Source organism: Hymenobacter rubidus, from assembly GCF_016734815.1.
GTDB classification, from domain to species: Bacteria; Bacteroidota; Bacteroidia; order Cytophagales; family Hymenobacteraceae; genus Hymenobacter; species Hymenobacter rubidus.
On sequence record NZ_JAERQF010000004.1, the window covers coordinates 1 to 57,671 of the forward strand.

Sequence of the window (57,671 nt, forward strand, 5' to 3'; positions counted from 1 at the left end):
GAGGGCATCGCGCCCGCAGGCCACGCCCTGCGCCCGTAGGCGCGGAGCGATTTTGTGCAGCAGTTTGCGCGTGCCCAGGCGCGGGAGCAACGCCCGTTCGGCCCGCACCTCGACCAGCACCTGCTCGGATTGGCTGGCTTGCCGGGCCTGGCGCTGACGGCGCTGATAGAGGCCCTGGCGCGAAACACCAACATGCTGACAGGCGCGCTGCACACTCATTTTTTGGGCGGCTTTGCGGCGGGAAACGGCCGCCGGAAAGACTTTTTTGGCAGCGGGATGCCGTGGTCCTCCTCCACCACTTGCAGCATCGTGCGCAGGAGCAGGTTCAAGTCCTGGGCGTCTTTCAATGCTTTGGCGGCCACGCGCTGTTGCTCGCGTAGCTCGGTTTCCAGCTGTTTGATGCGTTGCTCTGGGGGCTGCGCCACGGTCAAGGGCTGGCCGGGGGATGCGTGCCCGGCCGCTTTAAAGGCAGCAAAGTGGGTGGCATACTTGCGACACCAGACCAGCACCGTGCTGCGGCCCTGGATGCCGTAGCGCCGTTGCGCCTGTTTTTTGCTCAACTCGCCGCGGGCCACCTCGCCTACTACGGCTAATTTAAAGGCCAGGCTGTAATCGCGCTGGCTGCGTCTAACTCGTTTTTCTTCGGGCTCTTGCATGACAACTTTGGGAAAAGTGTCAACACATAACCGGACGAGACACTATTCATAAAAAAAGCCCTGGTTCACACCAGGGCTTTTTTTGTACGGTGATGCGAAGCCTAGTTGCCGCTCAGCACGCGCAGCATGGTGTCGCCAATCTCGGCGGGCGAATCCACCACGTGGATGCCGCACTCGCGCATGATGGCCATTTTGGCGGCGGCCGTGTCGTCGGCGCCGCCTACGATGGCACCGGCGTGGCCCATGCGGCGGCCGGGAGGCGCCGTCTGGCCGGCGATGAAGCCTACTACGGGCTTCTTGTTGCCGGTTTCTTTAATCCAACGGGCAGCTTCGGCTTCCATGCCGCCGCCGATTTCGCCAATCATCACGATGCCTTCGGTTTCGGGGTCGTTCATCAGCAATTCCACGGCCTGCTTGGTGGTGGTGCCGATGATGGGGTCGCCGCCGATGCCGATGGCCGTGGTCTGGCCCAGGCCGGCTTTGGTGAGCTGGTCAACGGCTTCGTAGGTCAGCGTGCCCGATTTCGAGACGATGCCAATTTTGCCTTTCGTGAAGATGAAGCCGGGCATGATGCCCACTTTGCACTCGCCGGCGGTCATCACGCCGGGGCAGTTCGGGCCAATCATCGTGATGCCCTGCCGGTCTTTCAGGTAGTGCTTCACGGCAATCATGTCCTTGGTCGGGATGCCTTCGGTGATGGTGATAATCACCTTGATGCCGGCATCGGCCGCTTCCATAATGGCGTCGGCGGCGAAAGCCGGGGGCACGAAAATGATGCTGGTGTCGGCGCCGGCCTTTTCTACTGCTTCGGCCACGGTGTTGAATACGGGACGGCCGAGGTGCTCGGAGCCGCCTTTGCCGGGCGTCACGCCGCCCACCACGTTGGTGCCGTAGTCCATCATCTGCTGGGCGTGGAACGAGCCCTCGGAGCCGGTGAAGCCCTGCACGATAACCTTGGAATTTTTATTGACCAGAACGCTCATTCGGAGGTGTTTTTGGGATGTTGATGAAGTAGGTGGGAGAGCCCGGGTGGGCAGCGGTTCTGCAAAAGTAGGGCATTTTGGGGCTAGGGCAAGACCAGTAATTATCAGCTGGAACCGGTTTGTCATCCTGAGCGCAGCGAAGGACCTTACCACGCCTGCATTATAGCGAATTACCGCCAACCGTTCATCGGTGATAAGGTCCTTCGCTGCGCTCAGGATGACAGGCGTTGCCCGCCCCCCGGCGCCGAAATTCCTACCTTTGCTGCCTCACCCAAAATCCCACCACCCCATTTTCATGTATTTCAACCACGTCATCGAGGCCGTTGGCCATACCCCCCTTGTCAAGCTCAACAGCGTCGCGGCCGGCATCAAAGGCACCGTGCTGGCCAAAGTGGAGTATTTCAATCCCGGCAACTCGGTGAAGGACCGCATGGCCATTCGCATGGTAGAAGATGCCGAAAAGGCCGGCCTGCTCAAGCCGGGCGGCACCATCATCGAAGGCACCAGCGGCAACACCGGCATGGGCCTGGCCCTGGCCGCCATTGCCAAAGGCTACAAAACCATCTTCGTGATGAGCGACAAGCAGAGCAAGGAAAAGCAGGACATCCTGCGGGCCGTCGGTGCCCAGGTGGTGGTCTGCCCCGTTGATGTGGCGCCCGAAGACCCCCGCAGCTACTACTCCGTGGCCCGCCGCCTCAACGCGGAAACGCCCAACTCCTTCTATCCGAACCAGTACGACAACCTCTCGAACACCGCCGCTCACTACGACCACACCGGCCCCGAAATCTGGAACGGCACCGACCACAAAATCACGCACTGGGCGGCCGGCGTGGGCACGGGCGGCACCATCTGCGGCGTAAGCAAGTACCTGAAGGAGCAAAACCCGGCCATTGTCACGGTGGGGCTCGATACCTACGGCTCGGTATTCAAGAAATACAAGGAGACGGGCATCTTCGATGAAAACGAAATTTATCCCTACAAGACCGAAGGCATCGGCGAAGACATTCTGCCCAAAAATGTGGACTTCGATGTCATCGACCTCTTCATCAAAGTGGCCGACCAGGACGCGGCCGTGATGACGCGCCGCCTGGCCAAGGAAGAGGGCCTGTTTGTGGGCTGGAGCTGCGGCTCGGCCGTTTTTGGCGCATTGGAATACGCCCGCGAGCACTTGAAAGAAGACGATACCATGGTCATTTTGCTGCCCGACCACGGCACGCGCTACCTTGGCAAAATCTATAACGACGACTGGATGCGCGCCCAGGGCTGGCTATAAAAAGCTGGACCATTGCCGCATCGAATCGGCTTCGTTATCTTCGTGAAAACTAGAAATAAATATTTATCTGATGTCCGCGAATTTGAATCACATTGTACTCGTTGACGACAACGAAACCACGAGTTTCCTCAACAACCGGTTGCTGGGCCGCTTGGCCGTGGCCAACCATGTGAGCACCTTCTCACGGGCCGACGAGGCGTTTGAGCAGCTGTGGGGCGACCAGCCCGACCGGCAGGCCGCCGCGCCCGACCTGGTGTTTGTGGACCTGAAAATGCCCGGCGTGTCCGGTTTCGAGTTTCTGGAACTGTACAATGCCCTGCCCCAGCCCGTACAGGACAAAACGGTGATGGCCGTGCTCACCACCTCCATGCACGGCGCCGACACCGCCCGCGTGGCCCAATACCCCAACGTGGAGTACCTCACCAAGCCCCTGACCGAGGAAAAGATGCGCAAGCTGCTGGAAAAACGCTTCCAGTAGCGAGCACCGCTGTGAAATAATAGAACGTCATGCTGAGCTTGTCGAAGCATCTCTACCGCAATAGTAAATAATTACTTGCGCGGGAGAGATGCTTCGACAAGCTCAGCATGACGTTCTTAATTTTAATCTTATCAATCACAGCTTGTCCAACTGTCGGAAAATGCCGGTTTTTTTCTTCTTGACGAAAATATAGCGCACGGAGAATGCGGTCGGAAACCGGTTCCAGTCGGCCGAGCCGTATTCGATGGTGGGTTTGAAGTCGACGGCGATGACGAAGGGTAGGAAGGCGATTTTATATTCGGCCCCGACAATGCCATCGAAGCCCCAGAAGTCGCCGTCGTCACGGTTGCGGCCGTAGTGGCCGCCCGCACCAAAATAGTAGTTGAGGCTGGGGCCCAGAATGCCGAAGTGGCGCTCGGCCAGCACGGTGGCGCTACGCTCGCGCGGGGCCAGCATGGCCAGACCTTCGAAGGTGGCTTTAGGCAAAAAGACCTGCTGAATGGTGAGGCCGTAGTTATTGCCGTCGCTGCGAATGCCGGCGGCGGTGCGGTATTTCTGAGCGGCGGCAGGGCGCGCATTCAGCAACAGGAGTGCTCCGCACAGGAGGCGGAGCGGCAAGGGGAACTTCATGGCAAACAAGACAGACGTAGGGTACGACCCCGTTCCCTACGCAGAAACAAGGCCAGAAATTGCCTCATTGGCTCAAAAAGCAGCTTGCGGCTTTAGGCAAGCGGTTTGGAAAGTTTCAAGAACGTCATGCTTCGCTCCGCCTCTGCATGACGGGCCAGTATGCGTGAGCGGCTGTCAAACCAGCCCTACACCACCGCATCCACAAAGGCAAATTGCTGGCCGTCGAACAGGCCCTTGTCGCTGAGCTTGAGGCTGGGAATAACCAGCAGCGCCATGAATGAAAGCGTCATGAATGGCGCGCCGAGGGGCGAGCCCAACTGCTTGGCCAGCGCATCGACGGCAGCGTAGGCCGCCGCTACCTCGGTTCCGGGCTGGTCCGACATGAGGCCGGCCACGGGCAGCGGCACCAGAATTTCCTGGCCATCGGGGCCCACGGCGGCCAGCCCGCCTTTGGCGGCAATCACCAGATTAATGGCGCGGGCCAGGCTTTCGTCGTCGCAGCCCACGGCCGTGATGTTGTGCGAATCGTGTCCCACGCTGCTGGCCAACGCGCCCTGCTTCAGGCCAAAACCGCGAATGAACGCCAGGGCCGGCGCCGCTTGCGGCTGGTAGCGGTTGACGACGGCCAGCTTGAGCACGTCCTGGCTCAGATTCGGCAGCACCATTCCGTTTTCAACGGTGGCTGGCACATCCACACGGGCCGTGATGAGCTGGCCATCGAAGCATTCGATGACGCGCAGGGTAGGGGCCGGGCCGGGCGCTGGCAGCTGGAAATCGGCCGCCTGCACGGGCAGGGCGTGGAAGTTGTTGACTACCGAAATGGGCACGGCCGGCAGCAGCGACTTCCCATTTTCAGCCACCAGTTCGCCGTTGAGGTAGGTTTGAAGGACTTCGAAATCGCGCAGGTCCTTCACCACGATGAAGTCGGCGGGGTCGCCTTCCGCCAATAGGCCCACGGGCAGATTGTAGTGCTTCACGGGGTTCACGCAGGCCACGCGCAGCACCTGAAATAGGTCGTGGCCGCGGGCCACGGCGCGCTGCACCAGCTGGTTGATGTGGCCCAGCACCAGGGTATCGGGGTGCTTGTCATCGGAGCAGAACATGAGGTGCGAATAGTGCTCCGGCATCAGCTCAATGAGAGCATCGAAGTTGCGGGCGGCCGAGCCTTCGCGGATAAGCACCTTCATGCCTACGGCCAGCTTGTCGCGGGCTTCATCGGCGGTGAAGCACTCGTGGTCGGTGCTGATGCCGGCGCTGGCGTAGTGGGCCGCGTCGTTGGCGCGCAGGCCGGGGGCGTGGCCGTCCACGGGGCGGCCGGCGGCCTGGGCAATGGCAATTTTGGCCATCACGTCGGCGTCGCGGTGGAGCACGCCGGGCCAATTCATCATCTCGGCCAAGTAACCAATTTTGGGGTTCTCGAACAGCTTGGCGATGTCGGCCGCCGATATTTCGGCCCCGGCGGTTTCAAACGGCGTGGCCGGCACGCAGCTGGGTGCCCCGAAGCAGAACTTGAAAGGGGAATGGCTGGCGTTTTCCAGCATAAATTCGACCCCCGCCACGCCCAGCACGTTGCCGATTTCGTGCGGGTCGCTCACGGTGGCCACCGTGCCGTGCGTCACGGCCAGGCGGGCAAACTCGGTGGGCACCAGCAGCGAGCTTTCGACGTGCACATGCGCATCCACGAAGCCGGGCAGCACGTAGGGCAGCGCCGGGTCGGGCGTGCCATCCTCATCGGTGGGAGCAATGCCGGCAATGCGCCCGCCTTCGACCGAAATAATAGCGGGCTGGATGGAACGGGCAAAAACGTCAACAACGTTGGCGATGAGCGAGAAATCGGCGGACATAAGCGGTGCGGAATGAAAATTGCAAGGCGGCCCGGTGCCGGCTTTGCGCAGGCAAAGAACCTTATATTTGACAAAAAACCAGTTCCCGGTGAAAAAGAACCTTGTCCTGCTTCTGCTTGTGTTGCCGTTGTTGCTGGCAGAGAGCGGCTGCGCCCGCCGTACGGCGCAGCAGAAAAAAACCGCGTGGTACCGCCACCACAGCGGCGGGAAGTCGGTGCCCTGCCCCTGCGGGCACTAGCAGCTGCTAGGCCGGGAGCAGGCTCTGGCCACCTTCATCGGGGTAGCTGCTACCTTGGATGCTTGCCAACCGGATAATTTTTGCTTGGTAGAATTATAAAATCAGTATCATTGCGGGCCTTATCCACCACGGCTGCCCGTCATGCACTTTTCTACCACCTCACCGGCTATGGGCCGGCCTGCTTCCCGCTGGTTTTCCCTTATTCTATTGGCACTGGTGCTGCTGAGCCAAGCGGCAGCTGCCCAGGAGCACAAGCAGCCTACGCTGTATCCCGGCCGGGTGCACCTGACCGACGGCAGCGTGCGAGCGGGGCAACTACAGCTCGTTGATTGTGACCAGGTGGACGTCACAGGAACTGACGGGGTGGCGCATTCTTACTCGCCCGACGAGGTGAGCAGCTTCGTGATGGGCATCGATTCATTCACGGTGCTGCGCGATTTCTATATCACCCTCACTCGTGATGCCGAGCATTACAACAAGAGCTTCATGCGGGTGTGCGCGGCCGGTGCCGGAGTGGAACTGTACGAGTTCCGGGGCTCCATGACGCGCAATCAGAACGGTGGCAGCAACGTGGGCGCAGTGGTGGCCAGCTCTGCGCTGCGGGTGGCCAGCGGCGGCATCACGCCCATGATGCTGGGCGGGCGGCCGGAAAAAATAGTGATGACGACGGCCTGGCTGCTGCGCCGCGACGGCAACCCGCGCTGGCTGACCCTGCCCACCGGCGCCCGCAACCTGCGCGAAGTCATTGAGCCCATAGTGGCCGATGATAAAGAATTGGTGGTGCAGTGGCCCATCCGCCCGGTTGATGTGCCCGCGGTGCTGAGCCAGTACGTGGCCCACAAAACTTCTAAAGGCAAGCTGTGAGCTTACTCGCCGAGCAGCGGTGACGAAACGGCTGCTCTGACGGATGAATAATAAGCAAAAAGCTCTGAAATAACGCCTGACTACCCAAAAGGTAGCGCTTACTTAGCTGTGATGCAAGCCACGGTGCTACTTACCTTGCAGCAGCTTGCGCGAGCATAATGACCCAATGCCGGCAAGGTTGGTGCAATGACGCCCGTTGCTGGTGCGTTAATTTGTCGGCTGGTTGGCAGCAGGTACGGCTGCCCATTCTATTGTAATTCTGCTATCATTTATGCCCGACGACACCGGTCCCTCGCCCCTCGAATCCATTGCCCTGGCCGCCGAGCAAGTGCGGCAGCAGCTGAAGCTGAAAGCCTTTGACGCCGAAGCCGTGGCGCACCTCGATAACTTTATTCTGGCCCAGCGCGGCCAACTGGGAGCGGCCGAGCGGCCGGGCGTTGTCATGGCGCTGGGCTGCTTTCTGGGGGAGTGCCTGGTGCGGGTGTACCGGGGCGAGTGGGGTACCGGCAAGGACGGCACGACCGGCGTTGGGCTGGCCAACCGATTTTTTTTTAATCCCTTTCATTTGGTCGATGCGCAACTGAATGAGGGAGAAAGCGCGTCGGTAGCGGCTTTTTTTGCCTCGGTTCCGCAGCGCTTGAAGACGCCACCTGCGGCGCGTAAGGGTTGGATTTCGTAATCTTGCGGGGCCAATGGCCGCCCGCGTCGTTATGAAACAACTCGTTATCGCCATTGACGGCTACTCCTCGTGTGGCAAAAGCACCACGGCCAAGGCTGTGGCCAACCTGCTCCACTACGCCTACGTCGACACCGGCGCCATGTACCGCGCCGTGACGCTGTACCTGCTTGAAAACCACATTGCCTTCGACGACCTGTCCCGCATCGAGCAGGCCTTGCAGGAAATCAACATCTCCTTCCGCCGCAACCCCCGCACGGGCCGCAATGAACTGTTCCTCAACGGTGTGAATCGCGAGGACGATATTCGGCAGATGCGCATATCCAATGCCGTGAGCGAGGTGTCCATCATCCCGATGGTGCGGCACGCCATGGTGGCGCAGCAGCAGCAGATGGGCCGCAAGCGCGGCGTGGTGATGGACGGCCGCGACATCGGCACCACGGTTTTTCCGGATGCGGAAGTCAAGATTTTTATGACGGCCGAAATCGTGCTGCGCGCCCGGCGGCGGCAGGAAGAGCTGGCTCAGAAAGGCGAGATAGTGGCTCTGGACGACATCGTGGAAAACCTAAGCAAGCGCGACTACCTCGACTCGACCCGCGCCGAAAGCCCGCTGCGCCGCGCCCCCGACGCCGTATTGCTCGACACCACGCACATCACCATCACCGAACAGGTCGATTTTGTGCTCGATAGAGTGTCGTCGGCGCTGTTTGCGGCGGGCTGGGACTAGGACTTCAGAACGGGTAAGGGCCGTCCTGCTGAGCGCCGCCGAAGCATCTCGCGTGGGGTAGTAACTCAATTGTTGCAACGAAGCGAGCGAGATGCCTCGGCTGCGCTCGGCAGGACGGTCTTTTAGATTGTCTGCCTGACGTTCTATCTTCCGGCCAATGCGGCGCAACGCTCGGTCGCCGTACCTTTGCGCCCGGCGAATTCTTCGCCCCCGCGTGGTGTTAGTCCTAGAGCATGAAGGTCACGATTGATAAAAATTCCGGCTACTGCTTCGGCGTAGAATTCGCCATTCAAATGGCCGAAGATGAGTTGGCGCACGAAGAAAACCTGTATTGCCTGGGCGATATTGTGCACAACAGCATGGAAGTGGAGCGCCTGCACAAGCTGGGCCTGCGCATCATCGACCGCGACCAGCTTAGCCAATTGCACGATTGCAAAGTGCTCATTCGGGCCCACGGCGAACCGCCCGAAACCTACCAGCTGGCCCTGCAAAACAACCTGGAGCTGATTGACGCCAGCTGCCCGGTGGTGCTCAAGCTGCAAAACCGGGTGAAGCACGCCTTCGACCTAAGCCAGCGCCAGGACGGCCAGATTGTGATTTATGGCCAACCTGGCCACGCCGAAGTGGCCGGCCTCACGGGCCAGACGGGCAACCGCGCCATCATTGTGATGAACGAGGCCGACCTCGACCAGATTGATTTTGCCCGCCCCGTCACGCTCTTCAGCCAGACCACCAAAAGCACCGCCGGCTTCTACAAGATGAAGGCCTTGATGGAAGCCCGCATTGCCGCCGCTGGCGGCGACTTGCAGAGCTTTGATGCCAACGACAGCATTTGCCGGCAAGTGAGCAACCGCGAGCCCGCCCTGGCTCGGTTCGCCACCGAGCACGACGTGGTGCTTTTTGTGAGTGGCCGCAAAAGCTCGAACGGCAAAGCCCTTTTTTCGGTGGTCAACGCCGTGAACCCGCGCAGCTACTTCATCGAGAACGAAACCGAAATCGAAGAAGAATGGCTGGTTGATGCCAATACCGTGGGCATCTGCGGGGCCACCAGCACCCCGCTGTGGCTCATGCAACAGGTAGCCGAGCGGGTAGAGGGCGTGGGCGAGCTGGCGTGATGGAATTTTTTGCGTCTGTCTTCCGCTACGCTCAGGATGACAGACGCAATAGTTAGCCAGCCAATTCCTGCTCATATAGCCGGCGGTTTTCCTCGTCAAACACCACAAAAACCACCCTTTGGGGCCAGTCGTGTACCGCCAGCCACTGCCGCACTTCGTGCACGGCAACGGCGGCGGCTTCCGGTTTGGGGTAGCCATAAATGCCGGTGCTGATGCCGGGGAAGGCGACGCTTTCTAGTTGTCGCTCCTCGGCCAGGCGCAGGCTATTACGGTAGCAGTTGGCCAGTAACTCCGGTTCGCCTTTGCGACCGCCGTTCCAGACCGGGCCTACGGTGTGGATGACGTGGGCAGCGGGCAGTCGCCCGCCCGTTGTGATGACAGCTTCCCCGGTTTTGCAGCCGCCCTGCCGGGCCCGGATGGCGCGGCACTCTTCCAGAATGGCCGGGCCCCCGGCCCGGTGAATGGCGCCATCGACCCCACCGCCGCCCAGCAGGCTGGAATTGGCCGCGTTGACGATGGCTGAAACCGACTGGCGGGTGATGTCGCCTTGCACCAGCTGAATGCGATTTGAGAAGAGAGAAGCCATGGATAGCGGGAAAGTAGATGTAATGCATCGCCCGCGAAAGCGATTCAGGGATTACGCTTCGGTAGTAGCATTTGATGCCTCGGAATCGCACTTCGACGCTTCGGCAACGGGAAGTGGCGGAGCGCTGCCTCAAACGGCTATCTTTCATCATCAATCCCAATCAACCTCACCTTCAAGCTCATGGAACCACTGCAACGCGACCCCTACCTATGGCAAAAGGCCAAAGCCCGTGCTAAATTTCAAGCGCACCTCGTCACGTACTTGGTGGTGAATGCCGGCCTGTGGGTGATATGGGCCCTGACCGACCATCGCCACGAAGGCGAGGTACCGTGGCCGCTGTGGGCCACGGCCTTCTGGGGCTTTGGCCTGCTGATGCGCGGCATTGCGGCCTACGGCGGCATGAGCCGTGAGCAACGCACCCAGCGCGAATACGAGCGGCTGGTGCGCGAAGAAGGCACGGGGGCCGACCCGCTGGACCGCTACCGCTAAGCCGCGTGCTCCCGGCCTGGGCGGCGCACAGCCGCGCGTGGGGCCCGCCTCAGGCGTCGTGCCCAACGCCGGAAATGCATTCCACCACAGAAGTAATCCAGCCGTTTGGGTTTACTATTGCGGGTAGGATGCTTTTCCGGCGTTGGGCACGACGCTTTTTTTGGTGCGGGCAGCAGTCCGGTCAGTACCCCGCAATTTGCATGAACCGTTCCCTCAAACGTATGCTCGGCCGCCGCGAGCTGGTCGATTTTCCTGCCTTCGCGCTGGGCGGTGTGGAGGCCAAAGTAGACACAGGCGCCTACACCAGCGCCATTCACTGCACCAACATCCACATCGAAACCGAGGGCCAGCCGCGCCCCGTGCTGGTGGTGAACCTGCTCGACCCCGGCCACGAAGGCGCCGATGGCCGCCCGCTGACCTTTACCCAGTTTGAGCTGCGCGACATCCGCTCTTCCAACGGCGAAGTGCAGGAGCGCTACGTCATCCGGACGGTGGTGCAGCTCTACGGCGAAGAGTTTGAGGTCGACTTTTCGCTTTCCGACCGCTCCGACATGAAATATCCCGTACTGCTGGGCCGCAGCCTGTTGCGCCAGGGACGCTTTGTGGTCGATGTGGCCAAACGCAACCTTTCGTACAAATCCCTAGCCCGCGCCGCGGCCCGCCGCACCAAGTCATGACTAGTTTTGTGCCGGAAAACAGAACGTCATGCAGCGCGCAGCGAAGCATGACGTTCTTGTATTCGCTGCCATCCCTCTTCCTCCCCAACTCCCCGCTTCACCCACCACCCCACCACGATGAAACTGGCCATTCTCTCGCGTGAGCCGAAATCTTATTCCACCCAGCGCCTGGTGGAGGCCGCTGCCGCGCAGGGCCACGAAGCGGTGGTCATCGACCACCTGCAGTGCAACATTGTGCTCGAAAAGGGCAAGCCCGGCATTATTTACCAAGGCGAACGGCTCGAAGGCTTCGACGCCATCATTCCGCGCATCGGGGCCTCGGTCACGTTCTACGGCACGGCCGTGGTGCGGCAGTTTGAGATGATGAAGGTGCGCACCGCCGTCGACAGCCAGGCCATTGTGCGCTCGCGCGACAAGCTCCGCTCGATGCAGATTCTGAGCCGCGCGGGCGTGGGCATGCCCAAAACGGCCTTCACCAACTACTCCGAAGACGTGCCCGCCATGATAAACCAGGTGGGCGGCGCGCCGGTCATCATCAAGCTGCTGGAAGGCACCCAGGGCCTGGGCGTGGTGTTGGCCGAGTCGGCCAAGGCCGCGCAGTCGGTGATTGAGGCCTTTCACAACCTCAAGGCGCGCATCATCGTGCAGGAATTCATTGCCGAAAGCAAAGGGGCTGATTTACGGGCTTTTGTGGTGGACGGCGAAGTGGTGGGCGCCATGAAGCGCCAGGGCAAGGAGGGCGAGTTCCGCTCGAACCTGCACCGGGGGGGCGTGGGCACGCTCGTGAAGCTCACCCGAGCCGAAAAAGCCGCCGCCCTGCTGGCTACCAAGGCCCTCGGCCTGGGCATTGCCGGCGTCGACATGCTGCAAAGCAAGCGCGGCCCGCTGGTACTCGAAGTCAACTCCTCGCCCGGCCTGGAGGGCATCGAGAAAGCCACCCAGAAAGACATTGCCAGCCGCATTATTGACTATACCACCGCCCTGGTAGGCCGGAAAAAAGCCAAACCCAAAGCCAAAAAAGGCGCCGGAGAAGCCGTAGACGCGCAATCGGACGTGCCGAAGGGCAAGTAAGGCAGAAAGGGAGGAGCGGACGGTGAGGTGCGTCATGCAGAGCGCAGCGAAGCATCCTTACCGCGAAACGCAATTCAATTGATTGGTTTACTACTGCGGTAAAGATGCTTCGTTGCGCTCTGCATGACGTGCTTGTAGTTGTTTATTCATTTCATCCTCTATGCCCAATCCCGCCGCCCCATTTCACCTCAACGGCCTCGCCATTCAGCCCGGCGAGCAGGTGCTGACGCGGCTGGTGATTTCGAAGCTGCCCTCGGGCACGGTGATTGACGTGCCGGTGCACGTGCTGCGGGCCGTGGCGCCCGGCCCCACGCTGCTGCTGATGGGCGGCATGCACGGCGACGAGGTGAACGGCATCGAAACCATTCGGCGGCTTGTGCGGCGCGAGCTGCTGACGCCGCTGCGGGGCACGGTCATCGCCATTCCCATTCTCAATATTTACGGATTCCTGAATTTTAGCCGCGACGTGCCCGACGGCAAGGACGTGAACCGCTCGTTTCCGGGGTTTCCGCGGGGCTCGCTGGCCGGGCGGGTAGCGCACCGCTTCATGCGCGAAATCATGCCCCTGATTGACTACGGCATTGACTTTCACACGGGCGGCGCGGCGCGGGCCAACTACCCGCAGGTGCGCTGCCTGCTGGGCATCGACCCGGAGGTAGATGCCCTGGCCGCCGCCTTCGGGGCGCCGTTTACGCTGCACGCGGGCCTGCGCGGCGGCTCGCTGCGCGAGGCGGCCCATGAGCTGGGCAAGCGCATCATCGTGTACGAAACCGGCGAAAGCCTGCGGCTGGACGAAAACGGCATTGAAGAAGCCGTGGCGGGAACGCTGCGGGTGCTGCACCACCTGGGCATGGGCCCCGAAGCGCCCGCGCCGGCCCGGCCGGGCATCATCTGCCGGCGGCACACGTGGCTGCGGGCGCGGTTTGCGGGCCTGTTTCGCGCGCATGTCGAGAACGGGCAGTTTATCGAGAAAGGCCAGATTTACGGCTCCATCGCCGACCCGTATGGCGCGCAGTCGGTGCGACTGGAGTCGCCCCTGAGCGGCTATGTGATTGGGCTGAACTACATGCCCGTGGTGAACCAGGGCGACGCCCTGCTGCACATTGCCGTGCCCGTGTAGAGACGCCTGCGGCTTAATGAGGAATGAGGAATGAGGAATTTTGAGCCTAGAAGCCCAATTTCCAATTCTTCATACCTCATTCTCCATTCCTCATTAAGCCCCGCGTTACTTTTGTTGTTTCCTCATTAGTTGTTTTCAATGAAAAACCCTCTTCAGCTTACCATCAACATTGTGCTGGCGCTGGCCGTGGCCGGTTTGTATTTCCTGCATTTCAACCACAAGCCGGTGGCCCCGGCGATTGCCACCGATAAAAATACCGCCGTACTGGCCTCGCCCGAGCCCGCCGCCGACACCACTGCCCCGGCTGCCCCGGCTACTGAAACCGCTGATTCCGAGCCGGCTGCCGTAGCGGCTGCCGCGCCCGTGCAGGACCTGACCGGCGATTTTTCGGGCAAGCTGGCCTACGTGGAGTCGGGCAAGATGCTGGACGGCTACCAGGGCATGAAAGACGCCCGCCGAGCCTTTGAGGGCAAGGCGCGCGGCTGGGAAAAACAGAACCAGAGCATGGTAGCCAGCTTCAAAGCGGCCGTGGAGGCTTACCAGAAGCAGGCGCCCACCCTCACCGCCGAGCAGCGCGCTGCTTCCGAGCAAAAACTCCAGGAGCAGCAGCAGCAGGTGGGCCAGCAGCAGCAAATGCTGCAAGCCCAGGCCCAGCAGGAGGAAGCCAAACTCACCCAAACCGTGCTCGAAAGCGTGAACAAAAAGGTGGAAGCCTACGGCAAAGCCCACGGCTACAAGCTGATACTGATTGCCGCGCCCAGCGGCACCATTGCCTACGGCGAGAAAAACCTCGACATCACCACGCCCGTGCTGGCGTATCTGAACGCCGCCTACCGGAAGAAGTAGGGACGGGTTAATACGGATTTAAGCACGTCATGCTGAGCGCAGCCGAAGCATCTCGCGTGTAGTAGTAACTCAATCGATTGGTTTACTGCCGCATGCGAGATGCTTCGACTGCGCTCAGCATGACGTTCTTTTTTGCCAATTCTGCAAAGGCAAAGCAACCCCGGCACTCAAATTTTGCTCTTCACCCAAAACTCACTCTGCCAAATAAAAACGCCGGCTTGCCGTTTGGCCGCTGCGTTGGCTCACGCGGGGCCGGTTCCTTGCCACACCTTTTTGCATCTGCATGAAGACACTTTTTCGCCTTGCCACGCTAAGCGCAGCTTCGCTGCTGGGAGCCGCTACCACGGCCCAAGCACAACAAGCTAACCGATTTACCATCAGTGGCTACGTGCGCGATGGCGCTACCGGCGAAAGCCTGCCCGGCGTGGCCGTGGTGCACCCAGCCAGCGGCCAGGGCACCTCCACCAACACCTACGGCTTCTACTCGCTCACGCTGCCGGCCAGCGCCGATTCGGTCCGGCTGCTGGTGTCGGCGCTGGGCTACGAGCGGCAGTTGCTGGCGCAGAAATCCGGCCACAGCTTCACCCACGACTTCCGCCTGAAAACCGCTACCGCCGAGCTGGCCGCGGTGGAAGTGGTGGGCAGCAAAGAGGAGAAAGCGACCGAAAGCACGCGCATGGGCACCATCAACGTGCCGGTGGCCCAGATAAAGCTGCTGCCCGCGCTGTTTGGCGAAACCGATGTGCTGAAGGTGCTGCAGCTGCTGCCCGGCGTGCAGGCCGGCGGCGAGGGCAGCAGCGGCCTGTACGTGCGCGGCGGCTCGCCCGACCAAAACCTGCTGCTGCTCGACGGCACGCCCATCTACAACGCCTCGCATTTGTTCGGCTTCTTTTCGGTGTTTAATGCCGACGCCATCAAGAACGTGGAGCTGATTAAGGGCGGGTTTCCAGCCCGGTACGGCGGGCGGCTGTCGTCGGTGGTCGACATTACCATGAAGGAGGGCAACATGAAAAAGCTGCACGGCGAGGGCGCCATCGGCCTCATTGCCTCGCGTTTCACGCTGGAGGGCCCGATTAAGAAGGACACGGCCTCGTTCATCTTCTCGGCCCGGCGCACCTACATCGATATTCTGGCCCGGCCCCTCATCAAGGCCAACGCCGACGGGCTGGTGGCCGGCTACTATTTCTACGACCTCAACGGCAAGCTGAACTGGAAGCTGAGCGCGCGCGACCGCCTGTACCTGAGCGGCTACACGGGCTACGACGAGTTTTACGCCAACGACGAGCGCACCACCGACAACGGCAACTACTACAAGCAGCAGAACAGCCTGGGCTGGGGAAACCGCACCGCCGCCCTGCGCTGGAACCACGTGGTGAACGACCGGCTGTTTATGAACACCCACCTCACCTACACGCGCTACCAGTTCGATGTGGGCATCACGCAGGAGGACAAGTACAAGGACAGCAACGGCCAGCAGCGCGACGATAAATATTCGCTGGGCTACCTGTCCAATATTCAGGATATCAGCCTGAAGTCGGACTTCGACTACGTGCCCAACCCCAACCACTACATTCGATTTGGCGGGCAGCTTATCCGGCACCAGTTCCGGCCCGGTGCGCTGCAAACCGAAGGCAGCACCGACCCCGCCCTGAACAAAACCACCGGCCGCCGCATCCAGGCCAGCGAAGGCAGCCTCTACGCCGAGGACGACGTGAAACTGAACGACCGCCTGAAGGTGAACGTGGGCCTGCGCCTGAATATTTTCTTGGTTGATGGCAAGCGCTATCCGAGCGTGGAGCCGCGCGTGTCGGGCCGTTTCCTGCTCACCGAGGAGTGGGCGCTGAAGGCATCGTACGCCCGCACCACGCAGTATATTCATTTGCTCACCAACAGCGGCATTGGCCTGCCCACCGACCTGTGGGTGCCCGCCACGGCCAACACGCTGCCCCAGAAAGCCCAGCAGTTCAGCGTGGGGGCGGCCCGCAACCTGCGCTTCGGCGGCGAGGATTTTGAGCTGAGCCTGGAAACCTACTACAAGCCCATGCAAAACCTGATTGAGTTCAAGGAAGGGGCTGACTTTGTGGGCACGACCGACGACAACTACGAGGCCAAAATCACGAGCGGGCAGGGCTGGGCCTACGGCGCCGAGCTGTTTTTGCAAAAGAAAAGCGGCAAAACCACCGGCTGGATTGGCTACACCCTGGCCTGGAACAACCGCCGCTTCCCGGAGCTGAACCAGGGCCTGCTCTACCCTTATAAGTACGACCGTCGGCACGATTTCAAGCTGGTGGTCATCCACGAATTCAGCCCCACGCTCACGCTCTCGGGCACCTTCGTGTACGGTACCGGCAATGCCGTGACCCTCTCGCAGGGGCGCTACTCGCTGGGGCCTTACAGCTCGCCCTTCGAGGACTACGGCACCCGTAACAGCTACCGCATGGCCGCCTACCACCGCCTCGACCTCGACCTGAGCCACACCAAGAAAAAGCGCTGGGGCGAAGTGGTGAACAGCTTCAGCGTGTACAACGCCTACAACCGCAAAAACCCTTATTTCATGTACGTAGGCCGCGGGGCCGGCACCGACCAGTTGAGCTACCGCCAGGTGTCGCTGTTTCCCATTCTGCCCTCGTTTAGCAAAACGTTCCGGTTTTAAGCCCGTCATGCTGAGCGCAGTCGAAGCATCTCGCTTGTGGTAGTAATCCAGTCGGCTGCAACGAAGCGGTAGAAATGCTTCGACAAGCTCAGCATGACAGACGATTAATTGAGTAAATGCACGCGAGATGCTTCGACTGCGCTCAGCATGACGTTCTACTCTGCTTTCCTCTCCCAGTCCCCATGAAAACCCAGTCTCTCTCCGTTCTGCTTTCCGCTGCCGTGGCTCTGGCTGGCTGCGAAACCACCGTGGACCTGCCCGAGCCGCCGCACACGCCCCGCGTGGCGCTGCTCTACAACCTGACCACCGCGCCGCTGGATTCGTCGTTCAACGAGCTGTTCCAGTTGCGTCAGCTCTACGTCAGCAACAGCCAGCGCGTGTTTGATACCAGCGAGCTGAAGGGCCGCCCCGATGCCACCGTGGAGCTGCGCAATGCCGCCGGCACCGTGGTGGAGCGCTACCGGTCGGTTTCCAGCGTGGGCCAGTACGGCTATTCGGGATACGCCGGCTACTACCGGCCAGTGCTGGGCTTCCGGCCGCAGGTGGGGCAGGCCTACACCCTGCGCGCCACCCTGCCGGGCCTCGAAACCGCCGAAAGCACTCTCACCCTGCCGGCCCCGGCCGTGGTGGAAAGCGGCACCTACGTGCCCAAAACCAGCCAGAACCCCAGCGCTGGCCAGTACCAGGGCCGGCTGACGGTGGTGCTGCGCGACGACCCCAATGCCGCCAATTACTACCTGGCTTTTGCCCGCGTGCTCGACCAGCAGGGGCAGCCCGGCGGCTGGTCGCCGGTGAACGTGGACTACGACAGCCAGGGCAATGCCGTGGGCGTGGGGCAGTTCTTGCTATCGAGCCCCCAGCAGCAGTACAGCATCTACCCCTTTGCCGACACCGACGTGAACGGCCAGCGCATTTCCCTCACCACCGACGTGCGTTTTTATAGCCAATGCTACCCTGGTAGTGGCCAGCCCTGCCCGCAACCGGGCTACCTCGAAGTGTATGTGAGCAGCATCACCAAGGACGCGTACAACTTTTACCTCTCGCGCCGCCGCTACTACGACAGCAACGGCAACCCCTTTGCCGAGCCCGCGCCGCTGGCTTCCAACGTGAAGCCCGGCTACGGCCTGTTTGGCGGCGCCACCGACGTGACGTACCGCGTCCGAATTCCGTAGCTGAACCATTAAACTGGGTGGTATCGTTTACGTCTAAAATCCGTAAATTGTCTTCGTAAGACGTCCTCTCATCATTAAGTAGCGCGCTTCGGCGCGAATTATTATGCGGACCAAATCCATTTTTCTTGCGTTAGGCGTGTGCCTGCTGCTCCTGGGCAGCCACGCAGCCAGTGCCCAGGTTTCCGTCACCATTGGCGGAGGCTACTACCCGCCCTATTACGGCCCCCGCTACTACCCGCCCCGCCCGCCTGTGGTGTATGCCGTGCCGCCGCCCGTGATGGTTGCGCCTGCGCCTGCGCCTTACTACTACGCGCCACGTCCGGTGTATTACGCTCCCCGGCCCATCTATGGCTACCGGGGCGGCTACCGCGGCCGTGGCTACGGCCGGCGCTGGTAAGCGCTGGAGTTGATTGACAAAAAGCCCTGTTGCCTTGGTAGCAGGGCTTTTTTGTGACTGATGGATAGTCAAAGAATCCATGTGCCTCAAGTTTCGAAGTAGCGGCAAAGTGTCGACATAGGAATTGGCCGAAATGCCGCCTTGCGGCTCTGGTGGTTTCCTTGTTGCCGGCTTGCATTACTCAGAGCGAGCCCGGAGTCTGTAAAGACTGGAATTGCCAACGACACGGGCCCCAACACGAAGCTGAGCGATTTTGCTTAATCTTACAGCCGCAAACCTTTACCGCATATTAATCGAATGAGAACCTCTTTTCTGGTTTTGGGGGCGGCCCTGCTGCTAACCGGTTGCAACCAGACAGCGCCCGTCACGTCGGCCCCCGCCACCACGCCGGCACCCGACGCTGCCGCCACTCCCGCCGCTGCGCAGCAGGCCGATTCGGCCGTGGCAGCCGCTACCGCGCCGTCCGCCGACGGCACGGCCGCTGCACCCCAGCCCGCTGCGCCCACGCCGGCCGCGTCGGGCTTACAAGAGGCCGAAACGGTGAAGGCCTCTTTTAGCTTCAAGCCGGCACCCAATTCCGACGACCCGGCGCACCCACGCACCAGCGCCCACCTCGTGCTGCAAGGCAGCAAGCCGCTCGATGTCGACCTAGGCAAGTTTGCCGGCAAGCCCGACGTGGTAGATGCCGCCAAAGCCAAGGCCGCCAACTTCCCGGCCGGCATGCTCATGGGCTTCCGCAGCTACTCGGCAGCCACCGGCACCAGCCAGGACCTGGCCGTGCTAAGCGTGGACGGGCACCGCCTGCGCATTGTGCAGCGCCGGGTAGAGGAAACTGCGCCCGAAGCCGGTCCTTTCGAAACGGCCCGTGAAATTCCCCTGCCCGGCAACACCCGGGTAGTGGCTGCCCCGCCGGCCAAAAAATAGGCAGAAAAATGCGTAGGTTAGGGCATGGAAAATTCCTCTCTCCTTGGCCCGATGAAGGGCGCCACGCACCGCGAAGTCGGGGGCGTGCACGTTGATGTAGTGCCGACCGGCAACGCCCGCGTCAAGCGCATAGTGTACCCAACGGGTTTCCGCTGGTCAAAGAACCTGAAAGACATCGTGGGTACGCCGCTCTGCATGCACGCCCACGTGGGCTTTCTGGCCAGCGGCCAGATTAACATTCAGTACGCCGACGGCGCCATCGAAGAGTTTGTGGCCCCGCAGGCCGTGGCCATCGCGCCCGGCCACGACGGTTGGGTGGTGGGCAATGAACCGGCTGTTCTGATTGAATTTGATTTCGAAGGCGAAACCGTGGAACGGCTGGGGCTGCGCCGCTAGCTGCCGGTAGAAGCAATGACGTATTTTCTGCACCAACCGCATCAACAGGCAAGCCGCTGGCCAGCTGGCCAGCGGCTTGCCTGTTGATGCGGTACCGGACGATTCCGGAATGCGACCTGTAACGCCGGCGGCACCCACCGTTCAACAAAAAACGGAATTTGGCTTAGCCGGGCATACCAGCTGGCAGGAGCGGAGCGTTGGTGGGGGAAGGTCGTCGTTTCAGCGGCCTGTTTATTTCCATTCCTTTCCACAGTTAATTCCCACTTCATGAAAAAGCACCTACTGGCCGCGCTGCTGGCTTTGCCGTGCCTGGCGCAGGCCCAAACGCCGTTCACCTACACCATTAAGGGCAAGCTCGGCAGCCTGAATGCGCCGGCCAAGCTCTACCTGGTGCGCGGCATGAACATCGCCGATTCGGCGACCCTAAAAAATGGCGCGTTTGAGCTGAAAGGCAACGCCGACGCACCCACCACCGCCGACCTGGTGTTTCGGCGCAAAGGACGGCTGGTTAGCTTATATGGGCCCATGGGCGACCGCGCCCGCATTTTTCTGGAGCCCGGCACCCTGGTCCTGACCAGCCCCGATTCGCTGGCGCACGCCACCTTCAGGGGCGGCCCGGCCATGGCCGATTACCTGCGGCTGCAGGCCTCGGTGAAACCGGTTGCCGATAAAATGAAAGCATTTGGGGACGAAGCACAGAAAGCCACCGAGCAGCAGCGCAAAGACCCGGCCTTCGGCCAGCGCATGCGAACCCAGTACGAGGCGTTCAACAAGCAGTACGCCAGCGGCTACTACGCCTTTATCAAGGCCAACCCCACGTCCTGGGCCAGCCTGGATGCCCTAACGGACATGCGCATGCTGGACCTGCCCCAGTACGCCACCGTGGCTCCGCTTTACGAGGCCCTGAGCCCCACCCTGAAAAGCAGCCCCCAGGGCCGCGAATACGGTGAATTGGTGCGGGGCCTGAAGGAAACCGCCGTGGGCCAGCCGGCCCCGGCCTTCAGCCAGACCACGCCCGAGGGCAAGACCGTGACCCTGGCCGACTACCGGGGCAAGTACGTGCTGGTCGATTTCTGGGCCAGCTGGTGCGGCCCCTGCCGGGCCGAGAATCCGGCCGTGACGAAGGTATACAACGAGTTCAAAGGCCGCAATTTTGACATCCTGGGCGTGTCGCTCGACGAAGAAGCTGGCCGTACGAAGTGGTTGAAAGCCATTGAGGACGACCGACTGGCCTGGACCCAGGTTTCGGACCTGAGGGGCTGGCAAAACGAGGCCGCCCAGCGCTACCATGTGCGCGCCATTCCGCAGAATTTTCTGGTGGACCCCACGGGCAAAATCGTGGCTGCCAACCTGCGCGGGGAAGAATTGAAAACCACACTGGCGCAGTTCATTAAATAGCGGTTTCGCTGGCCGCCCAGCCTGGGCCTAGAGCAGAAAACCGAGTTGTTCTGACCCACGCACCGGGCCGGAGCAACTCGGTTTTCGGTGTTGGCAGGCAGCGGTTTGGCGCAAAGCCAGTTGGCGGTGGCTTTGTTTACTGTGCGAGCGGTGTGCCGGAAAGCAGCTTCTTTTGCACAAATATTTACTGATGAAACATGTTGCTTTTCTGTTGCTGAGTGCGCTGCCGGTAGCTGCCCTGGCGCAAACCACGCCCACCACCGAACCAAATCCGGTGGTGCCAACGGCCGGTGCGCCGGCTGCGCCACTCACTCCCAATCCGCTGACTACCTACGGTTTTGTGGATGGCTACTACGGCTACGATTTCAAGTACGACAACGGCAACAACCGCCAGTTCTTCCTGTATTCGCACGGCCGCCAAAACGAATTTGCCATCAATCAGGCCCTCTTTGGCGCACGCTATGACGACGGCAAGGTGCGCGGGGCATTGGGCCTGCACGCCGGCACCTACGTGAGTGCCAACTACGCCAACGAGGACCCCGTGCTGCAGCACGTTTACGAGGCGTATGCAGGCTTCCGGCCCTTTGCCAAGGCGTGGCTGGACATGGGCATTTTTGGCTCGCACATCGGGTTCGAGTCGGCCATTTCGAAGGAAAACTGGACGCTGACCCGCTCCGTCATGGCCGAGAATTCGCCGTATTACGAGTCCGGCGCCCGGTTTACCTACGAAGTCGGCCCCAAGCTGACGCTGACCGGGCTGGTACTCAACGGCTGGCAAAACATCCGCGAAACCAACCAAGCCAAAGCCCTCGGCACCCAAATTCAGTGGAAGCCCACGGCCAGTGTTGTTATCAACAGCAGCACGTTCTACGGCAATGAGCAGCCCCTGGGGCAACCAGTCCGGCGGCGTTATTTCCACAACTTCTACCTCACCTATGCGGCGGCGGAGCGCGTGAATCTGGCGCTGGTGTTTGACGTGGGCAAGCAGCAAAGTGCCACCTCCGAGAGGTACGATACCTGGCACGCAGCGGCAGCTTTTCTCAAATACCGGCTGGCCGAAAAGTTTTCCACCACCCTGCGCGGCGAGTACTACTTTGCCGAGCGCGGCGTGCTGATTCAACGCATTGCACCGGCCGCAGCCGATGCCAACTTCCGCGTAGCCGGAGGCTCGCTCAACCTGGATTATGCCCCGGCCAGCAACGTGCTGTTTCGGGTAGAAGGCCGGTACCTGAACGGCATCAACGGCGTTTTTGCGCGCCCCGACAACGCGGCCAACCAAAGCTACGGCAACCTGACCACCAGCATTGCGCTGTCGTTTTAGCGCGGCTGAACGCAGCCGAGGCGTCTTGTTTAAGCCGGCGCTACGCCCGCCCCGCCATTTCCTGCAGGGGCCAGGTGTTGCCGTCGGGGTCTTTAAAACCGGCATCGCAATGCCGGGCATGCCCTCGCCCAGCGCAATGGAACAGCCCGAGCCGGGCGGTGTGGGCTGCATCGCGCGCACCGCGGCGTTGGGCAGCACGTCGTTGTGCTGGAGCAGCGCCAGCGCGCCCAGGATTTTGGCCGCACCCGTGATGTGCAGGATGGATGCCGGGTAGCCCGGCTGGCGCATGGCCGCGACGCTGTTTTGCTCGTGCAGCAGGCCCGCGACGCCATCGGCCAGCATCATTGGGCAAAACAGTGTGGCGAGGCTCCAGTAGAGACGGCCGGTGGTGCGGGGCGCTCGCGGAGGTCATGCTTCGACAAGCTCAGTATGACCTCCTTTCGGCTTATTTCCTACTTAATCCGACGCGTTTCGGCCCCCGCTGGTGCAGTACTGGGTACTGCGCCAGCGGGGGCCGAAGCGCGTGGCGTGGTGCCTGGTCGCGGGCACCGACGTCCTTGAAGGGGGCTTAGCGCCCTGCGGAGGCCACGATTGCGGGGGTAGCCGGGGCCAGTTCACGTACCGAAATGGTGGTGGCCGCCTTGGCTTGCACCTGCACAGTGTAGCGGTAGCGCTCATGTCCTACGCGCAGCACCACGGCATACTGCCCGGCTGGCACCCCATCGAAGTTCAGTTTGGTGCCGTAGGAGGGCTTGCGGTTCACTTCGTTCAGCAGGCAGGCGTATTTGTCCAGGCAAATAACCTGCACGTGCATCCGCTCTTGTTGGGGGTTTTCAACGGTCAGGGCCAAGCTTTGCGCGTCAGCCTTGGCCTTCACGGAAGGAGCGTCCTGGGCCAGGGCCGAGCCCGCGCTACCCAGCACGGCCAGCCCGCCGAGCAGCATGGTCCGCAGGGCGGAGGTGGAGGAAGTAGCAGCGGTCAACAGCTGCGCGGAGCGGAGGGAGAGGGAAGTGTTCATGGGTGCAGAAAAAAGGTGTGGTGAAAAAAGTGATGTGATGAGCTATAGTACTGGGCGACCAACAGTACAAATGTATGATAGGTACTTTGTAAAGCAAGGTACTGTTTCAATTAATGTGCCCGACATATGTTTTCTTGTCCATTAGTGGTTGATTATCAGGGAGAAAATTTTCAGGAAAAAGCTATCGAAAATTTACTTTGTTCTGATTTGGCTGGCCAATTGGCTGAATTCAGGGCAACGAAGCTTGCGAAGAAGAAACCGGTAGCCTGGAGCGAGTGCATCGAAAAGCGGGAACTGCCAGAAAGATGCACCAGGCGCGTGCCGGGTTGCCTGGGTGGCTTTCTGATGTGGATACCGCCGATGAAACCGAACGTTACACGCCGGAAAAACTTTTTTTGCAGCGTGGACGTGCGGCCCCGGCCGGAGCCACTTAGGGCAGGGCAGGGTAGGGGCCACGAGCCGCGGATGAAAGCGAAAAACCGCTATGCTTCTCAGGCTGCCAGCGTAGCGCGGCCCACCCGGTGCAACCGTTCGGCCCCGCTCCCGGTCAGGCCCGCAGACAGTCCCGGCTTCTGCTCATCCACTTAGTTCCCTCCCGTTCCATGACAACCTTTACAGCTAAACCTGCTGCGTTGCGCCTGCTGGCCGGCGCCCTGCTAGTCACGGCCTGCCAAAAGCACGACGTGGCCCTTCCCGACCCCGTAGCCGCGCCCACCCGTTCGCTAACCGATGCGGAGCGCAACACCGTGGGCAGCTCCAACGACTTCGCGTTTCGGGCATTTGGCACGCTGCGCACGGCCGCGCCAACCGAAAACCTGTGCATCTCGCCGTTGAGCATTTCGGCGGCCCTCACCATGGCCTACAACGGCGCCGATGGCAGCACCAAAGCCGCCATGAAGCAAACCTTGGGCTTCCAGCCGCTCACCGATGCTCAAATCAACCAGTCCTACCAAAGCTTGTTTGCCTTGCTGCGCGGACTCGACCCGCAGGTGACGTTTACCACGGGCAATTCCGTGTGGTACGGGCAGCAGTACCGGCTGCAGGCGCCGTTTGTGCAGGCCAACCAGCAGTATTTCGGCGCCACGGTGCAGCCGGTAAATTTTGGCCTGACCACCACCAAAGACGTTATCAACGACTGGGTGAATACCCAAACCCGCGGCAAAATTCCAACCATCATCGACGGCACCGATGCCAGTGACGTGATGTACCTGATAAATGCCCTGTACTTTAAGGGCACCTGGACCTACCGCTTCAACCCGCAGAACACGCGCCCCGGCCCGTTTTACCGGGAAAATGGCACCACGGCCACCAAGGATTTCATGAGCCTGACCACCGGCCGCTACCGGCGCTACGCCGATGCCCAGCAGCAAGTCATCGACCTGCCCTACGGCAACCGCCGCTACAGCATGACCTTCGTGGTGCCCCAGGGCCAGAACACCCTGGCCGGCGTGGCCAGCCGCCTCACCCGCGCGCAACTCGACGCCTGGTTGGCGGCCACCGACTCGACGGGCATCACTCTGCAGCTGCCCAAATTCCGCGTTGAATACAAAAAAGAGCTCAGCGGCTTGCTGACACAACTGGGAATGGGCGAGGCTTTCTCGAGCCAGGCCAACTTTAGCCGCATGCTAACGGGTGGCCCTTCTGACCTGTCCATCAGCCAGGTGCTGCACAAAACCTACCTGGATGTGAACGAAGAGGGCACCGAAGCCGCCGCCGTGACGGCCGTGGGCGTTGTGAACACCAGCGTAGCCCCCATCACGCTGGTGAACCGGCCGTTCCTGTTTCTTATTCGGGAAAAGTCGTCGGGCACCATCCTGTTCATTGGGCAGATGACGAATCCGTAGCCCAGGGCGTTGCGGCGAATACCGCTACTGCTGCACCGGTGCTGCTTGCATGCGGGTTTCGTGGCCGACGCGTACGTTGCAAGTACTGGCCGGGTCGGTGAGTTCGTGCCAGCCGTCGCCGAGGGCCAGGACATGCCCGGATTCCGGGAGGTCATCAATACACCGGCAGTGGCACCGATGCGGCACAACGCGACTGGCTTGGCGCCTCCCATGATATAGCTATGCTTCGCAGACGGGGGTTGCCGTAGGCCAGAACAGTGGGGCGGGGCAAGGGCAGGAAGCCCGGCGGCACGTTCGGGGTAGTGGGAGTGAACCGCGGGCTGCATTCAGTAAAGCTAAGGCATTCAGGCGTTTCATGCGATGGAGAAGCTGGCGACGACTGAAAACGCGACGCTTGCTACCCGTTGGTGCCAAGCAGGTGAAGAGTATAGGACTTACGCAGTTGAAGCCCCAGCGGGGCGGCACATTGGTAGTAAGTTATTCATTATGCAATGGCAAAGCCCCGGCGGGGCGACACTCGCCAAGCACTCAACCGAGTGTCGCCCCGCTGGGGCTTTCTCCCCAACATCAGCCAGTTACTATCGAGATGGCGCCCCGCTGGGGCTGCAACTGCGTAAGTCCTAGAGTAATAAAGCACAGGGTATTGAAAAGCACAGGGTATTGAGCGGATAATGATTGAATACTGCCGAGGACGCTGTTTGGGCAGTGTTTTTTCGCGGCTATGCCAATGCCCGCAGCACCTGCCTTGGCTTGAGGCGGAGGGGGTGGCCCGATGCAAGCTAAAGCAGGTGCGACCCGCTGGATTATCGCTTATTTTTTTCGCCCAAAAACCGCTTCTGCCCGACAACGCAAGCGCTGGTGCATCGTCCGATTCAATAGCGGGCAGGGCGAGCCGGGACTTCATTTCGTGCGCCACCGCATCGGCTGCCGAATTCGGCTGGACGGACAATGGTCCGCTTGCCGGAGCTGCCTGGCCGGGGCTAGAACGTGAAGCGCAGGCTCACGGCCGCGTCGTTGTAGAAGCCGGTGTAGCCGTGGAAAACCTCGAAGAACGGCTTGTAGTCGACGCCGAGCACGAAGGGCAGGTCGGGCAGCTTGTATTCGAGGCCCAGAATGAGGTCGGCCCCGATGGCGAGGTAGGTGGCGTCGTCGTAATAATAGCCGTACTTATTGCTCTTGAGAAAGTACACGTCGCCGTTGCGGCCGTTGTAGTAAAACCGGTCGTCGTCGAAATAATAGCGGCTCTGGTAAGCCCCGGCGTGAAAGCCAGCGCCGTAGTAGAACTGCAGGCCTTTGGCATCGGCAATGCCGATGTGCTTCTCGCCGAGGATGGTGAGGCGGCCGCCGTGGGCTTTGTATTCCGTGGTGAGCAGGCCTTCGATGGCAACGCCTTTGCCGCTGCCCAGAAAGTGCTTAAGCGTGAGCCCGGACGACCAGCCGCCGCCGCGCAGGCCAATGCCGGTTTTGTAGCCGGAACCGCTGCCGCTGCCTCCATTGCCCCCGCTGCTCTTCTTTTTAGACTGGGCATTGGCGGCCAAAACGGGCAGGAGCAACAGGGCCGGTACAAGAATATGTGCAGTTTTCATGAGCTACTAAGGAATTGAATGAGCGATGAGAATTTGGACAAAAGTAATCCGTCGGCGTGCATGGCGCGGCCAAGGCCTCCACGGGGGCCGCAGAACCGCGCTGGAAAAACGGCCCGCATTGCGTTAAGTCGTCAAGCAAACGTAAACGGCTAGTAAAAAGGTGGTCATGCTGCGCTTGTCGAAGCATCTCTACTGCAACAGTAAACCTAGCGCGGTGTCGGGGTTGGTGTAGAGTAGCGCGAACGTTGTCGTTCGCGTCCCCGCGCCGCGAGCTTGTTCTGGCACGCGAACTGCAAAGTTCGCGCTACTGACTGCACGTACACTGACTTCGAAACGGCTGTAAGTACTAGCGCGGTAGAGATGCTTCGGCTGCGCTCAGCAGGACGTTCGAGCGAATACGATTACTTATGCACGAGTACCTAAAAAAAGCCCCGCCAGATGCTAGCGGGGCTTTTTTGTGGCTCAGGTTACCAAGGTTAATCGGGTTTCAAGGGCGTCACGGCCGGGCCGGCGCTTTTTGTGGCGGTTAGCGGAGCCCCGTTGAGGGTGACGTTTTCAAATTTGATGTCCGAGTACTTGTTGGGGAAAGCGGCCTGGTCGGCGGTGGCGTCCACGTTTTTGAAGGTGATGTTCGATACCTTGTCGGTGGGGTTGCCGTTGAGCACGGCGAACTGCTTGCACGTCACTTTCACGTTGGAAACGGTGATGTTGCGGATGGTGCCGAAGGGCTTTTCGGTGCTGCCGGCCATGTTGAAAAACTGCGTCCAGGGGGAGAGCGTGACGATGGTGCCGCACTTGCCGGTGATGCCGTCGATGCTGATGTTTTCGTAGACCTGGTAGGTGTCGGGGCGCATTTTAAAGAGCAGCACGGGCCGCTCGTTGTCCATCTTGCAGTTGCGCATCACAATGCGGTTGGCGTGAATGCACTCGCTGCCGCAGGTGAGGGCGGCGTGCACTTCGCCGAAGGTGCAGTTTTCCACCAGCACGTCTTCGATGGGGCCGTTTTCGGGCAGCTTTTGGGCCGTAGGACCTTTGCCGCCCTTGATGGCAATGCCGTCGTCGTTGACGGAGATGTAGCAGTTGCGGATGGTCACTTTCTTGCACACGTCGATGTCGATGGCGTCGGTGCTGGGCGCTTTCACCGGGCGGAAGGGCGAGCGGATGTCGCAGCCGTCGAGGACGACGTTGTTGGACTGGTAAAGGTGGGTGGTCCAGAAGCCGGAGTTGTGCAGCTTCACGTTTTTGATGCTCACGTTGTTCGAACCCCAGATGAAGAGCAGGCGGGGCCGGTGCACCTCCAGGTTGGTGGCCGACTTGCCGATTTTCGACATCGAGTCGCGGTAAAACCAGAACCGCTTCCAGAACTTCAGCCCGTTGCCATCAATGGTGCCGGGACCGTTGATGCTGAAGTTGTTCACCTGCTTGGCGTTGACGAGGGCAGCGTAGTAATCGAGCTTTTGGCCCTCCATGCGCGAGGGCACCAGGGGGTAGTCGGCAATGTTGTCGGAGCCCTTGAGCTTGGCGCCGGCCTGCAGGCGCAGGTGAGTGCCCGGCTTAAAAAACAGCGCCCCGCTCAGGAAAACGCCCTTTGGGATGACGATGGTGCCGCCACCGGCCGCGCTGGCTTTGTCGATGACTTTTTGAATGGCCTGGGTGTTCAGCTTGGTGCTGTCGAGGCCGGCCCCGAATTGGGTGATGACGTAGTCTTTGGGGGCGGCGGGCGTTTTGGGCGGAGCGGGGGCGTGGAGCGAAAAGGCCGCCAGGCAAGCCGCCAGCGGCGCGAGGAGAAGTTTCATGGGGCGGGAAAAATGGTGAATGCTGCAAAGAACCGTGCGCAGAAAGGCCGCACCGTTCTGTAGTTACCTGACAGGCGCGGTTAATCCAGCTTGTGCAGGCGCCGCAGCAGGTCGTCGTGGTATGTTTCGCCCACGGGCAGGAGCTGCTCGCCCACCTGCACCAGGTTGCGCACCGGGTCGAGGCGCTCGATGTGGTCGAGGTTGACGTAGTAGCTGCGCTGAATCTGCACGAAACGCTCGGGGGGCAGGTGGCGCACTACCTCGCGCAGGGGCATGCGCACCAGCACCACGCGCCCGGCCAATACCAGCCGGCAGGCTTTATCGCGGGCTTCCACACTCTGAATCTCGCCGATGCGGATTTTTTCGAGCAGCCCGTTCTCCTTCACAAACAGCGCCTCCGGCATCGGTCCGGGCAACGCCAGCGGCGTTGGTGCCGGCTCATTGGCGGGCGCCGCTGGCGCGGCGAAGCGGTCGACGGCCAGGGCCATGGCGCGCTGAAGCGCATCGAGTGCCACGGGCTTGATGAGGTAGGCGGCGGGCCCCAGCGGCCGGGCGCGGGCAAAGGCCGCATCATCGGCCTGCGAGGTAAGAAAAATCAGCGGAATGGGCCGCAACGCCCGCAATTGGGCGGCCAGCTCGATGCCATCGACCGGCCCGCGCAGGTGCACATCCAGCAGCACCAGGTCGATGGCCTCGGTGCGAAACAGGGACAGGGCAATGCGGGCATCGGGGGCCGGGCCGATGGGCTCGCAGCCCAGGTCCTGCAGGTAGGCTTCGAGCTGGTCGGCATAAATCGGCTCGTCCTCCACAATCAGCACACGAATGGCTAAGTCGCCCATAGCTTTCTTCCAAGTGCCGGCAACCGCCGGAACGCCGCCGAAAATTACGCACATCCGCCCGCGTATTGCTGCCCCGCCGCCGAAACGGCTACGCGAAGTGCGGAGCCGACGGGGCCACCGGTACACCAACGGCGCTTGGCAGCGTGAGCAGAACCGTGGTGCCCTGCTCGGGCGCGCTCACCAGGCTGAGGCGGCCGCCCTGGGCGCGGGCAAATGCCTGGCTCAGCCGCCAGCCCAGGCCGGCGGGGCTGCGCCGGCCGGCCGGGTAGGCCACGGGAGACTCCGCAAGCAGGCGCTGCACCTGCCCGGCATCCATGCCCACGCCGGTGTCGCGCACGCTCAGGCCAAGCTGGCCAGTGGCAGCGGGGCCGGCCGTGAGGGCAATGCAGCCCCCGGGCGGCGTGGCGCGCAGCGCGTTGCTGATGAGGTTACGCAGAATGGTGCGCGTCATATTGCGGTCGGCCAGGATGTGGCCGGTAGCGGCGGGGTCCACGGTCAGGTGCACGTCGGCGGCTTCGGCGCCGGGCTGGTAGAGCTCGGCAGCCTCGGCCAGCAGGGTAGCGGCGGCTATGGGCTCGGGCTGGGGCGTGAGCTCGCCGCGCTGGGTAAGGGCCCAGCTCAGCAGGTTGTCGAGCAGGCCGCGTAGGCCCTCGGCGGCCTGGCGCATGCGCTCGCCCAGGCCCAGCAGGCGGGCCGTTTCCTGCCGTTCTACGTAGCGTTTCAGCAGGTCGGCCAGGGCGGTGAAGGCGATGACGGGGCTGCGCAAATCGTGGGCGATGAGGGCGTAGAGCCGGTCCTGCTCGGTGCGGGTAGCCTGCAGCTCGGCGTTCTGATTGGCGAGCAGCGCCCGGCTCAGGCGCAGGCGCCAGGCCAGCAGGCCCGCTACGCCCAGGCCGCCGGCCACGGCCAGCAGCAAGCCGCCCAGCAGCCACAGGTACTGCCGCTGCCGGGCGGCCTGCTGCTGTTGGTGTTGGGTGCGCTGGGTAAGCTCGCGCACGCGGCTTTGCTGCCGCTCGGTGTCGAACTGCACGCGCAGGCGGGCCAGGGTTTCGCGCCGCTCGGCCGACTGCAGGCTGTCGAGCAGGGCCTGACCGGTGTGGGCCAGCCGGTAAGCAGCCAGGCCTTGCCCGGTTTCGGCCAAGGCAGCGGCCAGCAGCTGGTCGCCCTGGGCTTCGAGGCCGGTGGCTTTGAGCTGGCTGGCCCAGGCCACGGCGGGGCGGAGCAGGACTTCTGCCTCGGCGGGGCGGTGGCGGGCCAGCAGCACCTCGGCCAGACTAAGGCGGGTTTCGGTTTGCCCAAACCGGTCGCCGAACCGCTGGTAGAGCCGCAGCGACTCGTGGAAGCAGTACTCGGCCGAATCGTATTGTCGGTGCAGGGCGTGCACCTTGCCCATGTCGCCGAAGCAGGACGCCAGGTTGGTATCGGGGGGCAGGCGCCGGAAGGTGGCCAGGGTCTGGCGGGTGTAATAGGTGCAGAGGCGGTCGATGGAGTCGGGCGCGGACTGGCCGGAACGCAGCCAGCCGTAGTACAGCGAGGCCAGGCTGTACTGGCTCAGGCCCTGGTCGGGGAGCGAAACCGGGCGGCGACGCTGCAGGTGGGCCAGGGCCAGCCGGCCGTACTTCTCGCCTTCGGCAAAATCCTGCTGCTGAATGGCTACCCGGCTCAGGCCCAGCAGCGCCAGCATGAGCTGCCGGTCGGTGCGGGGCTCGGCTTCGGCGCGGCGCACGGCCTGCTGGTAGTAGCGAATGGCGGCCAGCTCGTCGTGCTGCAGGAAGGCGGCCCGCGCCAGGGCATTGAGCAGGTACACTTCGCCCAGGCCAAAGCGCAGCTGCCGGGCCAGCGCCAGGCCCTGCTGCCCGTAGGCCAGCGCCTGCGTCACGTTGCGGGTGCTGGTTTGCCAGCACAGGTGGTTGAGCAGCAGCACGCGGCTGGTGTCGGACGGCGTGGTGGCCAAGCGCTGCCGCAGGCTGTCGAGGGATGGCTGGGCTCCGGCCCCAATGGGCCACAGCAACAGTAAGCAGAATAGTGAGCGGAGGAGGGGCACAAGCAACACGAAACGGGCAGGATTATCCAAGATAAGGTGGCCGGACTAAAAATGGTAATCCGGGCCCGCCCACGAACTCGCGCCGTGAATAACCGGACTCGCACCCGAAATCGCCGGACTCGCGCTGGGGCAGTTTTGGCGGCGTAGGTGGGCGGCTACCTTGCGCAGCAAGCAACCGGCCGCGCCGTGTGTTTCGTGCGTCTGCGGCTTTTGACTGTAGTGCTCTGTGCATCAAAATCTTGCTTGTTGTTCAATAACTGATTCTTTCTCATGCTCGAAAAAAATACCTTGCTTCGGCGAATCTCGTGGGGCCGCCTGGGGACCGCGCTGGGGGCACTGCTGCTGAGCGGCCCGGCGGCGTTGGCCCAGCTCAGCGGTGCCTACACCATCAACGACGGGCTGCCCACCAGTGGCACCAACTACGCCAGTTTCGCGGCGGCAGCCACGGCCCTGAGCACCAGCGGCGTGAGCGGACCCGTGACATTCAGCGTGAGCGGCGGCCCCTACATGGAGCAGCTGCGGCTGCCGGTTATTGCCGGAACCAGCGCCACCAACCGGGTGACCTTCAACGGCAACTCCCGCACCATTCAGTTTATCCCCAACGTGGCGGCCGAGCCGGCCGTGATAACGCTGAACGGGGCCGATTATGTGACGCTGAACAACCTGAACGTGATTGCCATGCCCACCGGCAACTACGGCTGGGGCGTGCAGCTCGTCAACAATGCCGACAACAACGTGGTGAGCAACTGCACCATCACCTGCGCCGTGGCACCCACCTGCGCCGGCATTGTGTCGGGCGCTTCGGTCACGAGCATCACGGGGGCCGGCACCACCGCCAACCAGAACGTGACCATCAGCGGCAACACCGTGCAGGGCGGCTACTACGGCATTGTGGTGATGGGCGCCACGGCCGCCGCGCCCACGCCGGGCGTCGTTATCAGCAACAACACGGTGCGCGACTATTACCAGTACGGGATTTATGCCGGCTACCTGACGGCGCCGCAACTCATTGGCAACGAGGCTACGCGGCCCACGGCCACATCGGTCACCACCTACTACGGCATCTACCTTACCACCGGGGTGAGCGGGGCGGCCGTGGAGCGCAACCGCCTGCACGGCGCTTACGCCGGCACGACCACCGGTTCTTCGTACGGCATCTATGTAGGCACGGGCACGGCGGCCACCGCCACCACCCCGAACGACGTCGTGAACAACCTGATTTACGACATCGCCAGCACGGGCGCGGTGTACGGCATCTATAACCAGAGCGCGGCTTACTGCCGCTACTACCACAATACCATCGACATTGATGCGCCAGGCAACGGCTCGGCCAATAGCGCCTACGGCTTTTACCAGTTGCTGGGCCCGAACGTGGAATTCCTGAACAACATCGTGCACGTTAACCGGGGCGGGACGGCCCCGCAGTATGCGGTGTTCTTGTCCACAAGCTCTACGGGCTCCACCACCTCCAACTACAACGACCTGAGCGGACAGGGCAGCAATTTTGTGACGGGGGCCTACTCCCTGGTCAACTACCCGACCCTGGCCGCCTGGAAAGCCGCCAACAGTGCGGCCTTCGACCAGGCCAGCACCGGCATCGACCCCACTTTTGTGAGCGCCGCGACCGGCGACCTGCACCCCAGGGCCAGCGCGCTCAATGGGGCCGCCACGCCGCTGGCCCGCGTGCCGCAGGACTTCAGCGGGGCCACCCGCAGCAGCACCGCTCCCGATTTGGGGGCCTATGAATTCACGCCGCCGGCCCTCGACGTGGCCCTGCTCAGCATCGATTCGCCGGCCTCGCCGGTGGCGGTGGGCCCGCGCACGGTAGCGGCCACCATTCTCAACAACGGCAGCTCCGCGCTGACGTCGGTGCGGCTGACCTACGTCTTGAACGGCGGCACGCCCGTGGGCCAGACCTTCACGCTGAGCAGCCTGGCCCCCGGCGCTGCCCAAAGCCTCACCTTCACCACGCCGGCCACGCTGCTGGCGGGCGCTGACAGCATCAGGGTGATTGCCAGCCTGCCCAACGGCCAGGCCGATGCCAACGCCGCCAACAACACCCGCACAACGACGGTGTACACGGCCCTGCTCGGCACTTACACCATCAACCAGCAGCAGCCCACGGGCGGCACCAACTTCGCCAGCTTCGCGGCGGCGGCGGCGGCCCTGAACGGCGGCGGCGTGGCCGGCTCGGTACGCCTGAACGTGCTGAATGGTCCTTACAACGAAGCGTTGGCCTTGGGGGTAGTACCCGGCGTGAGCGCTACCGATACCATTGTGGTAGATGGCGGCCCCACGAAGCAAACAATGGCGTACGCGGGCACGGCCGTGCAGCCGGCCGTGGTGTCGCTGGTGGGAACCGACTACGTGACGCTGCAAAACCTGACCCTCGATGCGACCGCCGGCCTGGTGCAGGCCACGGGCGTGCAGCTGCTGGGCGCGGCCGAAAACGACCGCATTGCGGATTGCGTGATACTGACGTCGCTGTCGCTGACCTCGAGTGGCTGCGTGGGCATCACGGCCACCAGCGGTTCGGGCACGCTGGCCAGTCCCGGCAATGCCAACAACCTGCGCATCGAGCGCAACCTCATCAGCGGCGGCTACAATGGCCTGACGCTGGTGGGCCTGAGCACCACCAGCCGCACCACGGGCCTGCGCATTGTGGGCAACGAAATCCGGGACTTCTACCGCAGCGGCATTGACCTGGAAACCACCACCGGGGCGCAGGTGCTGCGCAACAACATTCACCGCCCGAACCGCACGGTGATGACGACCTTTTATGGCGTGTATGCTTACAACAACCTGGGCACCGCCATCGAAAGCAACCGTATTCACGACAGCTTTACGGCGTCGCCTGCGCTCACTTCCAGCGCCTACGGCCTGTACTACACGGCCAATAGCGGCGTGGCCGGCCAGGAAAACGACGCGGTGAACAACCTGGTTTACAACTTCAACGGCTCGGGGCTGGATTATGGTATCTATAACTCCGCTTCGAGCTACAGCCGCTACTACCACAATACGCTGGTGCTGGAAAACTCCTACAACAGCAACATCTCCAGTGGCTACGGCTTCTATCAGCTGTCGGCGGCTACCAACGTTGATTTCCGCAACAACATCATCAGCATGATGCGCGGCGGCACCGGCAGCCAATACGCGCTGTACTTCGGCACAGCCACTTCCACCATCACGTCGGACTACAACGACCTGTACGTGTTCGGTACCAATGCCTACACCGGCTACTACGGCAGCAACCAGGCGACCCTGGCCAACTGGAAGGTTGTGAACAGCTCTGCCTACGACCAGCACAGCCTGCAGCTGGCTCCGCAGTTTGCGGCGGTGGCCATCGGCGATTTGCTGCCCCTGGCCACTGCCCTGGACGGCTCCGGCACGGGCGCGCTACTGGCCCGCGTGCCGCGCGACATTGTGGGCCAGCCCCGGCCCACGCTGCCCGACGTGGGCGCCTACGAGATGACCATTGTGCCCAACGACGTGGCCGTATCCAGCATCAGCGCGCCCGCTACACCGGCCGTGCTCGGCGCCAACCCCGTGACGGTGACCATCCGCAATGGCGGCACGGCCGTGCTGACCTCGGCCACGCTGAGCTACGTGGTGAACAACGGCGCCGCCCCCGCCAGCAACTCCCAGGTCTTCAGTGGCCTGAGCCTGGCGCCCCGCGCCACCCAGCAGCTCACCTTTACCACGCCCATCACGCTGGCACAGGCAGGCACCTACACGCTGACCGTAACGGGCAGCCTGCCCAACGGCCAGCCCGACGGCAATGCCTTCAACGATGCACAAACCGTCGTATTTGACCAGCTGACGCCGGCCAACGACGAGCCCTGCGGTGCCGTGGTCCTCACCGGCCCGCTCACCGGCTCCAACCTCAACTGCACCACCAGCGTGGGCGGCGGCATTGCCAACTCGCTCCCGACCTGCTCGGGCGCCCAGCTCCCAAAGGACGTGTGGTTCAGCTGGACGCCCACCACCGCCAGCGCCGTCCTGACCTTCAGCGGCAACGCCGCCGGCATGGTGCGTGTGTTCACGGCCACCACCTGCTCTACCGGATTTGTGCAGGTGGCCTGCCGCACCAGCGGGGCTGCCAATACCAGCCTGGGTGCCGTGACCCTGACAGGCCTGACGGCCGGCCTGCGCTACTACCTGGCCGTATCGGGCTACGCCAGTACCGACACCCCCGGCAGTTTCACCATTGGCTTCACGCCGCTCAGCGCCCGCAACGCGGCCAACTCCGCCGCCCTGCTGGTGTTCCCCAACCCCACCGCCACCGGCGAGTTTACGCTGCGGCTGACAAGCGGCAAAGCGGCGGCCGGCACCCTCACGCTGCTCAACGCCCTGGGGCAGTCGGTGCGCACGCAGCCGCTGGCCGGCACCGAAGAGCAGCGGGTGGTGACGCGCGGCCTGGCCCCCGGCCTCTACACCCTGCTTGTGCAAACCGGCTCGGAGGTGCTGACGCGCAAGGTGATGGTGGAATAGCGGCCAGCTCACGACGGTCTGTTTATTATTTCCGCAAAAGGCCTTGCCAATTCTGGCAAGGCCTTTTGCTTTCAATTGGCAGCCCTCAGGCCAACCCATCGATTGGTTCTGCGTGGGCAAAGCGAGGGACACTGCTGAGAGCAGCCACACCCCGCCGCCGCGCTGCGGCCAGCCCAGCATGTAGGAAAAGTCCTCAGAACGTCCTGCTGAGCGCAGTCGAAGCATCTCTACAGAACGATTCAACGAAGCGGCAGAGATGCTTCGACTGCGCTCAGCAGGACCATTTTTGTTAACTCAAACAGATTCTTAGAAGCTGTTTGAGTTATTTTTTTAGTCGCCCGACCAATGTAGAGACGCATCCTTGCGTCTTGTCGTTGAACAAAATCGGCCAACGATGAGACGCAAGGAGGCGTCTCTACACCAGTCCGCTGGTATACCTAGCTAACTCAAACAGCTTCTAAGTGGCCCGGCGGAAGGCCAGTGGGGTGGTGCCGGTGTGCTTTTTGAAGAAGAGGTTGAAGTACGTGGGGTACTCGAAGCCCAGGCTGTGGGCAATTTCGGCCGTGCTCCAGGCGGTGTGGTGCAGCAAGGCTTTGGCCTCGCCGATGACCCGCTCGGCAATGTGCGCGGTGGTGGACTTGCCAGTGATTTCCTTCACCGCTCGGTTGAGGTGGTTGGCGTGCACGGCCAGCTGGGAGGCGAAATCCTGGGCGGTTTTCAGGGGCATGGCCTGGCGGGGGCTTTCCACCGGAAACAGTCGCTCCAGCAGCTCCAGAAACAGGGCCGTGATGCGCGAAGAAGCATTTTTGTGCTGCACGAAGCTCTCGGAGGGCTGCATCTTCAGCGCCTCGTGGATGAGCAGCTGCAGGTAGGTCCGAATCAGGTCGTTCTTGAAGAGGTACCCGCTGCCCTGCTCGGCCAGAATCTTCTGAAAAATACCTTCCGCATACGCCGCTTGCCCGGCGCTGAGCTGGAAAATGGGGGAGCCGCCCACCTTGAATAGCGGCGACTGTTGCAGGCTCTCCGACCGGTCATTCTCCTTCATAAACGCCTCCGTGAACAGGCAGGAATAGCCCGTGAGCCGCGGCGTGTGCAGCTCGATGGAGTAAGGAATGTGCGGGTTGGCAAACATCAGGCACGTCCCGTTCAGCTCGATGCTGCGGTCGGCGTAGTGCACGGTGCAGGGGCTCATCACCAGCGCCACCTTGAAGAAGTCGCGGCGGCGGTAGTCGGCGTGGCCGGAGTTGGCATCGGTGTCTACTTCGTAAGCCTTGAAGCCTTTCAGCTTCAACTCCTGCGGCGTCAGGTTGGCGCTGGGCGTCAGAGCTTCGTTGGTTGTGTTCATAGAGGCGGGAACAATCTGTTTAGAAAGTCAATAATGTTGTCATCCTGAGCGGAGCGAAGGACCTTATCACGTCAGAACGATTGTCGGTCGACGGTGAGAAGGTCCTTCGCTCCGCTCAGGATGACAGACAGGTAGCAAAGCCGAGTTTCTGAACAACTTCAAAGCTAGAGCATGTGCGCTCAGGAGGGCCAGCTCAACGGGACCTCAATTGATTCAATCAACCCCTTTACCGGTTAATCATTTTCTGCTGCGCCTCGGCGTAGCGGGCGCCTTGCACGGTAATCTGGGCCGCCGCGGCGTCAATTTCGCGCAGGTCGTCGGCCGTCAATTGCAAGCTGGTGGCGCCGAGGTTTTCTTCGAGGCGGTGCAGCTTGGTGGTGCCGGGAATGGGCGCAATCCACGGCTTCTGGGCCAGCAGCCAAGCCAGGGCAATCTGGGCATTGGTGGCGTTTTTCTCTTGGGCAATGCGGCCCAGCAAGTCCACCAGGGTTTGGTTGGCCTTGCGGGCTTCGGGTGAGAAGCGCGGCACGGTGTTGCGGAAATCCGACTTATCAAATTCGGTATTCTCGTCAATCTTGCCCGTCAGGAAGCCTTTGCCCAGCGGGCTGAAGGGCACGAAGCCGATGCCCAACTCCTCCAGCACCGGCAGAATATCCTGCTCGGGCTCGCGCCACCACAGCGAGTACTCGCTTTGCAGGGCCGCCACGGGCTGCACCGCGTGGGCCCGTCGAATGACGTCGACGCCGGCTTCAGAGAGGCCGAAATGCTTCACCTTGCCTGCCTGAATCAAGTCCTTCACCGCCCCGGCCACGTCCTCAATGGGCACGTTGGGGTCGACGCGGTGCTGGTAGAGTAGGTCGATGACGTCGGTGCGCAGGCGTTTCAGGGAGCCTTCTACGACTTGCTTAATGTGCTCGGGCCGGCTGTTGAGGCCGCCCAGGTTCTGGCCGGTGGCCTGGTCGATGTCGAAGCCGAATTTGGTAGCAATGACGACTTGCTGGCGAAATGGCGCCAGGGCTTCGCCCACCAGCTCTTCGTTGGCAAACGGGCCGTACACTTCGGCCGTGTCGAAGAAGGTGACGCCGCGCTCCACGGCGGCGTGCATCAGCTTACTCATTTCCTGCTTGTCGGCGGCCGGGCCCAGGCCGAAGCTCATGCCCATGCAGCCCAGCCCGAGGGCCGATACTTCGAGGCCGTTGCGGCCTAAGGTGCGTTTGTTCATTGTTGAGGGGGTTAGGATGTGATGGTATTTTGAACGTCATGTCGAGCTTGCCGAGACATCTCGCCCGCGCCGCCTGTCATCCTGAGCGCAGCGAAGGACCTTTTCACCGAAGAACAATTTGCAGTAATCCAAACAGTGCAGCTGTGAGAAGGTCCTTTGCTGCGCTCTGACAGGCGAAGCAAGCGAGATGCTTCGACTACGCTCAGCATGACGTTCTTTTTCGTGGAGTGCTGAAGCTAGCGCTAGTCGTGAATCTTGCGCTCGCTAATCCACTTCACCATAGCCGGGTCGCGGTGGTCGAAGAAGGCGCTGCTTTTCGTGTCGAGGGTGGCAATCGTGGCCAGGTCTTCGGGACTCAGCTCGAAGTCGAAGACGTTGAAGTTCTCGGCCATGCGCTCGGGGCGCACCGACTTGGGGATGGCCACTACGCCGCGCTGCGTGAGCCAGCGCAACACCACTTGCGCCACCGTTTTGTGGTATTTCTCGCCGATGGTGCGCAGCACCTCGTTGGTGAAAAGGTTGTTTTTGCCCTCGGCAAAGGGGCCCCAGGACTCGATTTGCACCTTGTGCTCGCTCAGAAACTGCTGCGCCGCTACCTGCTGGTGGAAGGGGTGGGTTTCGATTTGGTTCACGGCGGGCGCTACCTCGTGCTGCACCAGGAAGTCCATCACCCGGTCGGGCGCGAAGTTGCTGATGCCGATGGCCCGGATGCGGCCGGCCTTATACAATTCCTCCATGGCGCGCCAGGCGCCGTGCACATCGCCGAAGGGCTGGTGAATGAGGTAGAGGTCGAGGTAATCAAGCCCGAGCTTTTGCAGCGAGGTCTCAAAGGCTACTTTGGCACCCTCGTAGCTGGCGTCCTGCACCCAGAGCTTGGTGGTGATGAACAGCTCCTCGCGCGGCACGCCGCTGCGGCGGATGGCGCGGCCCACGGCCTCCTCGTTCATGTAGGCGGCGGCCGTGTCAATCAGCCGGTAGCCGGCCTTGATGGCCTCTAAAACGCTGGTTTCGCACTCGGCGGGGTCGGGCACCTGGAACACACCGAAACCCAGGATGGGCATTTTTACGCCGTTATTTAATTCAACTGTCTGCATTGTGCTAGTAATAAAAAGGTGGCTGAATGCGCTAGCCCTGCGGCTACGCCTTCCTACGCAGTTGCGGCCCGCCTTGGTGCGGAAGAGCCCAGCCGTTTCGGATTCGCAGCACAAAGGTCCGGTAGCTCAGTGTCTCTGGAAGCAAACGATTCAAACCAAAGACTATAAAATTCAAACAGCTTGTAGTGCCGAGAGTATGTTTGAATTTTGCTGAAAAGGCCATGCTGAGTGCAGTCGAAACATCTCGCGTGTGCCCGGATGGCGCGGGCCTGCGGCCCGTGCCGATTATTGGCAGGCCTCCAGGCCTGCAACCGTTGAACAATATGCTAACGGTCCGTGCCATCCGGGGACCCCGCCGCGCAGCCGGCCGCTGCTGCCGCGAAGCTCCACCAAGCAACCAATTCAGCAGTAAGTTACTTTTGTAGCTATGGCCCAAGAACCTGAATCCACCGGCAAGCGCGCCGAGCTACCCATGCGCTTAACCCGTCTGCGCGTCAAAAACTTCCGCAGCATTGCGGATATTGACATCCCCTTGTCGCCGCTCACGGTGCTGGTGGGCCCTAATGGCTCCGGAAAAAGCAACGTGGTGGACGCCCTGCGCTTCGTGCGCGACGTGTTTGCCCGCGGGCTGGACCAAGCCGTTATGGATAGAGAGGGGATGGGGGTTATTCAGCGCTGGGGGACGGAAGGGGAAGGAGTGACTATTGGATTAACGATGGAAGTCACAGATGCTGCAGAGGCAGGAATGGTTTACGACAATTCAGCAGGTGATGGTGTCGCAGTATATAAGCCTATTTCCGATGCTAGCATTGACTATGAATTCGTGATTGTCGAATCCGCTGAGAAGTCAATTGAAATAAAAGAAGAGGCCTTAATTATTAAAGTGCATGAAGAGAACGTGCCAACAATTTATATCAGCAGGAAAGGTGATAAACTTGATGGAAAGCTTGGGGATAGTGAATGGAATGATTTGCTTAAATCAGATTCCAAATCAATTAAAATAGGTAATATAAACGAATTATACATGCCGAAAGGCTTGTTTGGTAGAAGTACAGCCCTTTTCGATGATAGCGACCAGAGGAATTCATTTAGAAGAATGAACTTTGGAGCACCGGAAAAAGAGGATAACTCTAAAGGTGCTTCGAACGAGGATTTAAAATATTATTGGATGCAATGCGGTGGGCTTATCTCATCGTACCTGAATAGAACAGTAGATACGTTACTGTTTTATACATTAAATCCGACTGACTTAAGGCAGCCTCAACAAACACTGAAGGATGCTCCTTTTGACGAAAAAGGACGTAATCTAGCAGCTGTATTGCGTCGACTTTCACGCGGAAAGAACTCAGGATGGGAAGCTTTGAAATTTGCGCTTGACCAAACTATAACCGGATTTGAAACTTTGGAGGTAGAACCGGTAGGAGGTTATCTAGCTACTAAGCTTATATATCACACAGAAAGTAGCAAGCCCCGAACCTCATATATTGGCCAAGAGTCTGATGGTACAATTAGAATACTTGGGCTGTTAGCATCACTTCAACAAGAGCCTTCTCAGCCATTCCTTTGCATTGAAGAGCCCGAAGCCAACATTCATCCCGGCGCATTGGCGGTACTAGCTGGCGTAATAGACGAAGCCAGTTTGCGTAGTCAAGTACTAGTGACCACGCACAGCCCCGACATGCTCGACCATCTGCCCGTTGAGTCATTCCTGGTAGTGGAAAAAGTAGGCGACACCACGCACGTGGGCACGCTTGATGCGAGCCAAATTGCTTCCGTGCGCAAGCGCCTGTTTACGCCCGGTGAGTTGTTCCGCATGGAAGGTTTGCAGCGCCAAACTGAACCGGCTTCGTAATGCAGACGCTGCACTTGCTAGTAGAAGGAGAGGGAGACATGAAAGCCGCGCCGATACTGTTGCGGCGGCTGTTGCACGAGACACACGCCCGCTACGACTGGCAGGTGGACCCCAAGCACACCATGAAAGTGTGGGGCCTGGCTAAGCTGCGGAACCGCCTTTCTGATTACATCGAGCACCTGCGCAACAAGCCGACCTGTCACGGCGCCATGATTCTGCTGGATTTGGAAGACCAGTTGCCCTGCGAGGAAGCACCCGTGCTGGCCGAAGAAATTGCGGCCTTACAGCCGCTGCCGTTTCCGGTGGTCGTGGTGTTTGCCTGCCGGGAATTTGAGTCGTGGTTTCTGGCAAGCTTGGGAAGCATTGCTAACGGTTCCGAGTTATTCGCCAGCGGCCTCACGTACCCCAACGACCCCGAAGCCAAGCGCGGCGCGAAGGAAGAATTAGACAAGCGCATGCCGCCGCTCGTCAAGTACAAAGAGGTGTTGCACCAAGCCGAGTTTACCAAGCTGCTGAGTTTCGAGGAGGCGCGGCGGGCACCTTCGTTTCAGCGCTTGGAACGGGCGTTGGGCGAATTGCTTACAGCGGTGGATGCAGATGGGGGCGCGGGGGTTATTTCGCCACGTAAGCGTTAAGTCATGGGCCTTCATCAAGCAGAAATTGAGTTTACAGAAGGAGTGCCTTCTTTTCAGAGTATTAGCCAACAGTACAAGCGGCAAACAGTTCTTGATATAGAGCTACTAGCAACTATCCATTTAGCCACAGGTGAGTTTGGAGAATTGCTAAACCATCCATCGAGTCTTCTCTCGGTTCTCCAAGCCGATGCTGCTACTGTTGCTGCATTTGATACTCGCTATGAAGAAGAAAAAGCACCTTTGATTTTATCCAGCCAATACGAAAAAGCCGCGGCCTTAAGAGATAGAACGAAAGAAGAAAAGGCGCGTCTGAATCATATCAGCAGCATCGAGATAAGAGTTGATTATGGTGATTTTTACCCAATTCAAATCACTGTGCGCGGCCAAACTATAGAGGTCGATATGTACTACAACCAGTATTATGCAGTGGCTTCGCTCATCAAATCATTAGTTGATTTAGGAGGTGTATATCAATGGGCGGGCGAGGTACAGAAATTGTCAAAAAGCTGGCAGAAATTGAAGAAGTGGGAGGATTACAAATGGTATAATCGTCCCAAAAAGTAGTCATAAGCTACAAAAAAGCCTCGCCAGATACTGGCGAGGCTTTTCGTTTCTTAAGCTACGGCGCTTACTCCTTCACCAGGCGTTTCACCACCGTGCCTTCCTGGGCGTAGATGCGGACGGTGTAGACACCGGTGGGCACGCCGCTCAGGTCGAGGGTTTCGGAGAGGAAGCCTTGCTTGGGCCGCACGCTCAGCGAGCGGACGGTCTGGCCGAGCACGTTCACCAACTCTACCTTCACCGCACCCTGCTCGCGCAGGCCGGCCAGCTCCAGGGTGGCTTTGCCGGTGGTGGGGTTGGGGTAGAGGGCGGTGCGGGCATCGAGCTTGCCGGTGGTTACGGCCGTGACGGCGCCGGCCACGAAGTTGAGGTAGAAGCGCTGGCCGGTGTAGTTGGCCAGCATCGTGAAGGCGTAGGTCGGGTTGGCGGCCAGGTTCTGGCGCTGGTTCAGCACCCGGTCTTCGAGCCATACCTGGGTGCCGGCGGGGGCATCGGTCAGGGCCGTCAGGTCGAGGCGGTGGGCACCGTCGGCGCTCACGCGCACCCCGAGGGGAATGACGGGGGCCGTGGCCAGGTCGGGCAGGCCGTTGATGGCGAAGCCTTCCGTACCGGCCAGGCTCCAGAGGCTGGGGCGGCCGCTGCCATTGAGCTGCACCTTGTAGGCATCGTGCTGGGCCGAGAAGCCCAGGCCCGCGCCGGGCTCGAAGTAGATAACCGTTTCATCCACCGTGCCATTGGCCACGTTGGTGGCTTCGAGGCGCAGCAGCGGGCGGGTGGTCGTCGGCGTCGTGGTGACGGGGCCGGTGGGCGTGGTGCCCTGGCGGTTGAACACCGGCGACAGGTACGAGGTAGCCCGCACGGCGTTGGTGAAGCTCACGGCCGCCGTGGGGGCGGTGGCCCGCACCAGGAAGCCCTGCATGGCGGCCAGGTCCTTGGTGCCGCCGTTCTGGCTCACGCCGGCTACGTAGGTCTTGTAAGTGCCCGTGTAGCGGCCGCTGGGCTCAAACACGTAGAGGGCATCGGCCACGCCGGTCAGCATGCCGGTAGTGTTCCGCACCACGTCCCAGTCCATGGGGGCGGGGTAGGGGTTGCCGAGCAGATGCCAGCCCGAGTTGGCCTGGCTGCCGCGGGTGAGGCTGTAGCTCACATTGCCGTTTTGCAGCAGACCCGTGATGTCCACCGTGGTGGTGGGCAGCGTTTGGGCGGTGTAGCCGCGCATCGGCTCCAGGTCTTCGTTGGCGGCGGGCACCATCCAGCCATCGTCGAAGGTCGGCTTGCTGGCGGTAATACGCGTCTCGTCGAACTTGAAGAGGGTAGGGAAGGGCGTGGCCGAGTTGCCCACGGTGTTGTAGGCCGGGTTCAGCTCGAACACCGGCAGGTCGTCGGCAAACTCCTGCACGGTGGTGCTGATGCCGTTGGCGCTGCGCTGCATGGGCGAGGAGTAGTGGCGGTAGCCGGGCGCCCCGGTCAGGCCCGTGATGAAGCGCTCCATCGTGGCCTTGCCCGTCACGATGCCGCCGCCCACGGGGTTAATCACCATGGCGGTGCCGCCGGCGTTGCTCGTGAGGGTGAGGTGGTCGTTGGCGGCCAGGTTGCCGGTGGTCAGGGTCAGCACGTGAGTCAGGAAGAGGTTATCCGTGCACGTCACGCCGGTGGCGTTCTGGATGTAGAGGTCGTAGAACCGCGTGGGGGTGAGGCTCACGCCGCCCAGGGTTTGCGGGCCCGTGCCGATGCAGTACCAGCCGTAGAGGCCGCAGTTCACCAGGCCGGTGTTCACGTAGTTGCCGAGCAGGTACACCGGCCCGTTGCAGGTCACGCCGGCGGGGTTCGAGCAGTTCAGGCCGAAGAAGCGCAGCTGCTGGGTGCCGCCGCAGGTTTGGGCCACGGTGCCGTTGAAGTACACCGTGAAGGTGGCCGGGTTGAAGGGCCCGTTGCAGAGCCAGTTGCCCGCCACGTAGATGTCGCCGCCCAGCACGCAGCCCACCAGGTTGGCCCAGGTGATGTGGTGGAAGTAGCTGCGGGCCAGCGCGCCGGTGGTGGTAATGGTTTGCAGGGCCAGGCCGTTGAAGGTAACCAGGAAGCCATTGCCGCGGAAGATGCCGGTGTTGTTCCAGTTGCCGGCCACCGTGATGTCGCGTAGCAGCTGCACGTTCACCGTGTTGGTGATGCCCACGTTGTAGAAGGCCGAAAGCGCCGTGCCGCCGATGGTCTGGAGGATGGTGCCGTCGAAAATCACCGTCTGGCCATTGGCGATGTAGCCGCCGTTGTTCACCCACAGTCCGCTCACGTAGATGCCGTTGAGCAGCGTCACGCCTTGCAGGTTATCGAAGGTGAGGTCGTGGAAGTGCGTGCGGCCCGAGGTGCAGGTAATGGTCTGCGGCACCGAGCCGTTGAAGCGGGTGCGGAAGCCGCAGCCGCAGTAGCCGCCGGAGTTGATGAAGTTGTGCACCACGTCGATGTTCTGGCCCAGGCTCACGTTCACGGCGTTGTTAAAGGTCACGTCGTAGAAGGTCGTCAGGGCCGTGCCGGCGATGGTTTGCAGCACCGTGCCGTTGAAGTACACCAGCAGCGCGTTGTGCAGGAAGGAGCCGTTGTTGGTCCAGTCGCCGAGCAGGGTGATGCCCAAATCCTGCCGCACTGTGGCGCCCAGCGCAATGGTGAAGTGGTGGAAGATGGTGGCTACCGAGCCGCCGATGGTTTGCAGCACCGTCCCGTTGAAGGTCACCAGCTTGCCATTGGCGAGGAAGCCGCCGTTGTTAATCCAGTTGCCGGTAAGGAAGATGTTGTTCTGCAACGTCACGCCGGCCAGATTAGCAAATACCACGTGGTGGAAGGTGAGCGTGCCCGCCGAGTAGACGCCCTGTACCACGCTGCCGTCGAAGTACACCGTGAAGCCGCCGGCCGTGAACAGCGACAGCGCCAAGTTGCGGAAGTCGCCGCGCACCCGGATGTCGTTGGCCAGGGCCACGCCCACCGGGTTATCCATCGTCACGTTGCCGAAGATGGTCACGCTGGTGCCGCCGATGGTTTGCAGCGCCGAGCCGTTGAACGTGACGAGGTAGCCGGAGCAGGTGAAGAGGCCGTTGTTCACCAGGTTGCCCCGGATGAAGATGGGGCCGCCGATGCTCACACCGCCCACCGTGTTCAGGATGTTGAGCCCGAAGAAGGTGGTCGTAGCCGTGCCGGTGATGGTCTGGGCAATGCTGCCGTCGAAGTACACGATGTAGATGGCCGGGTTGAATGAGGTGTTCGTGGCCCCGTTATTCGTCCAGAGGCCGCGCACTCGAATATCCTGCCCCAGCGCCACGACCCCGGTGCCGGTATTGGCGAAGGTGATGCCGTAGAAGATGGTGGAGGTATTGCCGTTGATGAGCTGGGCAATGCTACCCGCAAACGTCACCGTGAAGTTGCCGTGCAGGAACGCGCCGTTGTTGGTCCAGTCGCCCAGTATGGTCACCACGCGGCCCAATTGCACGGTAGCCGTGGGCATGATGGTGAGGTGGTGGAACAGCGTGGTGACGGTGCCGGCAATCAGCTGCGTGCCCGCGCCCGAGAAGTACACCCGGAAGCCGTTGGCCACAAAGCCACCGTCGTGCGTCCAACTGCCGTTCAGGTAAATATCCGAAAGCAGCGTGACGGACGTGGGGTTGTTGAAGCGCAGGTCGAAGAAGCGCGTGAGCAGGCCGCAGGAAATGGTTTGGGCCACCGTGCCGTTGAAGTACACCCCGTAGCTGCTGCCCAGGAACACGCCCGAGCCGGCCCAGTTGCCCAGCACCGTAATGGCCTGCCCCAGCGTCACGGTGCCACTGTTGGCGAAGGTGACGTGGTGGAAAATGGTGTTCACCGAGCCGCCAATGGTCTGGGCCACGTTGCCAACGAAAGTGACGAGGTAGCCATTGGCCACGAAGCCGCCGTCGTTGCGCCAGTTGCCCCACACGTTGATGTTGCGGTTGAGCGTGATGCCCGCCAGGTTGTTCCAGGTCACGTGCCAGAAGTCGAACAGGCCGCCGCCCGTCAGGCTCTGCGCGCCCGAGCCGCTAAAGGTGAAGGTATAGCCCGTGTACACGCTGCCCACCAGGTTGTAGCCGTAGAAATTGCCCGCGTTGGCGAAATTGCCCAGCAGGGTCACGTTCTGAAGCAGCCGCACGTAGGAGTTCAGGGCAATGTTCCAGTGGTAGAACGAGAGGCCGGTGTAGCCGCCCACCGTCTGCACCACGCCCGGGCCTTCGAAGCCGTTGAAGAACACCGTGAAGGTGCCGGGGTTAAACGAGCCCGCGTACAAGTTGAAGTTGCCGGCGATGTAGATGTTGGTGGCCAGGCTCACGCCCGCCGCGTTGTCCACGTAGAAGTGGTAGAAGAAAGTGGTGGGGTTGGCCGTAATCACCTGGGCCCCCGTGTTGCCGCCGAAGCGCACGTAGTAGCCGTTGGTGGTGCCGCCGTTCAGGTACCAGCCGTAGAAGACGCCGGTGTTCACGAAGGCGCCCAACACGTAGATGTGCCGGTGCAGCGTCACGCTGGCCACCGTGTTCTGGAAGGTGACGTTGTAGAAGTTCGTGATGGCCGTGCCGTCGATAATCTGGGCCACCGTGCCGGCAAAAACCACCGAGTACGTGCCGCCGAAGAACAGGCCGTTGTTAATCCAGTTGCCCAGCACGGTGATGTTGTTCACCAGCGTCACACCCACCAGGTTGTTGATGGTAATGTGGTAGAACGTGGCGCCGCTGCCGCCAATGGTCTGCGCCGAGGTGCCACTGAAGTCCACGCCATAGGTCAGAGCGTTGAAGGTGCCGGTAGCCGTCAGGTTGCCCAGGAAAACGGTGTTGATGCCCAAGTTCACCACCGCGCCGCTGTTCACAAACACGTTGTAGAACGTGCTGATGGACGTGCCGTTGATGAGTTGGGTACCGCCGATGCCGTTGAAGTACACGCCGTAGCCGGCCACGCCCACGAAACCGCCGTTGTTGGTCCAGTTTGAATACACGTACAGCGGGGCGCTGCTCATGGTGAAAACCGACGTGCTGCCAATCACCACATTGCCCGTGTAGAAGGCCGCCGCGCCGTAGAGGTACTGCGCACCGATGCCCGCGAAATTCCAGGTGCTGCCGCCGCTGGCGGCCGTGATGCCGTCCACGGTCACGTTGCCATAGAGGTTGAAAATCCCGTTGTTGGTGAACGTGGCGCCGCTGGCAATGGTGAGGTGCAGGGCCAGCGCCGCCGTGCTGCCCGCGATGACGGGGTAGGAGCCGACGCCGCCCGGAATCAGCACCGTGCTGGTGGCGGTGGGCACCTGCCCGCAGCTCCAGTTGCCGGCGTTGAACCAGTCAGTGCTCACCGCGCCCGTCCAGGTAAAGGTCAGGGCGCCAATGGTCAGGTTCGAGCCATTGTCCGAGCCGATGGTGCCAGGGTTGTTGCCCACCACGCGAATGCGGTAGGCCGTGCCCGCCGCCGTGCCCAGCGGAATGGTGGCCGCAATGCTGCCGCTGGCAGTGCCGCTCAGCGTGCCAATGGCCACCGGCGCCGCAAACGAGCCGCTGGCATCCGAAAGCTGCGCCGTGAACACGTTGCCACTCGTGAAGCCCGACGCCGTGAAGGCCACGCTCAGCGAGGAGCCGGGGCAGAACGAGCCGCTGAACGCCGTGGTGGCCAGCGAAGTCGAGCCGGCATTCACCACCACCACCGCCGAGGTCTGCGACTGGCAGCTGCCCTTGCTCACGAACAAGTCGTAGGTGCCGGCGTTGGCCGAAGTCGCGTTCGGAATGGTGAGGCTGGCGCCCGTGCCCACCTGGGTTTTGCCCAGGAACCACACGTAGCTGGCCCCCGTCACCACCTGCGCATTGAGCTGGATGGTGCCACCCACGCTCACCGGCGAGTTGTTGGCCGTGATGGCCGCCACCAGCTGCGAGGTAATGCCAATGTCGGAGCCGTTATCAGCCGGCGAGATGTTGGCCGAAGCACCCGACACCAGCCGGACGCGGTAGCCCGTGCCCAGCGGGGTGCTCACGGGGTAAGCCCCCTGAATCAGGCCATTGCCCGTGCCGCCGAAGGACACCGAGCCGATGGCCACCGGCGAGGCAAACGAACCGGCGGCATCGGACAGCTGCGCCGTGATGGTGGTGCCGCTGGGCAAGGCCGCCCCCGTCACCGCAAAGCCGATGTTTGCCGCGTTGCCGGCGCAGGTCGTGAAGCCGCCAAACTGGCTGATGGCCACCGTGGTGGCGCTCGGCGGGTCAATAACCACCTGCGTCGAAGCGGTGCTTTGGCAGCTGCCCTGCGTCACCACCACCGAGTATTGCCCCGAGGAGGCCGTGGTCATGCTGTTGAACGTGGGGTTCTGCGCGTTGCTGATGAAGCCACCGCCGCCGCCCGTGTAGCTCACGTACCACTGGTAGGACGTGGCGCCGTTGGGGCCGGCAAACAGCTGCAAGGTGCCGCCCGTGGCCACCGGCGAGTTGCTGCTGGCCGTGGCCGTGAGCAGGGTGGGCACGGTCAGGTTCGAGCCGTTGTCGGTGGTGCTGGTCACGGCCGGGTTTGAGCCGATGAGGCGGACGCGGTAGCCCGTGCCGCTCGGCGTGCTGGTCGGAACCGTAGCCGCCACCGAGCCATTGCCCTGGCCGTTAAACGCCACCGAGCCAATGCTCACCGGCGAGGCAAACGAGCCGCTGGCGTCGGAGAGCTGCGCGGTGATGGTGTTGCCGCTGCCGAAGTTGTTGCCCGTCACCGAGAAGCCCACGTTGAAGGCTACGCCCTGGCACAGCGTGCCGCCAAACTGCGCAATGGCCAGAATGGGCTGGGCTGAGGGGTTCACCACCACGGCTGTGCCCACGCCGGGGCTCTGGCAGCCGTTCACCGTCACGTAGAGGGTGTAGGTGCCGCTGTTGCCGGGCGTAGCGTTCGGGATGGTCGGGTTCTGCTGGTTCGACGAAAAGCCGGGGCCCACCCAGAAATAGCTGGCGCCGGCCACGGCCTGGGCCGTGAGCTGGATGGTGCCGTTGTAGGCCACCGGCGTGTTGCTGCTGGGCGTGGCCGTGGGCTGGGTCGTGATGCCGATGTTCGAGCCGTTGTCGTTGCTGGTCACGGCCGGATTGGAGCCCACCAGGCGGATGCGGTAGGCCGTGCCGGTGGGCGTGTTGGTCGGGAGGGTGGCGGAAATGGCCCCGCTGCCCTGGCCCGTGAAAGCCGCCGAGCCAATCACCGTGGGCGCGGCAAACGAGCCGCTGGCATCGGAAAGCTCGGCCGAAATGGTGTTGCCGCTCAGGAAATTATTGCCCGTCACCGAGAAGCCAATGTTGAACGACGAGCCCGCGCAGCCTGTGAAGGTGAACTGGCTCATGGTGAGCACCGGCACCGCGTTGGGCTGCACCAGCACCCGCACGCTGGCCGAGTCCTGGCAGCCGTTCGAGTTGGTGACGAACACGAAGTACTTGCCGCTCTGGCTGGGCTGGGCGTTGGCCAGGTTCAGGGTCTGGCCCGAGCCCACGGCGGCGGTGCCGCCGCCCGTGTAGGTCACGTACCACTGGTAGCTGCTTTGGCCCGTGGGCTGGGCCGTGAGCTGAATGGTGCCGTTGTAGGCCACCGGCGAGTTGCTGCTGGCCGTGGCTGGCGGGGTGGGGTAAATGGTCAGGTTGGTGCCATTGTCGGTGCCCGTGATGGCGGGGTTCGACGCCACCACGCGCACCCGGTAGCCGGAGCCGGCCGGCGTGCGGAAGGCCACGGTGTCGGTCAGGGTGCCGCCGCTGCTGCTCTGGCTGCTCAGGTTGCCGTACAGCCGCGAACCGGCCGTGAACACCCCGTTGGCATCCGAGAGCTGGAAGCGGAACACGTTGCCCACGTTATAACCCGCCATGTTCGTCGTGAAGGGCACCTGGATGTAGGTGCTGCTGCAAAACGCCGTGGGCGACACCGTGCCCGTGGCGATGGTGGGCGGGTAGGTGTAGTTGCCTGCGGAGCAGGCCGTGCCGCCGGGCGCGGTCACGCACAGCTGGCCGGTGCTGCCGCCGGTGGGCGCAATGGCCGTGATGCTGGTGCCGGAGTTCACCGTGAAGCTTTGCGCCGCCACCCCGTTGAAGGTGAAGGCCGTGGCGCCCGTGAAGTTGGTGCCCGTCACGGCCACCGAAGTGCCGCCCGCCCCGCCCGTGGGCGTGAAGCTGGTGATGGTGGGGCTCGCGCAGTTGAAATCGTAGGCGCCCACGTCGCCGAGGCCCGTCCAGGAGCTGGGGGTAATGCCTTGAATCCGCAGCCCGCGCACCCCCGTCAGCGGCGTAGCGAAGTTGCGCACCACCGGCGTGGTGTTGCCCGCCGCCACGGTGGTGCTGTAGGTGTCTACGGTGGTCCACGTCACCATGTCCGGCGAGGTCTGAACGACGTACGTGGCGCTGGTGCTTGGGGAGGCCGTGGGCGTGTAGCGTACTTCCGTCAGTCGCCGCGCCGTGGTCATGTCCACCTGCATGGTGCCGCTGTACGTGCCCGCGTTCCATACGCCACCGTTAAAGCCGGCTTGGGCGTTGTTGCTGGCGTAAAAGCTGCTTTGGGTGTAGTTGCCGCTGGGCAGGCCGGCCGCAAAATTAGCCGACGAGGCGCAGCCGTTTTTCACAAAGGTTTTGCTCCATACCAGGCTCCACTTGCCGTTGGCATCGCGCGAGCGCACCGAAATGCGGTGCGACCCGTCGGCCAGCGCACTGGCGTCGGCCGCGAACGCGACAGTGGGCAGGTCCTGGGCCGCCGTCACCGGTACGTCGGTGCCGGAGCCAAACCCAGGGTCGTTGTCGAAAAAGTATTCCACCTTGTTCACATTGGGCGCCACGGCCACCGCGGGCTCGTAGTAAAAGTTGCGCACGCTGGTCAGGCTCCACTTGTTGCTGGCGTCTTTGCTGCGGACTTGCAGCGTGTGGAATCCCGGCGTCACCGAGGACAGGCTCACGGCCACGCTCACCGCGCCGATGTCCGTAGCGGCCGTCACGGGCACGTCGGTGGCGTTGCCAAAGCCGGGGTCAGTATCGAGGAAGTACTCCAGCTTCACCACGTTGGGCGCGCTGGCCGCCGCGTTTTGCTCATAATAGAAGCTGCGCACACTGGTCAGGCTCCACTTGTTGCTGGCGTCCTTGCTGCGCACGCTCAGCGTGTGGAAGCCCGTGGCCAGGCTGCTCAGGTTCACCGCAAGGGTCAGGCCGCTGACGTCGGCAGCGGCCGTGAGCGGAATATCAACGCCGTTGCCGAACCCCGGCTCGCCGTCAATGAAGTATTCGGCCTTCACCACATTCGGCGCGCTGGCCGAGGCGTTGGGCTCGTAGTAAAACGTGCGCCGGCTGGTCAGGCTCCACTTGCCGCTGGCATCCTGGCTGCGCACGCCCACCTGGTGGAAGCCGGCGGCCAGGCTGCTCAGGTTGACGTTGAAGGCAATGCCGCTGATGTCGGTGGCCGCCGATACGGGCACGTCAACTGCTGCCGCGAAGCCGGGGTCGGTATCGATGAAATACTCAACTTTGGTGACGTTGGGCAGGGTTCCGGCAGAAGCCGGCTCGTAGTAGAACGTGCGCCGGCTGGTCAGGCTCCAGGCGCCATTCGAGTCCTGGCTGCGCACGCCCAAGGTGTGAAAACCGGGGCTCAGGCTGGCCAGCGGCACGGCGGCCGAGAGGCCGGCCAGGTCGCTGGCCGGGGCGCCGGGCAGGCTAAACGCCGTGGCTGCCCCAAAGCCGGGGTCGGCATCAATAAAATACTCGGCGCGGGCAATGGTGGCCTGGCCGTGGCTGCGTGCCGCGCCGCCCAGCAGCAGAAACAGCAAGGCAAGCGCACGCCACCAGCCGGCGCGTTGGTGCCAACCGCCCGGAGCGGGGCGGGGTTGAGGAAAGCGTTGCATAGACGGGGCGCGGCTTAGTTATTCGAGCGGGTGCCCAGCGTCACGTTCAGCGTGTTGCCGCTCACGGCCTGGCTGAGCTGGTAGATGGCCGGGATGGCCGGCAGCCCGCTGAAGTGGTAAGCATAGCCCGTGGAGCTGCCCGTCGCGCCGATGTCGACGCCGCCCTGGCCGCCGCCGGTGGCGGGGTTGGTGCCGGTTTTTAGCTTGTACCAGGCATCGTATTGGCCGGGCGCGGTGGGCGCCAGCACAAACACGCTGGACTGGGACACGCTGGGCGTGTTGTTGCTTTGGGAGCCCAAGGTGGGCAGGGCGCCGGTGAGCAGGTTGTACTGCCAGGTGGTATTGGCCGTGGTCGACAGGCTGTTGATGTAGTTGTTTTTTACGGTGAAGTTGTCGAAATACGCCGTGCCGCTCAACATGTCGTTGTTCGAAAACTCCCCGCTGAAGCTTGCGAGGCTGACGTTGGCGGAGCTCAAGATGATGTTGTTGGTAATGAGCAGATTGGTCGAAGATGCAGAGCCGCTGTAATAAGAAATGGTGTAGATGTAATTCTGCCGGATGAGGGTATTGCTGATGTTGGCATTGTAGTTAGCGTAGATAGTGCTGTTGATGTAGTTGCGCACAATGGTGAGGTTGCTGACCCCTGGGTACAAGTTGCCGTTTATCGTCATGCCCGCGATGCTGGAGCCCGCGCTGCCCGGATTGAATACCACTTGGTCGATGGTTGCCGGAATCACGCTGGCTTGCAGGGCCGGTGGCTGGTTGAAGCTCAGGAAGTAGCCGGGCCCCACGATGGTGAGCTGCTTGGTGCAGGTGAGGTTGCCGTAGCTGACGGTGGATGGTTCCACTTGGATGATGTCGCCGTTCACGGAGGCGTCGTGCGCCAGTTGAATCGTGCTGTAGATGTTGGTGCCCGTGATGCCGGTGTTATTCACCCGGCGGATGGTGCCCTGGGCCGAAGCCAAGTGGCTGGCCAGCACCAGCAATACGAAGAAGAGGGAAGCGGAGAACTTTTGCATGGGACTTCAGAAAAAAAGTGGTGGAGATGTTGACGCATCACCCGCTCCCTTACCCCGTAGAACAAGCAAATGGAGTAGGCGTATGCAAGGGTAAAATTGACCTTTGCAGAGGCGCCCATACAATCCGTGCTGTCCCGTATTTTCCCCGCACGTTCTATCCGTGCCAGCACGGATAGAACGTGCCAAAAAGGCCCTCAATGAGCTGATTTGGCTTTAAAGCAAAAAATAATTATTTTACTATATAATATCCTCCGCCGGGCCTGTTTGCGCCTTGCGCAGGGGGCGGCCGGCCCCGGAATCAGGCCAACGGGGCCAGCTCGTTCGACTCGTGCACGCGCACGCCGCCACCATCGTCTTCGGCGGCGCGCAGCATGGCGGCGGCCACCGCGGCGCCACTCACGGGCCGGTACTTCAGCAGCGGGCCGCGCATCAGCGGCTGCAGCACCCGCAGCACCGCCGCCGCGATGCGCTCGCCCAGGCGGGGCTGCGCCCGCTCGCCCAGCAGCAGCGAAGGCCGGAAAATGTGGATGGCCCGAAACGGCGTCTGGCGCACGGCGGCTTCCATCTCGCCCTTCACCCGGCTGTAATACATGCGGCCTTCCGGGTCGGCGCCCACGCTGCTCACCACCAGCAGCTGCGAGGCAAAATTGCCGGCCGCTATGGCCGCCAGCCTCACCACGTACAGGAAATCAACCTGATAAAAGGCTTCCTTCGAGCCGGCCTGCTTCAGGGTGGTGCCCAGGCAGCAGTACACGTCATCGGCAATGAGCTTGAGGCGCACGGCCTCCAGCTGGTCCAGGTCCGTCACCACCTGCACCAGCTTGGGGTGAATAATGGGCACCGATTTCCGCCCCACCACAACCACCTTGGCATACCGCTCCGAAGCCAGCAGCAGCGGCAGCAACTGGGAACCAATGAGGCCCGTGGCCCCGGCGAGTAAAGCGGTTTTCATGAGGGGATAGGGGATAGGGGATAGGGAATAAGGGATACGGGAGAAGGGACGGGAGGATGGGGGAATGAGGGGTTGAACTTGCAAGGAAACAAGAAACAGGAGCCCTTTTTCTTATCCCTTATTCCCTATCCCCACTATGTTTTCTGATAAGGCCGTTGACCAATGCCGTGATGTGGTCGAGCGTCGCTAGTGCTTCATCCGTTTGAATGGCGGTGATGTAACTCATCTTCTCTGCTAACAGCAGAAGCGTATCCATTTCGGTAACGGAGCCTCGGGCAATAACCAGAAAGCGACAAAAGTCCGGACTCGAATGCCGGCCGGCCCCTTCGGCTATGTTTAAAACGACGGAAGAGGCTGCCCGCCGGAGCTGTGACGCTAATTCATATCGCTCTTCGGATGGAAACTGGCGGGCTAGCGCATAGGCCGTCGGGACAGACTCAAACGCCAGTCGCCAAGCATCCAAACTGTAATGCGCTTTATGTCGACGTGCCATTTTCTACAGCTTAACAATCATATCCCTTATTCCCTATCCCTTATCCCCACAAGCACCGTTGCCTCCGGCTCCAGCAGCACCAAGCCCTGGCGAAACAGCGCCCCCAGCGCCTTCTTGAACACCTTTTTGCTCATGCCCACGCGGCGGTACACGTCCTCGGCCAGGCTTTTGTCGCCCAGCGGCAGGCGGCCGCCCGGTGCGGCCTTGAGGGCCTTGAGCAGCGTGTCGGTGGCCGATTCTACTTCGCCGTAGCCGGTCTGCTGCAGGCGCACGTCGAGCTTGCCATCGGCCCGCACCTGCTTGAGGAAGCCGGGCAGGGTTTCGCCCAGGCGCAGCGGCCGGAACACCTCGTTGTGAAATAGCAGCCCCTGGTGCGTGCCGTTCACGATGACGGGGTAGCCCAGCTCGGTTTCGTCGGCCACTAGCAGGCGCACCTCATCGCCGGGCTGGCCTTGGAACGGGTTGTTTTTCAGGAATTGCTTCCACTTGGCGGAGGCCACCAGCCGGTCGCTTTCCTCGTCGAGGTACACGTACACCAGCACCCGCTCGCCCACGCGCAGGTCGCGCCGCTGGTTGCGGTAGGGCAGGAGCAGGTCTTTCTCGAGGCCCCACTCCAGGAAGGCGCCGGCCGGGCCGTGGTCCTTCACGGTGAGGGCGGCGAAGCTGTCGACCAGGGCCAGGGGCCGCAGGTTGGTGGCAATGAGGCGGTCCTCCGAGTCGCGGTACACGAACACGCGCACGATGTCGCCCACGCGGGTGCCGGCCTCCACGTACTTTTCGGGCAGCAGCAGGTCGCCGTCGTCGGAGGTGAGGTAGAGGCCGATGCTGGTTTCGCGGGCTACTTCGAGGTCGTTGTAATCGCCGAGGAGGAGGCTGGCCATGGGGTGCGGTATTTAGGGGTGGAAGGGCAAAGGTCGGGACTGGCGCGGCAAACAAAAGCGCCCCCGGCCACGGGCCGGGGGCGCTGCACTGCGCAAACGCTTGAACGTCATGCTGAGCTTGTCGAAGCATCTCTACTGCTTCGTTGAATCGATTGGATTACGCACGTGGTAGAGATGCTTCGACTGTGCTCAGCATGACGTTTCATTTTATTGCTCCGTTACGTGAGTGCCCCTAGTAGCGCACCAGGCGCTTGCTGAAGCTGCCCGTGTCGGTGCGCACCCGCACGGCATACACTCCCGCCGGCAGCGCGCCCAGGTCGAGCAGCAGGGTGTGCGGGTCGGCCCCCGGCCGGGGCACCGGGCACGGCAGCACCCGGCCCAGGGCGTCGAGCACGTCCACCGCCACGGGGCCGGCCGGGCCGTCGGGGGGCAGCCGCAGGGTGGCGGTGCCGCTGGTGGGGTTCGGAAACAGGCTGGCCTGGGCGGCCCAGGCGCGGGCCTGCTGGGCACTGGTGGGCCGGCCGAAGGGGTAGAGCGTCTGGGTGGCCGCGCAGCCCAGGTTGTTCCAGACGGTAACCGTGACGGGCGTGCCGGCCGGCGGCACCTGTGCGTAGCGGTAGCGGAAGGGGCCGGCGGCGTAGGTGTCGCGCACGGTGCCGTTGCCCAGGTCCCAGCGGAAGCGCACGTTCTGGGCGTAGCGGGGGCCGGCGGTGGAAAAGTCGACCAGCACCAGCGAGTCGGGGTAGGCGGCGGGGGGGGGCACCACGCCCAGGTTGGGGCGGGGCGGGTAGCGGCAGTAGTCGGGCACGAAGGGCGCCCCCACCCCGGCCGCCCCGCTGCCGCCGATGCCCACCCCATAAAAACGCTGGGTGTAGGTGGTGCGGGCGGGGCTGTTGAACTGCTGGGCCGAGCCCCAGAGCATGAGCGAGTCGCCGGGCTCGTGCATCAGGCGGCCGGGGATGAGCTGGCGGGCGTTGGGCAGGGCGTAGGGGCCCAGCGTGGGGTGGGGCTGGCCGGTGGCCGAGTAGCGCAGCACCAGGGCTTGAGGGGCGTTGAGGGGGCCGGCGGAGGCACCGAGTAGAATATCCCCGGCGCGGGTCTGGCGCAGGTCGGTTACGTTGGCCGTTTGCGGCAGCGTCACCGTCCATTGCACATTCCAAAGCGAGTCGAGCTTGACCAGGCGCAGCACGTAAGGGTTAGGGTTGGTCGTCACGCGGGGCTCGTACTCGGTGAGCACGGCCAAGCCCTTGTCGGTGGTCGGTATCAGGCGCAGGGCGTTGTCGAAGTCGCCCTCGATGCCGAAGCGCTTGGTGCGCACCGTGTCGCCGCTGTGCGTGAACTCAACCAGCCGCCAGTCGAGCGAGAAATAGGCCGAAGTCGTTAGCGGCGTGCGCACGCCCACAAAGCCGGCGGCCACATAGGCCCCGTTGGGCTGCAGGCGCAGGTCGGCCGTGCTGGCGTCGCCGGGGAAAGTGCGCTCCCACACCAGTTGGCCTTGGTTGTCGAATAGGTCCAAGGTCTGCCGGTTTAGCCGGGTGGAGCCGGTGGGTGTGGTATAAAATACCGTGTTGGCCGCTACCATGTATCCATCGGGCGTGCGCACTAGCCCCCC

General features: G+C 62.1%; 40 protein-coding genes and 4 pseudogenes (1 of these 44 running past the window's edge). 23 read left to right on the forward strand and 21 right to left on the reverse strand.

The window, feature by feature from the left end; all coding sequences use genetic code 11:
* The 3 genes and pseudogenes from JKL48_RS04040 to sucD all read right to left on the reverse strand — a co-directional run.
* Positions 1-213: pseudogene (locus JKL48_RS04040) on the reverse strand (IS3 family transposase); the annotation flags it as partial.
* Positions 214-487: 274 nt separating this feature from the next.
* Positions 488-656 (reverse strand): annotated as a pseudogene (locus JKL48_RS23850) (IS3 family transposase); the annotation flags it as partial.
* A gap of 101 nt (positions 657-757) precedes the next feature.
* Entirely contained in the window at positions 758-1,639 is an 882-nt protein-coding gene (gene sucD, locus JKL48_RS04050; protein ID WP_201978891.1) for a succinate--CoA ligase subunit alpha, read from the reverse strand.
* Positions 1,640-1,934: 295 nt separating this feature from the next.
* Here sucD and JKL48_RS04055 point away from each other — a divergent pair.
* Positions 1,935-2,909: pseudogene (locus JKL48_RS04055) on the forward strand (PLP-dependent cysteine synthase family protein); the annotation flags it as partial.
* 85 nt (positions 2,910-2,994) lie between these two features.
* Entirely contained in the window at positions 2,995-3,390 is a 396-nt protein-coding gene (locus tag JKL48_RS04060) for a response regulator (protein WP_201978895.1), read from the forward strand.
* A gap of 135 nt (positions 3,391-3,525) precedes the next feature.
* Here JKL48_RS04060 and JKL48_RS04065 read toward each other — a convergent pair whose 3' ends face one another.
* Positions 3,526-4,020, reverse strand: a complete 495-nt coding sequence (locus tag JKL48_RS04065) for a hypothetical protein (protein ID WP_201978898.1) — start codon at positions 4,018-4,020, stop codon at positions 3,526-3,528.
* A 185-nt stretch (positions 4,021-4,205) separates the two neighbouring features.
* Complete coding sequence (gene ade / locus JKL48_RS04070; protein ID WP_201978900.1) at positions 4,206-5,864, reverse strand: adenine deaminase; 1,659 nt, start codon at positions 5,862-5,864, stop codon at positions 4,206-4,208.
* Positions 5,865-6,243: 379 nt separating this feature from the next.
* On the opposite strand from ade, the gene JKL48_RS04075 reads away from it, so the two are divergent.
* The 4 genes from JKL48_RS04075 (at position 6,244) to JKL48_RS04090 (ending at position 9,484) form a co-directional block, all read left to right on the forward strand.
* Positions 6,244-6,966, forward strand: a complete 723-nt coding sequence (locus tag JKL48_RS04075; protein WP_201978902.1) for a hypothetical protein — start codon at positions 6,244-6,246, stop codon at positions 6,964-6,966.
* A gap of 271 nt (positions 6,967-7,237) precedes the next feature.
* On the forward strand, positions 7,238-7,645 hold the full coding sequence (locus JKL48_RS04080) for a hypothetical protein (RefSeq protein ID WP_201978904.1): 408 nt from the start codon (positions 7,238-7,240) through the stop codon (positions 7,643-7,645).
* Positions 7,646-7,676: 31 nt separating this feature from the next.
* A complete protein-coding gene (gene cmk / locus JKL48_RS04085) occupies positions 7,677-8,369 on the forward strand; it encodes a (d)CMP kinase (RefSeq protein ID WP_201978906.1) in 693 nt (230 codons plus the stop codon).
* Between the two features lie 233 nt (positions 8,370-8,602).
* Positions 8,603-9,484, forward strand: coding sequence for a 4-hydroxy-3-methylbut-2-enyl diphosphate reductase (locus tag JKL48_RS04090; protein WP_201978919.1), 882 nt, complete (start codon positions 8,603-8,605; stop codon positions 9,482-9,484).
* 52 nt (positions 9,485-9,536) lie between these two features.
* On the opposite strand, the gene JKL48_RS04095 is transcribed toward JKL48_RS04090, so the two are convergent.
* A complete protein-coding gene (locus JKL48_RS04095; protein WP_201978921.1) occupies positions 9,537-10,070 on the reverse strand; it encodes an O-acetyl-ADP-ribose deacetylase in 534 nt (177 codons plus the stop codon).
* A gap of 180 nt (positions 10,071-10,250) precedes the next feature.
* Between JKL48_RS04095 and JKL48_RS04100 the strand changes: the two genes are divergently transcribed.
* From JKL48_RS04100 to JKL48_RS04155, 12 genes are all read left to right on the forward strand, one after another.
* On the forward strand, positions 10,251-10,559 hold the full coding sequence (locus JKL48_RS04100) for a 2TM domain-containing protein (RefSeq protein ID WP_201978923.1): 309 nt from the start codon (positions 10,251-10,253) through the stop codon (positions 10,557-10,559).
* Positions 10,560-10,759: 200 nt separating this feature from the next.
* Positions 10,760-11,236, forward strand: a complete 477-nt coding sequence (locus JKL48_RS04105) for an ATP-dependent zinc protease family protein (RefSeq protein ID WP_201978926.1) — start codon at positions 10,760-10,762, stop codon at positions 11,234-11,236.
* Positions 11,237-11,353: 117 nt separating this feature from the next.
* Positions 11,354-12,307 (forward strand): 30S ribosomal protein S6--L-glutamate ligase, encoded by a 954-nt coding sequence (gene rimK, locus JKL48_RS04110; RefSeq protein WP_201978929.1) that lies wholly within the window; start codon positions 11,354-11,356, stop codon positions 12,305-12,307.
* A gap of 160 nt (positions 12,308-12,467) precedes the next feature.
* Positions 12,468-13,427 carry a succinylglutamate desuccinylase/aspartoacylase family protein gene (locus tag JKL48_RS04115; protein WP_201978931.1) on the forward strand — a complete coding sequence of 320 codons (960 nt, stop codon included), beginning with the start codon at positions 12,468-12,470 and terminating at the stop codon, positions 13,425-13,427.
* Positions 13,428-13,565: 138 nt separating this feature from the next.
* Positions 13,566-14,273, forward strand: coding sequence for an OmpH family outer membrane protein (locus JKL48_RS04120; RefSeq protein ID WP_201978933.1), 708 nt, complete (start codon positions 13,566-13,568; stop codon positions 14,271-14,273).
* Between the two features lie 283 nt (positions 14,274-14,556).
* Positions 14,557-16,926, forward strand: a complete 2,370-nt coding sequence (locus tag JKL48_RS04125) for a TonB-dependent receptor (protein WP_201978935.1) — start codon at positions 14,557-14,559, stop codon at positions 16,924-16,926.
* A 182-nt stretch (positions 16,927-17,108) separates the two neighbouring features.
* On the forward strand, positions 17,109-18,098 hold the full coding sequence (locus JKL48_RS04130; RefSeq protein WP_201978937.1) for a DUF4249 domain-containing protein: 990 nt from the start codon (positions 17,109-17,111) through the stop codon (positions 18,096-18,098).
* Between the two features lie 103 nt (positions 18,099-18,201).
* Entirely contained in the window at positions 18,202-18,495 is a 294-nt protein-coding gene (locus tag JKL48_RS04135) for a hypothetical protein (RefSeq protein ID WP_236668613.1), read from the forward strand.
* A gap of 297 nt (positions 18,496-18,792) precedes the next feature.
* On the forward strand, positions 18,793-19,419 hold the full coding sequence (locus JKL48_RS04140; RefSeq protein WP_201978939.1) for a hypothetical protein: 627 nt from the start codon (positions 18,793-18,795) through the stop codon (positions 19,417-19,419).
* Positions 19,420-19,443: 24 nt separating this feature from the next.
* A complete protein-coding gene (locus JKL48_RS04145; RefSeq protein WP_201978941.1) occupies positions 19,444-19,815 on the forward strand; it encodes a cupin domain-containing protein in 372 nt (123 codons plus the stop codon).
* Positions 19,816-20,082: 267 nt separating this feature from the next.
* Entirely contained in the window at positions 20,083-21,213 is a 1,131-nt protein-coding gene (locus JKL48_RS04150) for a TlpA disulfide reductase family protein (protein ID WP_236668614.1), read from the forward strand.
* Between the two features lie 190 nt (positions 21,214-21,403).
* Positions 21,404-22,534, forward strand: coding sequence for a porin (locus JKL48_RS04155; RefSeq protein ID WP_201978944.1), 1,131 nt, complete (start codon positions 21,404-21,406; stop codon positions 22,532-22,534).
* Positions 22,535-22,756: 222 nt separating this feature from the next.
* On the opposite strand, the pseudogene JKL48_RS23710 reads toward JKL48_RS04155, so the two are convergent.
* Together JKL48_RS23710 and JKL48_RS04165 are read right to left on the reverse strand one after the other, a co-directional pair.
* Positions 22,757-22,891 (reverse strand): annotated as a pseudogene (locus JKL48_RS23710) (DoxX family protein); the annotation flags it as partial.
* A gap of 211 nt (positions 22,892-23,102) precedes the next feature.
* Positions 23,103-23,552 carry a hypothetical protein gene (locus tag JKL48_RS04165; protein ID WP_201978947.1) on the reverse strand — a complete coding sequence of 150 codons (450 nt, stop codon included), beginning with the start codon at positions 23,550-23,552 and terminating at the stop codon, positions 23,103-23,105.
* Between the two features lie 602 nt (positions 23,553-24,154).
* On the opposite strand from JKL48_RS04165, the gene JKL48_RS04170 reads away from it, so the two are divergent.
* On the forward strand, positions 24,155-25,396 hold the full coding sequence (locus JKL48_RS04170; protein ID WP_201978948.1) for a serpin family protein: 1,242 nt from the start codon (positions 24,155-24,157) through the stop codon (positions 25,394-25,396).
* Between the two features lie 980 nt (positions 25,397-26,376).
* Here the strand turns inward: JKL48_RS04170 and JKL48_RS04175 are convergent.
* The 4 genes from JKL48_RS04175 to JKL48_RS04190 all read right to left on the reverse strand — a co-directional run bounded on the left by JKL48_RS04175 (position 26,377) and on the right by JKL48_RS04190 (position 31,628).
* Positions 26,377-26,982 carry a hypothetical protein gene (locus JKL48_RS04175; RefSeq protein WP_201978950.1) on the reverse strand — a complete coding sequence of 202 codons (606 nt, stop codon included), beginning with the start codon at positions 26,980-26,982 and terminating at the stop codon, positions 26,377-26,379.
* 476 nt (positions 26,983-27,458) lie between these two features.
* Positions 27,459-28,778 carry a glycoside hydrolase family 28 protein gene (locus JKL48_RS04180; RefSeq protein WP_201978952.1) on the reverse strand — a complete coding sequence of 440 codons (1,320 nt, stop codon included), beginning with the start codon at positions 28,776-28,778 and terminating at the stop codon, positions 27,459-27,461.
* Positions 28,779-28,858: 80 nt separating this feature from the next.
* Complete coding sequence (locus tag JKL48_RS04185) at positions 28,859-29,617, reverse strand: LytR/AlgR family response regulator transcription factor (protein ID WP_201978953.1); 759 nt, start codon at positions 29,615-29,617, stop codon at positions 28,859-28,861.
* An 88-nt stretch (positions 29,618-29,705) separates the two neighbouring features.
* The gene (locus tag JKL48_RS04190; protein WP_201978954.1) at positions 29,706-31,628 is read right to left on the reverse strand and encodes a sensor histidine kinase; all 1,923 of its coding nucleotides are present in this window, start codon (positions 31,626-31,628) and stop codon (positions 29,706-29,708) included.
* 303 nt (positions 31,629-31,931) lie between these two features.
* Here JKL48_RS04190 and JKL48_RS04195 point away from each other — a divergent pair, with 303 nt between their 5' ends.
* Positions 31,932-36,152, forward strand: coding sequence for a CARDB domain-containing protein (locus JKL48_RS04195; protein ID WP_201978956.1), 4,221 nt, complete (start codon positions 31,932-31,934; stop codon positions 36,150-36,152).
* A 457-nt stretch (positions 36,153-36,609) separates the two neighbouring features.
* Here JKL48_RS04195 and JKL48_RS04200 read toward each other — a convergent pair whose 3' ends face one another.
* The 3 genes from JKL48_RS04200 to JKL48_RS04210 form a co-directional block, all read right to left on the reverse strand.
* A complete protein-coding gene (locus JKL48_RS04200) occupies positions 36,610-37,497 on the reverse strand; it encodes a helix-turn-helix domain-containing protein (RefSeq protein WP_201978958.1) in 888 nt (295 codons plus the stop codon).
* 226 nt (positions 37,498-37,723) lie between these two features.
* Positions 37,724-38,719: an aldo/keto reductase gene (locus tag JKL48_RS04205; protein WP_201978960.1), complete on the reverse strand. Its 996-nt coding sequence runs from the start codon at positions 38,717-38,719 to the stop codon at positions 37,724-37,726.
* A gap of 242 nt (positions 38,720-38,961) precedes the next feature.
* Positions 38,962-39,780, reverse strand: a complete 819-nt coding sequence (locus JKL48_RS04210; RefSeq protein WP_317191894.1) for an aldo/keto reductase — start codon at positions 39,778-39,780, stop codon at positions 38,962-38,964.
* 460 nt (positions 39,781-40,240) lie between these two features.
* Between JKL48_RS04210 and JKL48_RS04215 the strand changes: the two genes are divergently transcribed.
* Genes JKL48_RS04215 through JKL48_RS04225 form a run of 3 tightly spaced genes read left to right on the forward strand, consistent with a single transcriptional unit; the run spans position 40,241 to position 42,864 of the window.
* Complete coding sequence (locus JKL48_RS04215) at positions 40,241-41,665, forward strand: AAA family ATPase (protein ID WP_201978964.1); 1,425 nt, start codon at positions 40,241-40,243, stop codon at positions 41,663-41,665.
* Positions 41,665-42,300, forward strand: coding sequence for a DUF4276 family protein (locus JKL48_RS04220; RefSeq protein WP_201978966.1), 636 nt, complete (start codon positions 41,665-41,667; stop codon positions 42,298-42,300). The genes JKL48_RS04215 and JKL48_RS04220 overlap by 1 nt, the downstream gene beginning before the upstream one ends.
* 3 nt (positions 42,301-42,303) lie before the next feature.
* On the forward strand, positions 42,304-42,864 hold the full coding sequence (locus JKL48_RS04225; protein ID WP_201978968.1) for a hypothetical protein: 561 nt from the start codon (positions 42,304-42,306) through the stop codon (positions 42,862-42,864).
* A gap of 64 nt (positions 42,865-42,928) precedes the next feature.
* Here JKL48_RS04225 and JKL48_RS04230 read toward each other — a convergent pair whose 3' ends face one another.
* The 6 genes from JKL48_RS04230 to JKL48_RS04255 form a co-directional block, all read right to left on the reverse strand.
* Positions 42,929-52,714 carry a T9SS type A sorting domain-containing protein gene (locus JKL48_RS04230; protein ID WP_201978971.1) on the reverse strand — a complete coding sequence of 3,262 codons (9,786 nt, stop codon included), beginning with the start codon at positions 52,712-52,714 and terminating at the stop codon, positions 42,929-42,931.
* Positions 52,715-52,728: 14 nt separating this feature from the next.
* On the reverse strand, positions 52,729-53,733 hold the full coding sequence (locus JKL48_RS04235) for a hypothetical protein (RefSeq protein WP_201978974.1): 1,005 nt from the start codon (positions 53,731-53,733) through the stop codon (positions 52,729-52,731).
* A 298-nt stretch (positions 53,734-54,031) separates the two neighbouring features.
* Positions 54,032-54,685 carry an NAD-dependent epimerase/dehydratase family protein gene (locus tag JKL48_RS04240; RefSeq protein ID WP_201978977.1) on the reverse strand — a complete coding sequence of 218 codons (654 nt, stop codon included), beginning with the start codon at positions 54,683-54,685 and terminating at the stop codon, positions 54,032-54,034.
* Between the two features lie 118 nt (positions 54,686-54,803).
* Positions 54,804-55,178 carry a four helix bundle protein gene (locus tag JKL48_RS23715; protein WP_201978980.1) on the reverse strand — a complete coding sequence of 125 codons (375 nt, stop codon included), beginning with the start codon at positions 55,176-55,178 and terminating at the stop codon, positions 54,804-54,806.
* A gap of 26 nt (positions 55,179-55,204) precedes the next feature.
* On the reverse strand, positions 55,205-56,059 hold the full coding sequence (locus JKL48_RS04250) for a CvfB family protein (RefSeq protein ID WP_201978983.1): 855 nt from the start codon (positions 56,057-56,059) through the stop codon (positions 55,205-55,207).
* A gap of 232 nt (positions 56,060-56,291) precedes the next feature.
* Positions 56,292-57,671: the 3' portion of a T9SS type A sorting domain-containing protein gene (locus JKL48_RS04255; protein ID WP_201978991.1), read on the reverse strand. 603 nt of this gene lie beyond the right edge of the window; only the last 1,380 of its 1,983 coding nucleotides appear in the window; the start codon falls outside the window, past its right edge; it ends in the stop codon at positions 56,292-56,294.

Excerpts from the sequence above, each read along its gene's own strand:
- JKL48_RS04175 (WP_201978950.1), bottom strand. The coding sequence starts at position 26,982 with ATGAAAACTGCACATATTCTTGTACCGGCCCTGTTGCTCCTGCCCGTT.
- JKL48_RS04145 (WP_201978941.1), top strand. The coding sequence starts at position 19,444 with ATGGAAAATTCCTCTCTCCTTGGCCCGATGAAGGGCGCCACGCACCGC.
- JKL48_RS04250 (WP_201978983.1), bottom strand. The coding sequence starts at position 56,059 with ATGGCCAGCCTCCTCCTCGGCGATTACAACGACCTCGAAGTAGCCCGC.
- JKL48_RS04210 (WP_317191894.1), bottom strand. The coding sequence starts at position 39,780 with ATGCCCATCCTGGGTTTCGGTGTGTTCCAGGTGCCCGACCCCGCCGAG.
- JKL48_RS04195 (WP_201978956.1), top strand. The coding sequence starts at position 31,932 with ATGCTCGAAAAAAATACCTTGCTTCGGCGAATCTCGTGGGGCCGCCTG.
- JKL48_RS04130 (WP_201978937.1), top strand. The coding sequence starts at position 17,109 with ATGAAAACCCAGTCTCTCTCCGTTCTGCTTTCCGCTGCCGTGGCTCTG.
- JKL48_RS04220 (WP_201978966.1), top strand. The coding sequence starts at position 41,665 with ATGCAGACGCTGCACTTGCTAGTAGAAGGAGAGGGAGACATGAAAGCC.
- JKL48_RS04240 (WP_201978977.1), bottom strand. The coding sequence starts at position 54,685 with ATGAAAACCGCTTTACTCGCCGGGGCCACGGGCCTCATTGGTTCCCAG.
- JKL48_RS04095 (WP_201978921.1), bottom strand. The coding sequence starts at position 10,070 with ATGGCTTCTCTCTTCTCAAATCGCATTCAGCTGGTGCAAGGCGACATC.
- JKL48_RS04185 (WP_201978953.1), bottom strand. The coding sequence starts at position 29,617 with ATGGGCGACTTAGCCATTCGTGTGCTGATTGTGGAGGACGAGCCGATT.
- JKL48_RS04215 (WP_201978964.1), top strand. The coding sequence starts at position 40,241 with ATGGCCCAAGAACCTGAATCCACCGGCAAGCGCGCCGAGCTACCCATG.
- JKL48_RS04155 (WP_201978944.1), top strand. The coding sequence starts at position 21,404 with ATGAAACATGTTGCTTTTCTGTTGCTGAGTGCGCTGCCGGTAGCTGCC.
- JKL48_RS04065 (WP_201978898.1), bottom strand. The coding sequence starts at position 4,020 with ATGAAGTTCCCCTTGCCGCTCCGCCTCCTGTGCGGAGCACTCCTGTTG.
- JKL48_RS04120 (WP_201978933.1), top strand. The coding sequence starts at position 13,566 with ATGAAAAACCCTCTTCAGCTTACCATCAACATTGTGCTGGCGCTGGCC.
- JKL48_RS04075 (WP_201978902.1), top strand. The coding sequence starts at position 6,244 with ATGCACTTTTCTACCACCTCACCGGCTATGGGCCGGCCTGCTTCCCGC.
- JKL48_RS23715 (WP_201978980.1), bottom strand. The coding sequence starts at position 55,178 with ATGGCACGTCGACATAAAGCGCATTACAGTTTGGATGCTTGGCGACTG.
- JKL48_RS04080 (WP_201978904.1), top strand. The coding sequence starts at position 7,238 with ATGCCCGACGACACCGGTCCCTCGCCCCTCGAATCCATTGCCCTGGCC.
- JKL48_RS04235 (WP_201978974.1), bottom strand. The coding sequence starts at position 53,733 with ATGCAAAAGTTCTCCGCTTCCCTCTTCTTCGTATTGCTGGTGCTGGCC.
- JKL48_RS04165 (WP_201978947.1), bottom strand. The coding sequence starts at position 23,552 with ATGAACACTTCCCTCTCCCTCCGCTCCGCGCAGCTGTTGACCGCTGCT.
- JKL48_RS04115 (WP_201978931.1), top strand. The coding sequence starts at position 12,468 with ATGCCCAATCCCGCCGCCCCATTTCACCTCAACGGCCTCGCCATTCAG.
- JKL48_RS04230 (WP_201978971.1), bottom strand. The coding sequence starts at position 52,714 with ATGCAACGCTTTCCTCAACCCCGCCCCGCTCCGGGCGGTTGGCACCAA.
- JKL48_RS04100 (WP_201978923.1), top strand. The coding sequence starts at position 10,251 with ATGGAACCACTGCAACGCGACCCCTACCTATGGCAAAAGGCCAAAGCC.
- JKL48_RS04180 (WP_201978952.1), bottom strand. The coding sequence starts at position 28,778 with ATGAAACTTCTCCTCGCGCCGCTGGCGGCTTGCCTGGCGGCCTTTTCG.
- JKL48_RS04205 (WP_201978960.1), bottom strand. The coding sequence starts at position 38,719 with ATGAACAAACGCACCTTAGGCCGCAACGGCCTCGAAGTATCGGCCCTC.
- JKL48_RS04170 (WP_201978948.1), top strand. The coding sequence starts at position 24,155 with ATGACAACCTTTACAGCTAAACCTGCTGCGTTGCGCCTGCTGGCCGGC.
- JKL48_RS04135 (WP_236668613.1), top strand. The coding sequence starts at position 18,202 with ATGCGGACCAAATCCATTTTTCTTGCGTTAGGCGTGTGCCTGCTGCTC.
- sucD (WP_201978891.1), bottom strand. The coding sequence starts at position 1,639 with ATGAGCGTTCTGGTCAATAAAAATTCCAAGGTTATCGTGCAGGGCTTC.
- JKL48_RS04200 (WP_201978958.1), bottom strand. The coding sequence starts at position 37,497 with ATGAACACAACCAACGAAGCTCTGACGCCCAGCGCCAACCTGACGCCG.
- JKL48_RS04090 (WP_201978919.1), top strand. The coding sequence starts at position 8,603 with ATGAAGGTCACGATTGATAAAAATTCCGGCTACTGCTTCGGCGTAGAA.
- ade (WP_201978900.1), bottom strand. The coding sequence starts at position 5,864 with ATGTCCGCCGATTTCTCGCTCATCGCCAACGTTGTTGACGTTTTTGCC.
- JKL48_RS04125 (WP_201978935.1), top strand. The coding sequence starts at position 14,557 with ATGAAGACACTTTTTCGCCTTGCCACGCTAAGCGCAGCTTCGCTGCTG.
- JKL48_RS04140 (WP_201978939.1), top strand. The coding sequence starts at position 18,793 with ATGAGAACCTCTTTTCTGGTTTTGGGGGCGGCCCTGCTGCTAACCGGT.
- cmk (WP_201978906.1), top strand. The coding sequence starts at position 7,677 with ATGAAACAACTCGTTATCGCCATTGACGGCTACTCCTCGTGTGGCAAA.
- rimK (WP_201978929.1), top strand. The coding sequence starts at position 11,354 with ATGAAACTGGCCATTCTCTCGCGTGAGCCGAAATCTTATTCCACCCAG.
- JKL48_RS04105 (WP_201978926.1), top strand. The coding sequence starts at position 10,760 with ATGAACCGTTCCCTCAAACGTATGCTCGGCCGCCGCGAGCTGGTCGAT.
- JKL48_RS04150 (WP_236668614.1), top strand. The coding sequence starts at position 20,083 with ATGAAAAAGCACCTACTGGCCGCGCTGCTGGCTTTGCCGTGCCTGGCG.
- JKL48_RS04225 (WP_201978968.1), top strand. The coding sequence starts at position 42,304 with ATGGGCCTTCATCAAGCAGAAATTGAGTTTACAGAAGGAGTGCCTTCT.